Genomic DNA, 56,490 nt, shown 5'->3' with positions numbered 1-56,490 from the left:
TTCCAGCCGTATAAAGATTTAAGCGATCTGACCAAAGCCAACTTCCTCTCGGACCCGGATAAAGTGACCCCGGTCTTTGTGCGCTTCTCCACAGTTCAGGGCGGCGCGGGCTCGGCGGATACGGTGCGTGATATTCGCGGTTTCGCCACCAAATTCTACACGGAAGAAGGCATTTTTGACCTTGTCGGCAACAACACGCCGGTGTTCTTCATTCAGGACGCGCACAAATTCCCTGACTTTGTCCATGCGGTAAAGCCGGAGCCACACTGGGCTATTCCGCAGGGACAAAGCGCGCACGACACCTTCTGGGACTATGTTTCGCTCCAGCCGGAAACCCTGCATAACGTCATGTGGGCGATGTCCGACCGCGGGATCCCGCGCAGCTATCGCACCATGGAAGGCTTCGGTATCCACACCTTCCGCCTGATCAACGCCGACGGCAAAGCGACGTTCGTGCGTTTCCACTGGAAACCGGTGGCCGGTAAAGCCTCGCTGGTGTGGGACGAAGCGCAAAAGCTGACCGGGCGCGACCCCGATTTCCACCGCCGCGAGCTGTGGCAATCCATCGAAGCGGGCGATTTCCCGGAATATGAGCTGGGGTTCCAGCTGATTCCTGAAGAGGATGAATTCAAGTTTGATTTCGATCTGCTCGACCCGACCAAACTGATCCCGGAAGAGCTGGTCCCGGTGCAACTGGTGGGCAAAATGGTGCTCAACCGTAACCCGGATAACTTCTTTGCCGAAAACGAGCAGGTGGCGTTCCACCCGGGGCACATCGTTCCTGGGCTGGATTTCACCAACGATCCGCTGCTGCAGGGTCGCCTGTTCTCGTACACGGATACGCAAATCAGCCGACTCGGCGGGCCGAATTTCCACGAGATCCCGATCAACCGTCCGACCTGCCCGTACCATAATTTCCAGCGCGACGGGATGCATCGTCAGGATATCGACACTAACCCGGCCAACTACGAACCGAACTCGATCAACGATAACTGGCCGCGCGAAACCCCGCCGGCGGCGAAACGCGGCGGTTTCGAGTCGTATCAGGAGCGCGTGGAAGGCACCAAAATCCGCGAGCGCAGCCCGTCGTTTGGCGAATACTATGCCCACCCTCGCCTGTTCTGGCAAAGTCAGACGCCGGTTGAGCAGGAACACATCATCGGCAGCTTCAGCTTTGAGTTAGGCAAAGTGGTGCGGACCTATATCCGTGAGCGAGTGGTCGATCAGCTGGCGCATATCGACATTCAGTTAGCCCAGGCCGTCGCGGACAATTTGGGCATCACCCTCACCGACGAGCAGCGTAACACCGCCCCGCCGAAAGAGGTCAACGGCCTGAAAAAAGATGCCTCCCTGAGCCTGTATGCCGTGCCGGGCGGATCGATAAAAGGGCGCGTTGTGGCGGTACTGCTCAACGACAACACTGCCGCAAAAGATGTGCTGGCGATCCTGAAAGCGCTAAAAGCCAAAGGCGTGCATGCCCAGCTGCTCTACAAGCGTATGGGGGAAGTGAAAGCGGACGACGGTTCCACGCTGCCGATTGCCGGGACCTTTGCCGGGTCGCCGTCCCTCACCGTCGATGCGGTGATTGTGCCGGGCGGGGATATTCAGAGCCTGCTCGACAATGGCGATGCGGCTTACTACCTGCTGGAAGCCTACAAACACCTGAAACCTGTCGCACTGGCGGGCGATGCGCGTCAGTTTAAATCGCTGCTGAAAGTGGCGGAGAAAGGCGAAGAAGGGATTGTGGAGGGTGATAAAGCCGCTGGGCCGTTTATGGATCAGCTGTTCGAGCTGCTGGCGGCGCACCGGGTGTGGTCGCGCAGTAGTAAAATCGCTCAGATTCCGGCTTAGAAAACGCCGGATGCGCTTCGCTTATCCGGCCTACGGGTCCGTGAACCTTGTAGGCCGGGTAAGCGCAAGCGCCACCCGGCAATGCTTACAGATCGCTAAACGTCCCCAAACGATACCCACGCTCCGCAATCGCATACTTAAGCGACGGCGACGTCAGCACGTCCAGTTCCGCCAGGCGCGGCCAGCAATAGGCGCTTTTTCGCACCGTATTGTCGACAAACGCCGGGTGGGCCATCACTTCCAGCGACCGTTCTCCGCGTGCCGCTGAGGCGTCCAGCTCCTGCAACAGCAGCGCTTCGCTGATCTCATCCCCGTAGAAATCGCTGCTGAACCCGTCGGTGGTCGGCGCAGCGCTCAGAGTGAGACCGTGCAAAGCTTGCACCTGACGGTCCACACGCATCGCCACGCCCTTGCGCGCCGCAAAGTCGGCCACCAGTGGGAAAATCGCCGGGATCATATGCACGTGGTGATGGCTGTCGAGGTGCGTCGGTTCACGGCCAAAGAGGTCGACAAAGCGGTTAAACTGGCAGTCCAGCTCGCGCGCAATTTCGTCGAGCGGCAGCGCACCCTGCTCTGCCATCTCCCAGATCCATTTCCCCAGTTGCCCGTCACGCGTCAGTCCTGGCATCGGGGAAAGCGGCATGCCGAGCGTCAGTACAAAGTGCATCCCGACGCCGAGCTTCGGCAGGTCGCGGCTGAGCGCCGCGGCATGCTCTACCGCCTCGCCGTTCACCAGCGCGGTGGTCGAGGTGACCACTCCGTGGCGACAGGCTTCGACAATGCCGTAGTTTTGTCCTTTCGACAGGCCAAAGTCATCGGCATTGATGATCAACAGATTTTCCATCTCTGTTCCTCTTAGCGTTGTTTGAGCTTCTCAGCCGTGGCCGCAAAGTTTGGCAGCCATTTCTCATGGGCGAGGATCATTTCACGCGCCAGCGATTCCGCATCGCGATCCGAATGCACCAGCGGGCTGAGGTTCAGCGCCAGCAGCACGTCGTTGAACTCACCGCTCAGGGCCGCATGGCTGGCAGCAATTTCGAAGCCTTTGATGGTGTGGATCAGGCCCATCACTTTGTCATCGAAATGGGTAATGCGGGAGTGCGGCTTCGCCCCGTCGCGCCCCAGAATGCAGGTCATTTCAACGGCCCAGTCTGCCGGGATGTTGTCGACATGTCCGTGATGCGGCACGTTTACATAGTGCTCGGCCTGTTTGTCGTTGTAAATCGCGTTGATGACTTCACAGGCCGCATCGGAGTAGTACGCTCCGCCGCGCTGCTCCAGCTCTTTCGGTTTAACGTTGAGGTTCGGATCTTTGTACAAATCAAAGAGCTGTTTCTCAACCTTCTGCACCACCTGCGCGCGCGCGCCGCCCTTATAGTACTCGCCCATTTCGATGGCGAGCATCTCTTTCTGCTTGAAGTAGTAGAGCAGATAGGAGCACGGCAGCAGGTTCAGGGAGCGAATCAGCCCTTCGCTGAACGGCAGGTCGAAGATGTTTTTCACGGAACCGGCGGTCAGACGGCCAGAAGCGACGCCGTCCAACAGTTCGGCAAAACGGGATTCGCCGTTCACGATCACATCTTTGATAAACACCATGTGGTTCAGGCCGAACAGATCGATGGAGAGATCGTCGCTGTCGGTCAATTTCAGCACATCGCGGATGAACATTTTCATGCCGATCGGAATGTTGCACACGCCGATAAAGCGTTTGAAGCCGGTGTGGCGATAAACCGCTTCCGTCACCATCCCGGCCGGGTTGGTGAAGTTGATCACCCACGCCTGCGGGCAAACCTCTTGCACGTCTTTGACGATGTCAAAAATCACCGGAATGGTACGCAGGCCTTTAAACAGACCGCCCGCGCCGTTGGTCTCCTGGCCCAGATAGCCGTGGCTCAGGGGGATGCGTTCGTCCAGTTCACGCGCTTTCAGCTGGCCGACGCGCAGCTGGGTGGTGACGAAGTCGGCGTCTTTCAGCGCTTCGCGACGATCCAGGGTTTTGTGTACGGTTAACGGGACACCAGCTTTCTGCACCATGCGCTGGCAGAGTTCGAAAATAATATCGAGTTTCTCCTGCCCTTCTTCGACGTCCACCAGCCATAATTCGCTAACCGGCAGTTCATGGTAACGTTTCAGAAAACCTTCGAGCAGTTCCGGGGTATAGCTGCTGCCGCCGCCGATTGTCACGACTTTCAATTTCTTTTGCATAATATCTCCCTTAGCGTATCAGGTTAACCGCCTGCAAAGTATAGCGTGGCATTCCCGCTATTTTGGGCAAGCGTTTAAGTCAATATTTCTGGCGAGTTAATTCGCCGCGAGTCAATTAATTATTCATTACCGTCAAATTTTTACGGTAGCTGTTTGGCGTAAACGAAGTGAATTTTTTAAAGGTCTTAATAAACAGACTCGGGCTGCTATAACCCGACTCATAGGCAATATCGGTGACCGAATAGTTGGTAATTTCCAGCTGCTTTTTGGCGAAATTAATGCGGATGCCGTTAATAATCTGCACCGGTGTTTTTTGATAATAACGCTGGGTGGCGCGGGTCAGGTATTCTTGCGATTTTCCCGACAGCGCAATCATATTTTCCAGCGCACTGTCACCAAACTGATGTTTGTCGTGCATTAATTCGACGGTGGTACGCAGCCATTGCGGAATATCATCGATCACCTGCTGCTCATCGCGATGATGGCGCAGGCGGTTCATCACATAAAAGGTGACCGTTTCAATGAACTCATCAAACTCATTGTCGCGGAAGTTCAGCGAGGCGATGACCGTTTCGATCCAGGTCATGAACTCGTTTTTAATGCGATAAACCTGTGAGGCGACAAAACAGAACGGCACCAGCGGCAGGTAGTGTTTCTCGAAGAAACGTCTGCTGACACCCACATTCAGAATACGCGTGGCACCAAATTCATAAAAGCTCTGGTGATACGACCCCATCGGCAGGAAGACAAAGTCCCCGCGCTCCAGCAGAACGCGCTTGCCGTTGATCTCCTGGTAGTAGCGCCCGGTCAGAACAATCGTGAACTCGTAGTAATCATGCTGGTGCAGGCCACTCACGCTTTCGGTTTTGTTGTAGATAACCACGTGAAAATTCTTGCCGTTAAACAGTTGCTGCTCAAATGCGGTTTTAATTTCCATCGTGTTTACCTCCTGCGGCCTGACTTATTGCATCTTCTCGTGAAGCTCGATGAGCTCGGTCACCAGCTCGCGAGCCAGCATGGAGGTCATCAAATGATCCTGGGCGTGAACCAGCACCAGACTCACCTTCATTTTACCTTCACCCTGGTCACCTTCAATCAGTTTAGTTTGTACCAGGTGAGCTTCGTTCAGCGCGGTGCGCGACTGATCCATCATCCGTTTCGCGGCGGCAAAATCGCCCTGCTTGGCTTGTTTGAGGGCGGCATATGCCAGGCTGCGTGCCTGTCCGGAATTGATGATAAGCCCCATCACCACTTCTTCCAGATCGTTCTCGACGGCCTCTTCTGCCACAACATTATCCAAATCAAACATCTTCTCTCTCCTTATACTGGCGCGGGTTTCCCCGCGCCGGACAACTTAGAATTTCAGTGCGTTAGCGATATCTTCTTCGCTTTCCTGCTCATCAAGTACCGCCTGCGCCTTGTTCGACACCGCCACGAATGGCAGGTAAACCAGCGTTGAAACGCCGAGGTTGAACAGGGCCACGCAGAGTGCGGCGATGCTGCCGTTACTGTTGAAGAAGGCGCCCAGACCGGTTGGCATGGTCCAGGGTGCGAGGTTAGTCACCGGTGGGATAATCCCCATCGAGTAAGCGGCCAGGGTAATGGCAGCCAGAATCGGCTGAACCAGGACGAACGGGATGAACATCACCGGGTTCATGATGATCGGCAGACCAAACAGAATCGGTTCGTTAATCTGGAAGATGCCTGACGGCAGGGCCAGTTTCGCCACCTGACGGTGATCCGCACGGCGTGAGCCGATGAAGATAGCGATAATCAGACCCAGCGTTGCCCCGGAGCCACCCAGCAGGATGTAGGAGTCCAGCATCGGTTTCGCCCAGAAGTGGAACTCTTTACCTGCTGCAATCGCTGCTTCAACAGAACCATACTGGTTGTACAGGGCGATGTTTTCCAGTGCCCATGGGGTCATGATGCCGTTATCCAGCGCAGTCAGCGCAAGGGATCCGTGCACGCCGAAGAACCACAGCAGGGAGTTAAAGATAACGTAAGCCCAGCCCACTACGCTGCCCATGGATGCCAGCGGCGTGGAGATGGAGTCCATGATGATCTGGTGGAAGTTGCTGCCGTGGTTGGCCAGCAGCCAGGAGATAATGCCGAAGATCGACAGAATCAGGAAGCCCGGAATCAACGCCGAGAAAGAGCGTGATACGGAGGACGGCACGCTGTCTGGCAGGGTAATGACCCAGTTGCGACGAATCACAAAGGTAAACATTTCTGCCACGATCAGGCCAATCACCATCCCGGAGATAATGTTCTGTCCACCGAGCCAGTTGGCACCGACCGCATAGGCTTCGCCCACGCTGTAGGGGGTGACGGTCATAAAGGCCGCGACCGCTAAAAGACCGGCGGCCATCGGGTCAACTTTTCGTTCTTCAGCTAACGCGGAACCAATGAAAAAAGGCGCCATCAGCGACATAATGCCCAACGTACCGTTGTACACGTTGCCGCCGATGGCTTTAAAACCATTCAGGGTCTCAATGGTGGAAGCGTCTAACCGAATGCCCATAGAATAGAAAAACGAGCCTTCGCCGAAACTTAAAAAGACGTTATTGATTAAAACGAACATGGCCCCTGCGAGGGTCAGCGGCATTAATTTAATAAAGCCGTTTTTGATCGCATTAATATGCGGCTGCTTTCCTATTTTAACAGCAAAAGGAAGGAGGACCTTTTCAAGAGAGCTAATAACTTGACTCATAGAAATTACCCTTAAATGCCGCAATGAAAATATTGCGGCGTAAGTATGTGAAATAACTCTTTGACGGGAAAAATTTAAAATTTAATTAGCGGCAGCTTTTTTAATTGATGCGACTGCAGCTTTAAGCACACCCAAACCATCAATTTTGCCGTACAGCACAGAATCGATCACTTCCACAGGTTTGTTCGGTAATAAACGCTGGATTTCTGGCAGCATGTAAGCGATTTGTGGTCCGAGTAATACCACGTCCGCGTTCTGGCCTTTTTCGCCTGCCAGCGTTTCAGGAAACGCTTCGATAACAACGGGAACTTCATACTTTTCAGCCTGCGCGCGCATTTTAGACACCAGCAGCGACGTTGACATGCCCGCAGAGCAGAACAGGTAGATATGTTTCTTTTCCATAGCAACTTCCCTCTTGTATGACCCTCACCCTCGCCCTTCAGGCCGTTTGTGAGTGTTACTATTGTTTATCATTGAATGGAGTATACGGCATGGCGCAGGGAGGGGATAATTCCAGACACATCACAATTGTCTCTCCTTGACCTGGCGTTTTGACTACCCTCACATTTTAGGCAAATAATTCGCGATAAGAAATAAGATTATTGCAGGCACAAAAAAACCGGCCCAGAGGCCGGTTTGTGACATTGCGCAGGCTACAGGTTATTGCGCCTTAGGAGCCTGCGGGTCGGTATCGTACTCAGCACAGGTCTGGTAACCGGAATTGATCACGTGTCCCGTGTCATCCAGTGCTACGAAGTAGGTTTCTGCTTTACCATCCCGTTGACCCAGAATATAGGTCTGGCACGTCCCACGTGCGTGGATCATGGTGACTTCTGAAGAAGGTTTACCCGCCACCTGCGCAACCTGCGCACGACTCATACCCTTCTTCACATCTTTAACCACCGGCTGTGTGAATTGATCGGTTGTACGATCGTAAGCTGTACACCCTGCCAGCATAGTCAATACCGCCGCTGCGCTCAGAATTCCCGCTACATTCTTGTTCATATTCCGTCCTCTTGTTTATCAGCGTGTTATCTAAGCATGGAACAAAAAATCCTATTCATCAACTTTGACTACGAAGCGGCATGTTTTTCGGAAAATTCTAATAAAACAACGATAACCTACTAAATCGTCGCAATTTGCCGCACTCGAAACTGTGATCCTTGTCGTTTTACGCCCAAAGGGTTAGTTTTAACGGATACTCATTCTGCTTCGTTTTTGCTAATGGAGGGCGTAATGGCTCTGCAACAAGAGATTATTCAGGCGCTTGGCGTAAAGCCCGCTGTCGACGCAAATCATGAAATCCGCCGCAGTATCGATTTTCTGAAAGACTATCTCAACACCAACGCCTTCCTGAAGTCGCTGGTGTTGGGGATAAGCGGCGGCCAGGACTCGACCCTGACCGGCAAACTGTGCCAGATGGCGATCTCAGAATTGCGTCAGGAAACCGGCGACGAGACCCTGCAGTTTATCGCCGTGCGCCTTCCTTATGGTGTGCAGGCCGACGAGCAGGATTGCCAGGACGCCATTGCCTTTATCCAGCCTGACCGTGTTCTCACTGTGAACATCAAAGGCGCAGTCCTGGCCAGCGAGCAGGCCCTGCGCGAAGCGGGAATTGAACTGAGCGATTTCGTACGCGGCAACGAGAAAGCCCGCGAGCGCATGAAAGCGCAGTACAGCATCGCCGGGATGACCAAAGGCGTGGTGGTCGGCACCGATCACGCGGCAGAAGCCGTGACCGGTTTCTTCACCAAATACGGCGACGGCGGCACCGACATCAACCCGATCTTCCGCCTCAACAAGCGCCAGGGTAAGCAGCTTCTCGCCACGCTTGGCTGCCCGGAGCACTTATATAAGAAAGCCCCGACCGCCGATCTCGAAGACGACCGCCCTTCTCTGCCGGATGAAGTCGCGCTGGGCGTGACCTACGAAAACATCGACGATTATCTGGAAGGCAAAACCCTCGATGAGAAGATCGCCCGCACCATTGAAGGCTGGTATCTGAAAACCGAGCACAAGCGCCACACGCCAATTACGATTTTCGACGATTTCTGGAAGCGGTAATTTTCGCACCTGTTGCCGGATGGCGCTGCGCTTATCCGGCCTACAAGGTAAATGTAAAACGGCAACGCAAGTTGCCGTTTTTAATGTTTGCGCCCTCTCCCGGTGGGAGAGGGTTGGGGTGAGGGCACCAGACCGCACCGGTCAGTCATGCCGGGTAAGGCGAAGCCGCCACCCGGCATTTGTCTCTTTTTTAACCGGCACCTCTCTGCTACACTGTATGCCTGAACAGTATCAGGAGTCTTTTGTGAGCAGGCGTCAATCCGCCCCGCGACTGGAATTTGAAGCGGCGGCCATCTACGAATATCCCGAACATCTTCGCCCCTGGCTGGAAGCTCTGCCGAAACAGCCCGGCGTCTATTTCTTTCATGGCGAAAGCGACGCCATGCCGCTTTATATCGGCAAAAGCGTCAATATCCGCAGCCGGGTGTTATCACATTTACGCACCCCCGACGAGGCCGCGATGCTGCGCCAGTCGCGGCGCATCACCTGGATGCAAACCGCCGGTGAACTCGGCGCGCTATTGCTCGAAGCCCGGCTGATTAAAGAGCAGCAGCCGCTGTTCAACAAACGACTGCGCCGCAACCGTCAGCTCTGCTCTCTGCAAATCACCGACGGCAAACCGCAGGTGGTCTATGCCCGTGAGATTGATTTCTCTCACGCGCAGAATCTGCACGGGCTGTTTGCCAACCGCCGCGCAGCGCTGCAGGCCCTGCAAACCATCGCGGACGCCGAAAAGCTGTGCTACGGATTATTAGGTCTGGAATCCCTCACCCGCGGGCGCGCCTGTTTTCGCTCGGCGTTAAAACGCTGTGCCGGTGCCTGCTGCGGCAAAGAGAGCGTGGAAGATCATCAGGCGAGATTAGTGGCCGGACTGGCCGCGCTGCGCGTCACCTGCTGGCCGTGGGACGGCGCGATTGCGCTGAAAGAAGGCAGCCATGAGATGACGCACTACCACATCATTCATAACTGGCTGTGGCTGGGTGCCGTCGACACCTTAAAAGAGGCAACGGCTCTGCTGAAAACCCCCGCCGGTTTTGATCACGACGGCTACAAAATTCTCTGTAAGCCATTGCTCTCCGGCGAGTATGAGATCATTGAGCTTAATGCCCCGGCAGCCAGGTGATCTCACTGAACAGCAGCGTACCTTCGGATTCCAGTAAGCGCAGGGTGTGGGTTCCATCCTGCCAGCTGGCGCCCTGATCGGCGGTGAGAAGTTTATCCCCTAGCTGCCATGCCCCGCTCAGCACAAACGCCACGCCGCCGCGCGAGGCGAACGTCGTAAAGGTACGGTCAGCCACCCGCACTTTGGCCTGACAGCAATCCCGGCGGGTCATGATATTAAAATCCATCGACATCTGCCCTTCGGTGAGCTTCGCTTTCACCGGATGATCGCCCGCAAAACTGAACGGCTGATGACGTTTCAGGGTATGGCAAAAGGTGTGGCCCGCATCAAGGGTCACTTCACCGCCCTCAATCAGGGTAATCACCCGATCGACACCAGGAAATAATGAGAATTCGCCGTTGCTGGCGATAGAGGCAATGCTGGCGCGCCAGTGAAAATCACGGGTCGCCGTGGGAAAGCAACAGATCTCACGGGTTTCGCCCGCGCCATTTCGCCAGAGGTTCACCGGCATCTTGCGGATATCAAAAAACTCCATCACCACTCCTGAAAGGCGCACCTGCGCCAGGGCGACGAAATATCGCGTCGCTGTCTTGATTGTTATCGTTAGGTGTTCACAGGCGTATTATCGGCAGCAATGGGAAGAGGCCTTAGTGTCGTGATGAAAAAAACACTAACGCCCTGACTCTGCTACTCATTCTTAAAACCGACTACAGGAGCATACCGTGATGGCGGCGCGTGACAAGAGGGTGCGAAAGAAAAAACCGCCGGACCTGTCCACAGCGATTGCGCTTATGTGGACAGGTTTCCGGCGGTCTTAATAGTTTGTGCTGATTATTCAGCAGGCGGAGCCATTTTACCTTCTGGCGCCGGACGTTCTGTCAGACGCTTCTCAAAATTGGCATTAAATTGCTTTTTCTGTCCCGGGGTCAGAATGTTGTAGATCTTGTTCTGAGTTTCCATACGGGCGAGCATTCCGGCTTTATGCTGCTCGGCCATTTTGTCGATCTGCGCTTCGGCTTTTGCCTTATCGAAGCTGTCGCTGGCAATGATGTCATGCATTGCGCGGCGCTCTTCCAGCGGCGGACGTTTCATCTGGTCACGCTGGCTTTTCATGATGTCGCGCACCTGCTGTTTCTGCGCATCAGTCAGGTTCAGGTCTTTAAACATCATGTCGTGATGCATACCCGGCTTGCCTTTATGATGCATCATCTTACCTTCAGTTGGCGCTGCGGTGGTGGTCGCGGTATCTGCGGCGAACGCCATGCTGGTAGCGCCCAGAGCCAGGGTAGAAGCAACAAACAGTGCAGTTAATTTACGCATAATTGTTTTCCTTTCTTTCAGTTATTATTCGGCGCTATGCCGTGTTGACGAGATTAACTTTACGGGGTTTATCGTCAATTAGTCAGAGCAACGGTAAAACAATGAAAGTGTAAAAAACAAATTATCGCCAAATGTGGAGGAATTAAGGATAAAGCGTGGAGAGTTGAAACAAAAATATTCAATACGATGATTTTAAAGAGATTATGAAGAAGTATAGCGAAGTGCCGATTAATAATAAAGCAGTTATCCAGGAATAATCTGCAAAAAGATCGTCAGCACTCTCTTTATTAAAACCTCATAGAGGGTACAGGTCTCAGCGACCGGGATAAATCATCAGACAAACTCCACCAGCAGATCCTTAAAAGCGTTGATCAGGCCCATCTGCCGGGTGTCTGCGTGATGATAAACGAAGCAACGAATATAAGACGTTTCAATGCGCTCCACCTCAATCCCTTCAAGGCGAAAAATCTGCGCCATCTTCTCAGACGAAACGCACATCCCCTTCCCCGCCCGCACGAAGGAGAGCAGCGTGAAGAGATCGTGGTTGTGTTCAATAAACTCAGGGTCAATCCCCTTCGGGCCGAGGATGTTTTTGATCCTGGCTTTATACAGTGGCGTATGCTGATCCCTCCAGACGAAGAATTTCGGCTTGCCGCTCGGAGTATCGGTCATTCGCTTGCGCAAAATGACATGGTGGCAGCCGTGCCAGGAATCACACTGCAAGCCAGGCTCAGAATCCAGCGGCCTGAAGGCCAGCACGGCCGTATTTGGCTGATAGGTCAGCGCACTAAAATCCTCATGAGTCAGCTGGGTTCTGTGGGTTTCGAATTTGAGATTTTCCGACTGGAAAACGCGCTGTAAATGATGGAAGAGGATTTGAGGAACGGAGATATCAAAATAGATGAGCATTTGCGTGTCGTGAGGGTTTGTCCTGAGACTGTCTTCAAATGCCAGCAGATTCTGATAGGCGGGCAGGCATCGGTTGTAGCAATCCCAGGCCAGCTGCGTCGGCTCGAGATCGTTATGCTTTCGGCTAAACAACTTGCCTCCCAGAGACATTTCCAGCTCGGTTAAGACCTTACTCAAAGGCGACCGGGTGATACACAACTCTTCCGCCGCCTTGCCAAAATTTTTGTTTCTCATGATAACCATGAAGTAACGCATCTTCTTTGACAAAAATATCCCCATAGCTAGCCTCGTAAAAAATTCGTTAATACATTTTTTTGCGCAACAAACGGGTTGCGCAGCAAAGAGTCATTGTTGCGCTATTGCAATAAAATGCGTTTCCGTCCGGGAAACAATTTTTTCAAATCAGGAAATCAATAATCCTGAGGAAAATAAACATACCTTACACCGCTTAATTTAGTTATTTATCCTCTTCACAAGACACACCTATTTGTCATGGTATCGTGGTTTAGCGCGGAAGAAAACGGGCGAGAATAAGAAACATAATAGTTCTCAATGCCTTAAAATAAATTTTAATAACGTTATAAATAATTACCATGAAAACAAAAACGCTAACGTATTGATTTAAAGCGAACAATGACACACAAATCATAAACAGTTTTATTAAATTAAATAGTTAAAACAACAAGTTGTTACACAATCATAATATCAACCACACTCACAAAGCGGATTAGCCGGCTTTTGAAACGTCCTGAATCCCCTCGCCAAAATAGACACAATTATTTCGCAAAATAAGAAATTAGCCGGAGCGAAGTTCGTAATCTGTCTTCACCCCGCCGGGAAAATGTCTCCTCCCCGGGCAAATCCGACAGCTAAGCATCTGCTTAATGTTAAACCACTCACATTCATCAAGGTGTTAATTATGAAAAATACCCCTCAGGCCGTCATTGCTTATGCAAAATGGGAATCTGGTGACACTCCGGCCCCCTATTACGATAAATGTATCATCACGCTTTATAATATGACCGACAGCGATATTGTTAATCCGCTGATAGCCTTCACCCTCGCGGCAGGACAACAGCCGAGTCAGGATCTTAATTTCGCATTTTCCGTCAGCGGCAGCTCGGTAAGCGGATATTTAACCGATAACAACAGGATTCCCGTTCAGGGCTCCGTGGAATTTGCGATCGGGATTAATGGCGGGGAGGTGCTCGGTGCGCTGCCGACCGGGTTTGTCGTCAATGGCGCCTCCGCCGACGCACCACCCGACTCAGAAGCTCCTTCGGTTCCACAGGGAGTGACGGTCACCGGAACCGGGGCGAAAACCGCATCACTCGTCTGGCAGCCTTCAACGGACAATGTCCTCGTGGTCGGGTATATCGTCGAGTACGCGGCGGGCTCTGGCAAAACTCAGCTTTCCGTTGACGCTGCCAGCGCCATCATTACCGGCTTAACAGAACTCACCGCCTATACCGCCACCGTCAAAGCCGTGGATGTCGCGGGAAATACCTCGGCCATCTCTGACGTCGTCTCCTTCACGACGCAAACCGCGGTGCCGGACCCGGGCGAGTACCGCTTCTCCGTTGCGCCCTATATCGATTACATGGCCTACCCGCAGTTAACCACCGGGATGTGTCTGGACGCTTCGGGCATCAAGAACTATACGCTGGCATTTATTGTTGCCGGGACCAGCAGCGCCGACAACACGCCGATGCCCGCCTGGGGCGGACAAAGCGATCCCGCCTTTGACGCCCGCACCAGCAGCCTGGCGAAAGACGATATTGCGGCATTGCGCGCCGCCGGCGGCGATGTGGCGATTTCCTTTGGCGGCTCCGCCGGTATTCCCATCGAAGAAGCCGTGGCAGATACCGATACCCTGATCGACTGGTATCAGGAGATCATCGATAACTACGCCCTGAAATACATCGATTTCGATCTCGAGGGCGAAGTCCTGGCCCAGCCGGATGTTCTGACGCGCCATGTGGTGGTAGTCGAAGCCATCATGCGCGCCAACCCGTCACTGCAGGTCTCTTACACCCTCCCGGTTGACGGGCAAAACAGCGCCGCCAGCCAGGGCTTAAGCTCCTATGGGATTGATTTCATTGCCATGCTGGCCGATGCCGATATCCTGCCTTCGATGATCAATGGCATGACGATGGACTTTGGCGCGGATTCGCCTGCGGATATGTTTACCGGTGTCAAAAATGCGCTCGACGCGATGAACACGCAGATCGTGGCGAACTGGCCGCAGCTGAGCGCTAAACAGGCGTGGCGTCGAACCGGCGCAACGCCGATGTTCGGGGACAACGATGTGCAGGGCCAGACCTTCACCCTCGATAATCAGTCGCAGCTTCTGGATTATGCGAAAAAGGTTAATCTGGGGATGTTGTCGGGCTGGAGCGAGAACCGCGACCACGATCTCTTCGCCTGGGGTTACAGCAAGGTGATTGCCGATTATCAGCACAAAGACGCTTAACCCGGTAAGGGGTCAAAGAAAAACCCTGAGCGCCACGCGATCAGGGTTTATTCGTTTTAAAAATGCGCCGCCGATTTACGTCACCTTCTCCAGCATCAGCCCCGCCCGCAACCCCAGTGCCACCGACGGATTCGGGAACAGCACATACTCCGTCGTTTTCTGCACTTCATAACGCTCGCCCCCGTCCTCTGCCAGCAAAATTCCCTGGCGGAACGGCGTGAAGTTCAGGGTATGCGCCGCCATATGCAGCTGAAACGCCTCGCTGCGACGGGTGAGCTGTTGCACGACGCGATAACGCTCCACCGGCTCCGCATGCGGTTCCGGCTCAGCGCCTGAGAGCAGCGCCCGCAGCGCCAGATGGGTAGGCGCAAAACGCGTCAGATCGTTATGCCCAAACGGCAGGGCTTTACCCAGCTCAAGGGTACAGGCCAGCGCGCCGAAATGCTCACAGGTGAAATGGGTGAAAGTCCCGCCCGGCGACTGATGGAACACCAGCGCTTCGAGGCCCGCATCGCCCAGCCAGTCGAGGAAAGTTTCATCCCACGGCTGCTCGCGCTGGGGCAGCACGCCGAAACGCACGTGATACGACGCGCGAATGGCGGTGTGCAGATCCAGATGCCAGCGATCTTCCCCGGCTGTGGCATAAAAATCCCTGACCGCCTTCTCCAGCACCAGCACCCGTTCGGTTTCTTCGCAGGGCGCGAAATGCGCCGCGCGCCCGCCAAACATCCGGTTGATATCGCTCACCAGATAACGCTTGTTCTGCGCCAGCGCTACCGGGTTCCCGAGCACCACCAGCACGCGGCAGCGCAGCGGAATATCCCCGCGAAACAGCGCGCGGAGCAGCAGATCGACAATTTCCACCGGGGCGGTTTCATTGCCGTGAACGCCCGCCGAGAGCACCAGAGCACGTTCACTCGCCTCGAACGGCGTCAGTTCGAGCAGCCCGCGCCCCAGCCATTTCCAGTGAAAGGTCGCGCCCTCACCTTCGGTTTGCACAGGCGTTTCGTCCGCCAGGGTCAGCGCCAGTAAATTCTCCATCCTCTCTCCTTAGCGCTGGAACGGGTAAACCGATCCCAGGTGCAGGATCGAGGTCAGAGCGTCCAGCGCTTCGCGGCCTTCGCGCAATAGCTGCGGATCAACCAGATCCGCCTGCGTCAGCTGATCGCGATAGTAGCGATCGACCCAGTTATTCAGCGTGTTAAACAGGGTGTCATTCATCATGACCGCCGGATTTACCGCCTGCATTTCGGCCTGGGTCAGCACCACGCGCAGCCGCAGGCAGGCAGGGCCGCCGCCGTTGGCCATACTTTCACGCAGGTCGAACACCTTCAGCTCGCTGATCGGGTTGTCGGCCTTCACCAGTTCCGTCAGATAGCGCCACACGCCCTGATGGTTTTGCGACTCCTGCGGCAGGACCAGCAGCATGCTGCCGTCGTCGCGGCTCAACAGCTGGCTGTTAAACAGGTAAGTTTCCACCGCATCCTGCACGCTCACGGCGTGCGTCGGGACCTGAATCGGCGTAAAGCCCGGCACGCGCTCGGCAAGCGCGGCAAGCAATTTATCCTGCTGGGCAAACGCCTGTTCGTGGCAGAACAGCACCTGACGGTTCGACACGGCGATCACGTCGTTGTGGAACACACCCTGATCGATAACATCTGGATTCTGCTGAGCAAAAACCACCTGCCCAGGATTGACCTGATTCAGCCGCGCCACCGCCTGGCTCGCCGCCAGGGTCTGACGCGCCGGGTATCGCACGGGTGCGTTGTGCCCACTCTCGTCGCGTCCGTAGACAAACAGCTGCGTCGCCGGGTCGCCGTAGTTACCACCCAGACGGTTATGGTTTGCCGCCCCTTCATCGCCAAACATCGCCACCTGCGGGAGCGCTTCGTGAACGCTGAACCGTTCAGCATCGCTGAAAATGGCGCGCAGCACGCGCTCGGTGGTCACCGCCTCGGTCGCGCGATGGAATTTGTTATTCAGGTTGGCGACGGTGAGATGCACTTTGCCGTCGAGGGTATCCGCCGAGGGCGCAACGGTGGCGGCGTTTGCCACCCACATGGACGAGGCGGAGCTTGCCGCCGACAGCAGATGCGGCACCTGCGTCCCCGCTTTTTCCACCACCTGCTCGTCGCTGCCGCTAAACCCGAGCTGACGCAGAACCTCGACGTTCGGGCGCTCCTGCGGCGGGATCAGCGCCTGCGGGAAACCGGCGTCAGCCAGGGCTTTCATCTTTTGCAGCCCCTGTTTCGCCGCAAGCTTAGGATTCGAAATCTGGAAGCGGTGCTTCGTTGAGGCCTCATTGCCAAACGACAGCCCGGCGTAGTGGTGAGTCAGCCCCACCAGCCCGTCAAAGTTGACCTCATGCGCTTTCATGACGATCCCCTTGCGTAAAATCGAGCCCCGGATTGAGGCTTTCCGGCAGGGTCAATGCAGGCGTTTCGAGGCTCGCCATCGGCCACGCGCAGTAATCCGCCGCATACCAGGCGCTGGCGCGATGGTTGCCGGAAGCGCCCACGCCACCGAACGGCGCGGTACTCGCCGCACCGGTCAGGGGTTTGTTCCAGTTCACAATTCCGGCGCGCGCTTCAATCAGCAGCGTGTCGAATTTCTCGCGATCCGGTGAAATCAGCCCGCTCGACAGGCCGTAGCGGGTGTTGTTCGCCATCGCAATGGCGCTGTCGAAATCATCGTAACGCCAGACGCAGAGCAGCGGACCGAAGGTCTCTTCATCCGGGACATTACTCGCCCCACTCATCTCCACAATCCCCGGCGTTAGCAGGGACGTACCCGGCTGGACAAGCTTCGGCTCCAGCAGGCTTTTTCCGCCGCGCGCCACGTGCTCGCGCCAGGCGTTGACCACGTTGTTCGCGGCTTGTTCAGAGATCAGCCCGCCGATAAACGGCTGCGGATCGGCGTCCCAGGCGTCGGGCACCAGGCGCGCGGTCACTTCCACCAAACGGGCCAGGAAGGCATCGCCCTGCGCGCCGCGTTTCACCAGCAGACGACGCGCGCAGGTGCAGCGCTGCCCGGCGGTAACAAACGCCGACTGGATGGTCAGATGCACGGCGGCGTCGATATCCTCCACGTCTTCGACAATCAGCGGGTTATTCCCGCCCATCTCCAGCGCCAGAATTTTCTCCGGCTGCCCCGCCAGCTGGCGATGCAGCTGATAACCCGTCCCCGCGCTGCCGGTAAACAGCAGCCCGTCGATGTCACTCAGGGCGCTCAGGGCCTGGCCGGTTTCGCGTCCGCCCTGCACCAGGTTCAGCACGCCCGGCGGCAGACCCGCCTGCTCCCAGAGTTTGACCACCGCTTCACCCGTCCACGGCGTCAGTTCGCTCGGTTTGAAAATCACGGTATTGCCCGCCAGCAGCGCAGGCACGATATGCCCGTTCGGCAGATGGCCGGGGAAGTTATACGGCCCAAACACCGCCAGCACGCCGTGCGGACGATGGCGCAAGGTCGCCGCGCCGTCGGCCATATCCGTATGCTGCTCGCCGGTGCGGGTGTGATAGGCCTTCACGGAGATGGCAATTTTGTTGATCATCGCCGTGATTTCGGTCGTCGCTTCCCAGCGCGGTTTGCCGGTTTCGCGGGCAATAATGCTGGTCAGCTCGACTTTGTTGGCCTCCAGCAGGGAGGCAAATTTCTCGACCACCGCCTGACGCAGGCTAAAGGGCTGTTTCGCCCACGCCGGGAACGCCGCACGCGCCGCTTTACAGGCCTGTTCCACCTGAAGCGCACTGGCATCGGTACCGGTCCACAGCGCCTCTTTGCTCACCGGGTTAGTTTTCTCGCGACGCTCGCCTTCGCCCGTCACCCAGTCGCCATTAATCCATAAACTCATGCTGTTTTCTCCTCGGGGCAGAGTCGCACCAGGCGCACCGTGTCGCCTGCGCTACATTTCAGGGCATCCAGCTGGGCTGCGGTCAGCACCAGGCGGTCGCATTTGGGGTTCGCGCGGATCAGCATGGCGCGAAAATGATCGTATTGTTCATTCGCCACCAGACAGGCCGGCCATTCGCCCGGCGCAGGCTGCCCTTCGGCGACGGTCACCAGACGGCTTTTACGGATGGCGCGGACGCGATCGATATCGCACTCCAGCGTCGGGCCGCCGTCAAAAATATCGACGTAGTTACGGTAGCGGAAACCCTCTTTCTCCAGCACCGCGCGCGCCGGGGCGGTCTGCGGATGGACTTCGCCAATCACCGCCTGGGCTTCCGGGCTGAGGAAATGGGTGTAGATCGGGTGTTTCGGCATCAGCTCGGCGATAAAGGCTTTCTGCCCGGTGCCGCACAGGTAGTCCGCGCGAGAAAATTCCATCGAGAAGAAGCGCTCGCCGAGGCTTTCCCAGAACGGGGAGTAGCCTTTTTCGTCGATCACGCCGCGCATCTCCGCCACCACTTTTTCGTTAAAGCGATCGCGGAAGGCGGCCATAAACATGAAGCGCGATTTCGAGAGCAGATAGCCGTTGCCCTCTTTGCGCCACTCGGGATCGAGGAATAGCGTGCAAAGCTCGCTGCTGCCCGTGTGATCGTTGCTGAGCGAGAGCGTGGGCAGCGCGTTGTAGATGTTCAGCTCTTTCGAGGCGTGAACCAGCGTGCCGACGCGGTAGTTGTACCAGGGCTCATTGAGGCCGACCGCCACTTCGATGGCGCAGATCCCGGCAACTGCCCCTGTATCCGTATCTTCCAGAACAAAGACGTATCCCTGTTCGCTTTTCGGCACCGTCCCAAGCCATGTATTGATGGCGCGCTCGATGCGCGCCGACAGCGTTTTTTCGTCGGCAGGAAGCGAGGTCAGCCCGCCTCCCGTCTTACCGGCAAGCTGCATAAGCCCGGCGAGATCGCCGCGCTCAACGGGACGGATGACCATCATGATGACACCCCGGATTTCACCTGTTCACAGGCCAGCGCAAAGCGATCTAATCCGGTGGTGACCTCTTCTTCACTTACCACCAGCGCCGGAGCAAAACGCACCACGTTCGCGCCCGCGATCAGCACCATCACACCCGCTTTTGCCGCTTCCTGTGAAATAAGTTTAGCTTTTCCGGCAAATTCAGCCGTCAGTTCGCAGCCAATTAACAGCCCCAGACCGCGAATTTCTTTGAACATGCCGACCTTGCTGTTGATCGCATTCAGGCGCTCAACAAACCAGTCGTGACGCTGCTTCACGCCGTTCAGCACTTCTGGCGTATTGATGATATCCAACACCTGTCCGGCGACCGCCGAGGCCAGCGGGTTACCGCCGTAGGTGGTGCCGTGGGTGCCGACGACCATCACGCTGGCGCATTTATTGGTGGTCAGCATCGCGCCGATCGGGAAACCGCCGCCTAATGCTTTCGCCGTCGACAGCACGTCCGGCGTGACGCCGTAGTGCATATAGGCATACAGCTCGCCGGTACGGCCCACGCCGGTCTGGACTTCATCAAAAATCAGCAGCGCGTTGTGCTGGTCGCACAGCTCACGCAGCCCCTGCAGGAAGGCTTTCTCCGCCGGGACCACGCCGCCCTCGCCCTGCATCGGCTCGACGATCACCGCGCAGGTGTTGTCGTTGATCAGCTCTTTCGCGGACTGGAGATCGTTAAACACCGCGTGACGAATATCCGGCGGTAACGGGGCGAAATCCTGTGAATAGGCAGGCTGTCCACCGGCGCTGACGGTAAACAGCGTGCGACCGTGGAAGGCATTTTTGAAGGCCACAATTCCGCTTTTCTGTGCGCCGAAGTGGTCGTGGGCGTATTTACGCGCCAGCTTCAGGGCCGCTTCGTTGGCCTCTGCGCCGGAGTTACAGAAGAAGATTTTTTCGGCAAAGGTGGCGTCGATCAGTTTTTTCGCCAGGCGCAGGGCAGGCTCGTTGGTGTAACCGTTGCCCGTGTGCCAGAACTTCGCCGCCTGATCGTTCAGGGTCTGGCGCAGCGCCGGGTGTGCGTGTCCCAGCGCATTCACCGCAATCCCGCCCGCGAAATCGATATACTCTTTGCCCTGCTGATCCCACAGGCGTGAGCCCTCCCCGCGTACCGGAATAAAAGCCGCCGGAGCGTAAACCGGCATCATCCATTCATCAAAATTTTCACGCGTAATTGACAGAGACATAGCGACCTCATCCGGTAAATAATAAGTTGTTTAAATGTTAAATAATTGAGTGTTTGCACTGTGAATGTAGATTGCAGAGTTCGTGCCAGCCAGCGATAAAAATGCATAAACGCCTTGAGGTGACAGAATATCAATGAGTTAGAATATGGAGTTATTCACTGTTAGTGCATAATAAGTGAATATTTTTACGACAAGCGGCGGTTCGCGGGACGAAAACGAGAAATATTATGCACAGGCAAAATATAATTCTGGAATTGTGATCGCTCGCGAAATTTATCGACCGTTTACGCCCCCTTTGAGGGCAAGGCGCGTCGAAATGGTGCAAAAATTGCACCAACGGGATGATCTGTTGCAGTTATTGGCTGAACCCGATAACAGGCGGCGCAAATTCTGCTACCATCCTTGCACTATTCACCTTGCATTGGCAGCGACTATGAAATTTGTCTCTTTTAATATCAACGGCCTGCGCGCCCGCCCTCACCAACTGGAAGCCATTGTCGAACAACATCAGCCAGACGTGATCGGCCTGCAGGAGACAAAAGTTCACGACGATATGTTCCCGCTCGAAGACGTTGCGAAGCTGGGTTACAACGTCTTTTATCACGGCCAGAAAGGCCATTACGGCGTGGCACTGCTCACTAAAGAGACGCCGGTCTCCGTGCGCCGCGGCTTCCCGGGCGATGACGATGACTCACAGCGCCGCATTATCATGGCGGAGATCCCCTCGCCCGTCGGCAATATCACGGTAATCAACGGCTACTTCCCGCAGGGCGAAAGCCGCGACCACCCGACCAAATTCCCGGCGAAAGCCAAGTTCTACCAGGATCTGCAGGATTACCTGACCACCGAGCTGAACAAAGACAACCCGGTGCTGATCATGGGCGACGTGAATATCAGCCCGACGGATCTGGATATCGGCATCGGGGAAGACAGCCGCAAACGCTGGCTGCGCACCGGTAAATGCTCCTTCCTGCCGGAAGAGCGCGAGTGGATGGACCGTCTGATGAACTGGGGCCTGGTGGACACCTTCCGCAGCGCCAATCCGCAAACCCAGGATCGCTTTTCGTGGTTTGACTACCGCTCAAAAGGCTTCGACGACAACCGCGGCCTGCGTATCGATCTGCTGCTGGCCAGCCAGCCGCTGGCCGAGCGCTGCATCGAAACCGGGATCGATTACGACATCCGCAGCATGGAAAAGCCGTCCGATCACGCGCCGGTCTGGGCGAAATTCAAACTGTAATTGCCGGTGAAAACGCAAAAAATCCTCTTCCTGTGCGCCCTGTTGGGCGCATTTGCTTTGCTTATCGCGCTCCTGCCACCGGGCTTTCTCTCCCTCGAATCACTCCGAACGCACCGGCTGATGCTGATTGATTATGTCCATCGCGCCCCGGTGCAAAGCGCTGCGCTCTATTTTGCGCTTTACGTGGTGGTCTCTGCGTTTTCGATTCCCGGCGCGGCGCTGCTGACGCTGCTGGGCGGGGCGCTGTTCAGCGTCTGGGAAGGGATGGTACTGGTGTCGTTCGCTTCGACGCTGGGGGCAACGCTGGCGATGCTCGCCAGCCGCTACCTGCTGCGCGACTGGGTGCAGCGCCGCTTAGCGAAACCGATGCAGACGGTGAATGCTGGTGTCGCGCGCGACGGCGCATTTTATCTGTTTGCCCTGCGCCTGATGCCGGTGTTTCCGTTCTTTGTGGTCAATCTGCTTTCGGGCTTAACCGCTATCGGCGTGGCACGTTACTGGTGGGTCAGCCAGCTGGCGATGCTGCCTGCAACGGTGATTTTCCTCAACGCCGGGCGCGAGCTGGGGGAGCTGACCTCCCTGCGCGATATTCTGTCGCCGGGAATGCTGGTAGCCTTTACACTCTTAGGGTTATTGCCGCTGGTCACCCGCTGGCTGTTCTCTCGCTTTACCCCTTCATCTCATTAACAGGGAGGCATTATGCGCCGTGTGCGTTCTTGCATGTTTCTGACCGGACTGCTGCTGACAGCCCCGGTATTCGCTGAAAGCGACTGGCAAACCGTTCAACAGGACGCCAAAGGCCAGACCGTCTGGTTTAACGCCTGGGGCGGCGATCCGGCGGTCAACCGGTATCTCGACTGGGTGAGCGAGGAGATGAAAACCCACTACGCGATCACCCTGAAAATCGTGCATCTGGCGGACGCCGCCGATGCGGTTAAACGCATCCAGACCGAGTCCCGCGCCGGGCGAACCAGTAAGGGCTCCGTTGATTTACTGTGGGTTAACGGCGAGAACTTCCGCACCCTGAAAGAGGCGAATCTCTTGCAAACCGGCTGGGCGCAAATGCTGCCCAACTGGCGGTATGTCGATACCACTAAACCGGTGACGGAAGATTTTGCCATTGCCACCGACGGCGCAGAATCCCCGTGGGGCGCGGCGCAGCTGACCTTTATTGCCCGCAAAGCCACGCTCTCAGCCTCGCTGCGCGATCCTGCCGCTCTCCTCGACTATGCGAAGCAGCATCCGGGCAAAGTGACCTATCCGCGTCCGCCTGATTTTACCGGCACCGCGTTTCTGGAACAGCTGCTGCTGAGCCTGACTACAACGCCGGATACCCTGAAAACTGCGCCCGACCCGCACACCTTTGACGCCGTCACTGCCCCGCTGTGGCGCTATCTCGACGCGCTGCATCCCCAGCTCTGGCGCGAAGGCAAAGATTTTCCGCCGTCACCGGCGCGTATGGACGCCCTGCTCGCCAGCGGCAATCTGAATCTCTCCCTGACCTTTAACCCGGCCCACGCGCAGCAAAAAGTCGCCAGCGGCGAACTGCCTGCTGACAGTTTCAGTTTTGGCTTTGCCGACGGGACGATGGGGAATGTCCATTTCGTGGCGATCCCGGCCAACAGCAGCGCCAGCGCGGGGGCCAAAGTGGTCGCCAATTTCCTGCTGTCGCCGGACGCGCAAATTCGCAAAGCCGATCCGAAAATCTGGGGCGACCCGAGCGTGCTGGACCCGCAAAAATTGCCTGCTGAACAGGCCAGCGCACTGCGCCAGTTTATTCCGGCGGGTCTACCGACCATTCAGCCTGAGCCGCACGCGGCCTGGGTGAACGCTCTGGAGCAGGAATGGCTGCGTCGCTACGGCACCCGCTAGGCTGGCTGGTGTGGCTGGTCATCGCGGCCATTTACGCGCCGCTGTTCCCGGCCACCGTGATGCTGCTGGAACCGGCGTTTTCCGTCGCCGGATGGCAATCCCTGTTTAACGATCCGCAACTGCCACAGGCGCTGATCGCCACCCTGGTCTCCACGGCCATCGCCACCGTCGGTTCGCTGTTGATCGCGCTCTGCATTGTGGCGGCGCTGTGGCCCGGTAAGCGCTGGCAGCAGATGAATTCCCGTCTGCCCTGGCTGCTGGCCATCCCGCACGTCGCGTTTGCCACCAGCGTGCTGCTGGTTTTTGCCGAAGGGGGCGCGTTTTATCAGCTTTGTAGCGCCTGTTCGCCTCTGCTGGATCGCTACGGAATCGGCCTCGGCCTGACGCTTGCGGTGAAAGAGAGCGCCTTTGTGCTGTGGGCGATTTATGCCGTACTGCCGGAAAAAACGCTGGCACAAAAAATGGTGGTGCTGCAAACCCTCGGCTACTCCCGCATCCAGGGGTTGTTCTGGCTGGTGCTGCCGACCATTGCGCCAGCACTCGGCGCGATGATGCTGGCGGTGGTCGCCTGGTCCCTGTCGGTGGTGGATATCGCGATCATTCTCGGGCCGGGCAACCCGCCGACGCTGGCGGTGCTGGCCTGGCAGTGGCTAAGTCAGGGCGATTCGGATCAGCAGATCAAAGGCACGTTGCTCTGTCTGGTACTCCTTCTCCTGCTGGCCGCGTTTGCCGCCGTCGGGGTCGCCCTGTGGAAGCCGTGGCGACGCACGATCCCATCGGTGTCGGGTCAACGCCACGAAGCCGGGCCGCCGATCGTCGGAACCGCGTTCGGCTGGCTACTGCCCCTGAGCGGACTGATCTGCGCCGCGGTGCTGCTCGTGCTGGCAAAACAGAGTGATTTTGATGTTGCGCCGTTTAGCGCCAGCCTCTCGTTCGCCCTGGTTTCCGCCCTGATCGCGCTGGGCATTGCCCTGCTGTGGCTCGAGTGGGGGCCGTCGCGCGGCACGCTGTGGCTCTGGGTGCCGCTGGCCCTGCCCGCCCTGCCGCTGGTCGCCGGGCAATACCGGCTGGCGCTCAATCTGGGTTTCGACGGCGAGTCTATTGCCGTGCTGTGGGGACATCTGTTGTGGGTGTTCCCGTGGACGCTATTAGTGCTTCAACCCGCGTGGCGCAGGCTCGATCCACGGCTGATTCTGATCGCCAAAACGCTGGGGCTGTCGCGCAGTCAGGTATTCTTTAAAATCAAATGCCCGCTGCTGGTGCGCCCGATTCTTATCGCCTTTGCCACCGGTTTTTCCGTGAGCATGGCGCAATATCTGCCGACGCTGTGGCTCGGTGCCGGGCGCTTAGCGACGCTCACCACCGAAGCCGTGGCGCTCAGCAGCGGCGGCAGTACGGCGATTCTTGCGGGCCGTGCGCTGTGGCTGCTGGCGCTCACCGCCGCTGCCTTTGCCCTCGCGGCAGGACTCTCGCGCCTCGCGGGCTATTATCGACAAGGGTTACGCTGATGTTGACCGTCAAAAATCTCACTCTTAACCCGCTGCTGCGCGAGGCGAATTTCAGCGTTGAACGCGGGGAAATCCTCACCCTTATGGGGCCTTCGGGCAGCGGGAAATCGACGCTCTTTGCGTGGATGGTCGGCGCGCTGTCCGCCGATTTTCAGGCACACGGCGAGCTGTGGCTCGACGATGAACGTCTTGACTCGCGGCCAGTCGAAAAACGGGGGATTGGGATCTTGTTCCAGGATGCGCTGCTGTTCGATCACTTTAGCGTCGGGCAGAACCTGATGCTGGCGCTTCCTGCGCACATTAAGAAGGCGCGCCGCGAGCAGGTCGAGCAGGCGCTGGCGAGCGCGGGTCTGGCCGGATTTTATGCCAGCGATCCGGCGACGCTTTCGGGCGGTGAACGCAGCCGCGTCAGCCTGCTGCGCGCCCTGCTGGCGCAGCCTCGCGCCCTGCTGCTGGATGAGCCATTCAGTCGTCTGGACAAATCCCTGCGGGTGACGTTCCGGGAGTGGGTCTTCGCCCAGGTTCGCGCGCAGAACATTCCGGTGGTGCTGGTCACGCACGATGACGACGACATTCCGCCGGGTGGACGGGTGATTCAGCTCGCCGGGTGGCAATAAACCCTGTGCTAACGCAAGGAATTCTGTTTAGGGGAAGACGAAAATGACGCACCTTTTATTTCACGTCAGGTTCTTCGATGAAACGTGTTTCTCAACTGACCGCGCTGGCGCTCTGTCTTGCCAGTTTCTCCACTTTCGCCGCTGATATGGCCTCTTCTGTGACGCTGGCCCAGCTGCAACAGCAGCACGGCGCGGTGATCGACACCCGCGCCAGCGCCTTCTATAACGGCTGGCCGCAAACGCTGTCCGGCACTTCCGGGCATGAACCCGCCGCGCTGAACCTGTCAGCCAGCTGGTTAACCCTCATGAGCGACGAACAGCTCGCCGACTGGGCTAAACAGCACAACCTCGCGCCGACCTCCGCCATCGCCCTGTACGGCAGCGACGCGGAGAACCAGGCGGTGAAAGCCCGCCTCGCCAAAGCCGGGTATCAGCACGTTTCCACCCTCGGCGATGCGCTGCAAAATGCCGATCGCCTGCAGCGTCTTCCCCATTTCGAACAGCTGGTCTATCCCGAGTGGCTGCATCAGCTGACGCAGGGTAAAAAGGTCACTGCCGCGCCAGCGGGCGACTACAAAATTATCGAAGCCGCCTGGGGCGCGCCAAAATTCTATCTCCTGAACCACATTCCGGGTGCCGGATACATTGATACCAACGAAGTGGAAAGCGAACCGCTGTGGAATAAAGTCTCCGACGACAAACTGAAAGCGCTGCTGGCGAAACAGGGTATTCGTCACGACACCACCGTGATCCTCTACGGTCGCGATGTGTATGCCGCGGCGCGCGTGGCGCAGATCATGCTCTACGCCGGGGTGAAAGATGTGCGTCTGCTGGATGGCGGCTGGAAAACCTGGTCCGATGCCGGTCTGCCGGTCGAGCGCGGAATGCCAGCGAAAGTGACGCCTGCCGCTGATTTCGGCGCACCCATCCCTGGTCAGCCTCAGCTGATGGTCGATATGGAACAGGCGCGCGGGATGTTGCATCGCAAAGACGCGTCGCTGGTGAGCATTCGTTCCTGGCCGGAATTCACCGGCGAAACCAGCGGCTACAGCTACATCAAGCCAAAAGGTGAGATCGCGGGCGCACGCTGGGGCCATGCGGGCAGCGATGCCACCCATATGGAAGATTTCCACAATCCGGACGGGACCATGCGCAGCGCCGATGATATCGCCGCGATGTGGAAAGAGTGGAATATCCTGCCGGACCAGCACGTCGCCTTCTACTGTGGCACCGGCTGGCGCGCGTCAGAAACCTTCATGTACGCCCGCGCCATGGGCTGGAAAAACGTCTCGGTCTACGACGGCGGCTGGTACGAGTGGAGCAGCCACCCGAGTAATCCGATCACCACGGGCCCACTGACGCCAGAAAGCACCCTTTAAGGTTTGACTGCCTTCAGGGTCTGATACCCGCTCCAGATGCGCGTTGTGGTGGTAAGCCAGCACAACGCGCCAAAGATCCAGGCGAACAGCGCAAAGTGCGCCGGGAACAAACAGCACAGCACAAACAGCGCGATGGTCTCCGTCCCCTCCGTTAATCCCCCGATGTAATAAAACGACTTGTGCGCGTAGCCCGGGTTATCAATATTGTGTTTTGCGGCCAGCGCCGCAAAGGCCAGGAAACTGCTGCCGGTGCCGATAAATGCAAACAGCAGCCAGGCGGCAGCCAGCGCGTTTTCCAGCGGTGCAGCCAGCGCAAAGCCAAAGGGCACTAAGGCGTAAAAGAGAAAATCGAGGGCGATATCGAGAAAACCGCCCGCGTCCGATAACCCGCGACGCCGCGCCAGCGCCCCGTCCAGCCCGTCGAACAGTCGGTTCAGCACAATGGCGATCAGTGCCGCAACATACCAGCCGAGCGCCAGAAACGGCAGCGCCAGCACGCCGATGGCAAACCCGGCCAGCGTCACGCCGTCGGCGCTGATGTACGGCTTATCAATCACCGCTACCAGGCGGTTGAGCAGCGGTTTCACGCGCGGATGCAGATGCCGGTCAAGCATGAGGCTTCCCCTTGAACGCATCGCAAAGCCCCTGGGACGGGATCTCCAGCGCGGCGTTGAAGCGCGCCGAGAGATTCTGAAAGGCAATTAACGCCGTCATTTCGGTGATCGTCGCATCGCTGTAAAAGCGCTTGAGTTCGCTTTTGATGGACTCCGTGACCAGCGGCGGCGTGGCGGTGGTGGCTTCGGCATACTCCAGCGCCGCACGCTCTTCCGGGCTGAACAGCGCGGACTCACGCCAGTCCCTGACCGCCTGCACCTTATCCAGCGCCCCGCAGCGCTCGGCCAGACGCAGGCTGTTGGCGTCAATGCAAAATGCGCAGTGGCACAGCTGCGAAACACGCGTCATCAGCAGTGCGCGCAGGGCCGGATTGAGGCGCGCATTTTTGCGTTCCAGAAAACCGACAAACAGCGCCACCAGCCAGAAAAGACGCGGCATGCGTCCCCACCAGCGGGTGGGATTCAGCACCACGCCGAAGTGTTTTTTTTGCATGGCGGCAATGGGTTTTAAACTGGCGGGGATAGATTCGACGGGCTGGACCCAGGCGGAAGTTTCTTTCACCGGACTCTCCTGATGGCTGGACTCTTTGAAAGCCGACGATAATATGTCGTTTTTCCCCTACAAGTATTGACGACCATGCTGAAAACTCTCGATGTTGTTGCCGCCATCATTGAAAAGAATGGCAAAATTCTCCTCGCGCAACGCCCCGACCATGCCGATCAGGCGGGAATGTGGGAGTTTGCCGGGGGCAAAGTTGAAGCCGGTGAAACCCAGCCCGAAGCGCTGATTCGCGAGCTGCGCGAAGAGCTGGGGATTGAGGCGCAGCCGATGCAGTATGTCGCCAGCCATCAGAGGGAAGTCTCCGGGCGGCTGATTCACCTGCATGCGTGGCACGTCCCGACCTTCAGCGGCGAATTGACCGCGCATTACCACAGCAACCTGGTGTGGTGTACGCCACAGGAGGCGTTCGCATATGATCTCGCGCCCGCCGATATCCCGCTGCTGGAAGCCTTTATCCTTTTACGCGCCGCCACACCAGCGGGTTCGTGCTGATGGTTTTCTCATCGCGCTGGCACTGGAGCAGCACGCCGTCTGCCTTCACCACCGCTCCTTCCGAATAGTTCTGATCCTGATAGATGCAGCACTGGTTGCAGGGCTGCGCGCGCTGACCGCCGGAGCTGAACACTTCCGGCGGTACGTTGACCTCCACGTCCGGGCGAATACGGTCAGCCTGGGCACCGGCGGACAACAGGGCAAGCAAAGCAGTTAACAGGTAGCGGTTCATAAAGATTCCTTTTGTGTGCTGATAATGACTATAACGGTTGTTTGCCGCCGTTCCTTTAATTTCTCTCATCATCGTTTTTAGTTATGACACAAGGCCGCTGATTAATTTCACTTTCCCGCTAAATTTTCCCTTGCCTCGCCAAGCGGTACGGGTGGTATAGTCGAAAACGACCACAAATCACCCACACAACACACAAAATTAAAAAAATCTTTATAAGAGGCTCTTATATCTATGGATCAGACACGCTCTCTGGAATCGTTTCTTACCCACGTTCAACAGCGCGACCCGCATCAGAGCGAGTTTGCCCAGGCCGTTCGTGAGGTCATGACCACCCTGTGGCCCTTCCTCGAAGAAAACCCGCGTTACCGTCAGATGTCCCTGCTTGAGCGCCTGGTTGAACCCGAACGTGTGATTCAGTTCCGCGTGGTCTGGGTCGACGACAAAAATCAGGTGCAGGTGAACCGCGCGTGGCGCGTCCAGTTCAGCTCGGCGATTGGACCGTTCAAGGGCGGAATGCGTTTCCACCCTTCCGTAAACCTGTCGATCCTCAAATTCCTCGGCTTTGAGCAGACCTTTAAAAACGCACTGACTACCCTGCCCATGGGCGGCGGTAAAGGCGGCAGCGATTTCGATCCGAAAGGCAAAAGCGAAGGCGAAGTGATGCGTTTCTGCCAGGCACTGATGACGGAGCTGTATCGTCACCTCGGCCCGGACACCGACGTGCCAGCGGGTGATATCGGCGTGGGCGGTCGTGAAGTCGGCTTTATGGCCGGGATGATGAAAAAACTCTCCAACAACAGCGCCTGCGTGTTTACCGGGAAAGGGCTGTCGTTCGGCGGGAGTCTGATCCGCCCGGAAGCGACGGGTTACGGCCTGGTGTACTTCACCGAGGCGATGTTAAAACGTCACGGTCTGGGCTTCGAAGGAATGCGCGTGGCGGTGTCGGGCTCCGGCAACGTGGCGCAGTATGCGATTGAAAAAGCGATGCAGTTTGGCGCGCGCGTGGTGACGGCGTCGGACTCGAGCGGCACGGTGGTGGATGAAGCTGGCTTCACGGCGGAAAAACTGGCGCGTCTGTGTGAAATCAAAGCCAGCCGCGACGGCCGCGTGGCGGATTACGCCCGCGAGTTTGGTTTGACCTATCTGGAAGGCAAGCAGCCGTGGTCTGTGCCGGTGGATATCGCCCTGCCGTGTGCGACGCAGAACGAGCTGGATGTGGACGCGGCGCGTACGCTTATCCAAAACGGCGTGAAAGCGGTGGCGGAAGGGGCGAATATGCCGACCACCATCGAAGCGACGGATCTGTTCCTCGAAGCAGGCGTGTTGTTTGCGCCGGGTAAAGCGGCGAACGCCGGTGGCGTGGCGACGTCAGGCCTGGAAATGGCGCAAAACGCCGCGCGTCTGGGCTGGAAAGCCGAGAAAGTGGATGCGCGTTTGCATCACATCATGTTGGATATTCACCACTCCTGCGTGGAGTACGGCGGGGAAGCGGAGCAGACCAACTACGTGCGCGGCGCGAATATCGCCGGGTTCGTGAAGGTCGCCGATGCGATGATTGGGCAAGGGGTGGTTTAAGCCGCATCATCGTGTGTTGCCGGGTGGCGGCTTCGCCTTACCCGGCCTACGTTCATGGTGTTGTAGGCCCGGTAAGCGCAGCGCCACCGGGCATTTTTCACGCCGCACTCTTCTTCTTAAACTTCTTCTTCGCGTCACCGCCGCCCGGTGCCACCATTCCGCGGAATGATTTCACCGGCGTATTGCGCGCCTGATTGATCAACTCAAACAGGGTACCCACCAGCGGCTGCATAAAGTCCTGATAGCGGCACTGCTTCTCGCTGATCTGCGTCAGGATCGACTCCCAGTGCGCCGTCATATCCGGTCGCGCAGCCAGCTCCGGCAGGGAGTGAATCAACGCCCGCCCCGGATCCGTCGAGTGGATATAGCGCCCTTTTTTGATCAGGAAGCCGCGCTTAAACAGCAGCTCGATGATCCCCGCGCGCGTCGCCTCTGTGCCTAATCCATCCGTGGCACGGAGGATCTTTTTCAGATCTTTATCCTGCACAAAACGGGCAATCCCGGTCATCGCCGAGAGCAGCGTCGCGTCCGTAAAGTGGCGCGGCGGCTGAGTTTGTCGCTCAATCACTTCACCCTTTTCGCACAGCAGTTCGTCGTTTTTCGCCACCACCGGCAGCGGGGTGCCGTCGTTCTCTTCGTCGCGCTCTTTGTTGCCGAGCAGCGTGCGCCAGCCCGCTTCGGCGAGGAAACGCGCTTTGGCGACGAATTTGCCTTTGGCAATCTCCAGCTCGATCACACATTTGCGGAACATCGCGTCCGGGCAAAACTGCATCAGATACTGACGCGCCACCAGGTTATAGACCTTCGCTTCGTTCTCGCTGAGATTAACGTTGCTGGCACGCGCCGTCGGGATAATCGCGTGGTGCGCGTCCACTTTTTTGTCATCCCAGCAGCGATTGCGGGTGTCCGGGTTCACGGCGGGCTGCGGGAGCAGGTCCGGCGCGTGAACGCCAATCGCATTCAGCACCGCATGACGCCCGGCGAAATGCTCTTCCGGCAGGTAGCGGCTGTCGGAACGCGGATAGGTGATCAGCTTGTGGGTTTCGTACAGCTTCTGGCAGATATCGAGCACATTCTGCGCGCTCATACCGAAGCGTTTACCGGCCTCAATCTGTAAGGCCGAGAGAGAAAACGGCAGCGGCGCGGGTTCTGATTCCCGTTTATCGTTATAGCTGGTGACTATCGCGGGCTGGCCGTTGATGCGGTTAACCACGTGATCCGCCAGCGGGCGATGCAACAGCCGCCCCTCTTCGTCCTGGTAAGATTCACAGGCGTCGCTCGGCTGCCAGGTGGCGGTAAACCGTTCGTCTTTCGGGGTGACGATATGCGCCTTCACCTCGAAGAAATCTTTCGCCACGAAGTTTTCGATCTCTTCGTCACGGCGTACCACCAGACCGAGGACCGGCGTCTGCACGCGCCCGACGGAGAGCACGCCCTGATACCCGGCGTTACGCCCGAGAATGGTGTAGGCGCGGGTCATGTTGATGCCGTACAGCCAGTCGGCGCGGGCTCGCGCCAGGGCCGAAACGCACAGAGGGATAAACTCGCTGTTGGCGCGCAGACGCGTAATCGCACGCTCCACCGCCTGCGGGTTAAGATCGTTGATCAGGCAGCGCTGAACCTGCTGGCGCTTTTCCGGCGCCAGCTCGAGATAGTCGAGCACCTCGTCGACCAGCAGCTGCCCTTCCCTGTCCGGGTCACCCGCGTGAATCACCTCTTCCGCGTCGTGCAGGAAACGTTTGATAACGTTGAGTTGCTTAGTCACGGAAGGACGCGGCTGCAGTTTCCACTTTTCCGGCACGATCGGCAGATCGTTGAGATTCCAGCGCGCGTAGCGGGCGTCGTAGACATCCGGCTGCGCCTGTTCCAGCAGGTGACCGATACACCAGGTGACCACCTGCCCGTTACCGCATTCGATAAAGCCGTCGCCCTTACGATGCGGCTTGGGAAGCACATCGGCAATCGCACGGGCCAGACTCGGCTTTTCCGCAATAAACAGACGCATCGAATTAACGGATCTCAATCATTGGACGACCGCCGCGGGCAGTCACCAGCTCGCCAATGGCGCTCAGGCTGATGCCGTATTCGGCGGCCGTGGCTTTGACTTCGGCTTCCGCGTCAGGGGTAACGGCCAGCAGCAGGCCGCCGGAGGTTTGCGGATCGCACAACAGATCGCGCCACTCTGTCGGCATGTCGCCCATCAGATGGCCGTAGCTGGCAAAGTTACGCTGGGTGCCGCCCGGCACCGCGCCCTGGGCGATGTACTCTTCCACGCCCGGCAGTTTAGGGATGTCCTGATACCAGACCTGCGCCTGGACGCCTGCGCCCTGGCAGACTTCACTCAGGTGGCCAAGGAGACCAAAGCCGGTAACGTCAGTCATCGCTTTGACGCCGTCGATATTGGCAAACGCCGCGCCCGCCAGGTTCATCTGGCACATCACTTCCGTGGCGAGGCCGATATGTTCTGGCTTAAGCAGGGATTTTTTCTCAGCGGTAGTAAGCACGCCAATCCCCAGCGGTTTGGTGAGGAAAAGCTTGCAGCCTTCCTGCGCGGTGCTGTTGCGCTTCACGCGCTCGGTTGGCACCACGCCGGTGACGGCGAGGCCGAAGATCGGCTCTGGCGCGTCGATGGAGTGTCCACCCGCCAGCGCGATGCCCGCCTGCTGGCAGGCAAAGCGACCGCCTTCGATCACTTCGCGGGCGATTTCCGGTGGGATAGTGTTGATCGGCCAGCCGAGGATGGCGATCGCCATGATCGGTTTGCCGCCCATCGCGAAGATGTCGCTGATGGCGTTGGTCGCCGCGATCCGCCCGAAATCAAACGGGTTATCAACAATCGGCATAAAGAAGTCGGTGGTGCTGATAATGCTGGTGCCGTTACCTAAATCGTATACCGCCGCATCGTCCCGCGTTTCGTTGCCGACAAGCAGGTTCGGGTCGACAAACTTCGCCTGTTCGCTGTGCAGGATGGTCTCCAGCACTTTAGGGGAAATTTTACAACCGCAACCCGCTCCGTGGCTGTATTGCGTTAAACGAATAGTTTGCTCGCTCATGGACATCTCCTGTCATTGCAATCGCGCTATGGTAGCGCTCATTCCGTGATGAGGTAAGTATGACTGTCTGAATTATGCGACGCTTGCTCATAATCCAGACAGTTTAGCGTGATTATCAGAATCGGGTGACGAACGGGGCGGTGTCAGGCGTGGAAATGGTGGTCGAGGCTTTCAGCTGCGGCGTACCTAAATAGAGGAAGCCGACGATTTTGTCGTGCTCGGCGCAGGAGAGTCCTTCGCGTACCACCGGGCTTTCCGTCAGCGGACCGGTGCGCCAGATGCCGTTAAAGCCCTGGGCGACGGCGGCCATTTGCATCGCCATCACCGCGCAACCGGCGGACATCTCTTGCTCCCAGACCGGTACTTTGTGTTCGGGCTGGCATTTTGCCACCACCGCAACGATCATCGGCGCGCGAAACGGCGCATTGCGCGCTTTGTCGATCGCCTTTTCATCCTGCTCGGCGGCCATCGCCCCATTCTCCAGCAGGGTGCTGAAACGGTCGCGGCCCTCGCCTTCGATGATAAAGAAGTGCCACGGCGTCAGGGTGCCGTGATCCGGCGCGCGCATACCGGCGCGCAGAATGTTTTCCAGCTGTTCGCCTGCAGGCGCAGGTTCCGCCAGGCGTGAAGCGCTACGGCGGTTAACAAGCAGTTCAAGTGCGTCCATTGATTAACTCCTGTCTTGAAATTTATTCACAAAATTAACACGAGAGCAGAATTTGTTACAGCGCAGTGGGCGATTCCTGCTGACAAGTGGCGGTTGGGTCATTACGATAACCCCACATTGCCGTCCAGTCGCGACGGAAACGGTCATTATCTGGTTTGGGAGAATACATGCGAACCCTTTGGCGAATTTTTGCCGGTTTCTTTAAATGGACGTGGCGGTTGCTCAACTTCGTGCGCGAACTGGTGATGAATGTCTTTTTCATCTTCCTGATCCTGGTCTGCGTGGGCGTCTGGATGCACATCAGTAGCAGCAATCAGGCGCAGCACTCCGAGCGCGGCGCGCTGCTGCTGGATATCACCGGCGTGATTGTTGATAAGCCGTCCACCAGCAATCGTCTGGGCGTGATTGGCCGCCAGCTGCTGGGCTCGACCTCCGACCGCATGCAGGAAAACTCCCTGTTCGATATCGTCGACGCCATTCGTCAGGCGAAGGACGATCGCAACATTACCGGGATCGTGCTGGATCTGAAAAACTTTGCCGGGGGCGATCAGCCGTCGATGGAGTACATCGGTAAAGCGCTGCGCGAGTTTCGCGACAGCGGCAAGCCGGTGATTGCGGTCGGCGATAGCTACAGCCAGGGGCAATACTATCTGGCGAGCTTCGCAAACAAAATCTGGCTCTCCCCGCAGGGCACCGTCGATCTGCACGGTTTTGCCACCAACGGTCTGTACTACAAATCGCTGCTAGATAAGCTGAAAGTCACCACCCACGTCTTCCGCGTCGGCACCTATAAGTCCGCCGTTGAGCCGTTTATTCGCGACGATATGTCCCCTGCCGCGCGCGAAGCGGACAGCCGCTGGATCGGCGAGCTGTGGCAGAACTACCTCGCCATCGTGGCGGCCAACCGTCAGATCACCCCCGAGCAGGTCTTCCCAGGCGCGCAGGCGATGCTGGATGGTCTGACCAAAGTCGGCGGCGATACGGCGAAATACGCCCTGGATAACAAACTGGTCGATACGCTCGGCTCCAGCGCCGAGATCGAAAAAGCGCTGACCAAACAGTTCGGCTGGAGCAAAGAAGACAAGAATTACAGCGCCATCAGCCTTTACGATTACACGCCGAAAAAACCGGATGAATCGGGCGACAGCGTGGCCGTGGTCTTCGCCAATGGCGCGATCATGGACGGGGAAGAGACGCCGGGGAACGTGGGCGGAGATACCACCGCGTCGCAGATCCGCGATGCGCGTCTGGATCCAAAAGTGAAAGCCATCGTCCTGCGCGTGAACAGCCCTGGCGGCAGCGTCAGCGCCTCGGAAGTGATCCGTGCGGAACTGGCCGCAGCGCGTGCAGCGGGCAAACCGGTGGTGGTGTCGATGGGCGGGATGGCGGCATCCGGGGGTTACTGGATCTCCACGCCTGCGAACTACATCGTGGCGAACCCAAGCACGTTGACAGGCTCGATCGGTATCTTTGGCGTCATTAACACCGTCGAAAACAGCCTCGATTATCTGGGCGTGCACACGGACGGCGTGGCCACCTCGCCGTTGGCGGATGTGGCGGTGACCAAATCCCTGCCGCCGGAAGTGTCGCAGATGATGCAGCTGAGCATCGAAAACGGCTACAAGCGCTTTATCACTCTGGTCGCGGAGTCGCGTAAATCGACGCCAGAGCAGGTGGATAAAATTGCTCAGGGCCACGTCTGGACCGGTCAGGATGCGAAAAGCAACGGTCTGGTCGATAGCCTCGGCGACTTCGATGACGCCGTCGCGAAAGCGGCAGAGCTGGCGAAGCTGAAACAGTGGCACATCGCCTATTACCAGGATGAGCCGACGTTTGTGGATATGGTGATGAACAGCATGTCCGGTTCCGTACGCGCCATGCTGCCTGCCGCGATTCAGGCGTATCTGCCTGCGCCGGTGGCCACCGCAGCCAATGTCGTCAAAGCCGAGAGCGATAAGCTCGCCGCCTTTAACGATCCGCAAAACCGTTACGCGTTCTGCCTCACCTGCGCTAACGTACGCTAAACCCCGTCCCCTCTTCTCGCGAAGAGGGGATTTTTCTTTGAAGCACAAGAACACACTATCATGCAGAAGAAATCGATTTATGTGGCGTATACCGGCGGGACCATCGGTATGCAGCGCTCCGAAAATGGCTACATTCCTGTTTCCGGTCATCTGCAGCGCCAGCTCGCGCTCATGCCTGAGTTCCACCGCCAGGAGATGCCGGACTTCACCATTCACGAGTATGATCCGCTGATGGACTCCTCGGATATGACGCCGGAAGACTGGCAGCATATCGCGGAAGATATCAAAGCCCATTACGACGAGTACGATGGCTTTGTGATCCTGCACGGCACCGACACCATGGCGTTCACCGCCTCGGCGCTCTCCTTCATGCTGGAAAATCTCGGAAAGCCGGTGATCGTCACCGGATCGCAAATCCCGCTGGCCGAGCTGCGTTCTGACGGGCAGATCAACCTGCTGAACTCCCTGTACGTGGCGGCCAATTATCCGATCAACGAAGTGTCGCTGTTCTTCAACAATCGCCTCTATCGCGGAAACCGTACCACCAAAGCCCACGCCGACGGTTTCGACGCCTTTGCGTCGCCAAACCTGCAGCCGCTGCTGGAAGCGGGTATCCATATTCGCCGTCTGGGCACGCCGCCTGCGCCGCACACGGCGGGCGAGCTGATTGTTCACCCGATCACCCCGCAGCCGATTGGCGTGGTGACCATCTATCCAGGCATCTCTGCCGACGTGGTGCGTAACTTCCTGCGCCAGCCGGTGAAGGCGCTGATCCTGCGCTCCTACGGCGTTGGCAATGCGCCGCAGAACGGCGAGTTCCTGAAAGAGCTGCAGGAAGCGAGCGATCGCGGCATCCTGGTGATTAACCTGACTCAGTGCATGTCCGGCAAAGTGAATATGGGCGGGTACGCCACCGGTAACGCGCTGGCGCACGCCGGGGTGATCAGTGGGTTTGATATGACGGTCGAAGCGACCCTGACTAAACTTCACTACTTACTCAGCCAGAATCTGGACGTGCCGTCCATGCGGGCCGCGATGATGCAAAACCTGCGCGGCGAGCTGACGCCGGACGAATAAGGAGTTTTTTATGAAGCAACGAGCCCTGCTGCTGGTCGATCTGCAGAATGATTTCTGCGCCGGTGGCGCGCTGGCGGTGGCCGGTGGTGATAGCACCGTGGACGTCGCCAATACGCTGATCGGGTGGTGTAAAGCGCGCGGCGAAGCGGTGGTCGCAAGCCAGGACTGGCATCCGGCGAATCACGGCAGCTTTGCCAGCCAGCATAACGTGGAGCCTTTTACCCAGGGTGAGCTGGACGGACTGGCGCAGACCTTCTGGCCGGATCACTGTATCCAGCAGACCGAAGGGGCGGCACTGCATCCGCTGCTGGAGCAGAAGGTGATCGACGCGGTGTTTCATAAAGGCGAAAATCCGAATATCGACAGCTACAGCGCCTTTTTCGATAATGAGCACCGCCACAAAACCGCCCTCGACGACTGGCTACGCCATCATGAGATCAGCGATCTGATCGTGATGGGGCTGGCAACGGATTATTGCGTGAAGTTCACCGTGCTCGATGCGCTAAAATTAGGGTATAACGTCAGCGTGATCACCGACGGCTGCCGTGGCGTAAACATTCAGGCGCAGGACAGCGCGCTGGCGTTTATGGAGATGTCGACCGCAGGGGCGACGCTTTACACGCTGGCAGACTGGCGAGAGACGCAGGCGTAAACGCATTTTTTATATCATTCAGGAGTGCCAGTGTTATGGCTTTTATCCCTAAAAACTATGCCCGGCTGGAAGTCGGTTACCGCGAAAAAGCGCTGAAGCTTTTCCCGTGGGTGTGCGGTCGCTGCAGCCGTGAGTTTGTCTATTCCAATCTGCGTGAGTTGACGGTGCACCACATCGATCACGATCACTCGAACAACCCGGAAGACGGCAGCAACTGGGAGATGTTGTGCCTGTTCTGTCACGACCATGAGCACTCCAAATACACCGAAGCGGATCTGTACGGCTCAACGGTGGTCGCAGGTGAAGATGCGCAGAAGAGCGTCGGGGAAGCCACGTATAACCCGTTTGCGAATCTCAAATCGATGATTGATAAGAAGTAATCGCACGGTCTTAGCCGGGCAAGGTAACCTTGCCCGACTCACATTTCGACTTCACCCAGGCTTAGCCGAGCGGCCATTTTCCCATAATAAAGTTGAAATAGATTTCGCAGCCTTTAGCAAAAAACAGAAATGTAAAAAAGCGCCAGAGATGAAATCCTTTGTACTTAATGGCGTTATTCGCGATAGCCACCAGACATATTGGAATATAAATAAGAAAAACCACTTCATCTATTCTTAATAATAAGTTAGCAGTGTGAAACTGAATGGTGTGTTCAAAAAAAACATGCAGAATCGACAGATGAAATTGTAATAACATCATATAAGGGATGACACCGGTCAACCAGCAAGTAACCCATAGCGGACACTCCCCTTTGATCCAGCGGGAAATTAGTAGCAAAAAATTTTTATTCACACTAACTCCTGAATAAAAAATATGACAGTCTTAACTAATTCTATACAGCCCCTTACCACCACCAGAATGGCCAGAATCCGCCATACCTTGGGCCCAGAGTACTTGACTGCACTGCATACAATAGCGATATAGGAGCAGAGGGTATAAATTAATGCAAAAGCCGCAAGGGTCAAAAACGGGCGCATCAACGCCGAGGGATCTGTTGACTGCCCTATGACGTTAATAATGAATGAATAAATGCTGATGGCGATAACAACCTGAGGTATAACGCCTGTAACCCAATACGTCATTACCAATGAATAATCACCCGATATCCATTTTTTAAATATTCTGAACGAAGCTGCCAGGCAATTAATAAATCGATTCATACTATCCCTGTGTTGAATTAAATACATATACATTAAAAAGCGGTCGCAATACTCTACACTAAGGCTTTAGGGTAACCATTTCCGATTCCGGACACTTATGGCTTGTCCTTCATGCTGTTAACAGTCATTTGTTCCCGGCATAACAAAAATTCAACCTCTCTCGCAGTTTCAGCGAAGCGGCACTGCTATCCTCAATGGGCTGTTTTTTGTCACATCCCTGATGTGGCTTACTTTTTTTAAGTCAAAGAGGATACGTTATGAAGCTATTGCCTGTGATGGCAGCATTACCCCTGCTCTGCGCGCCATACCTTTTCGCCGCTGATCTGATGTCCGTCGGCTACTTCAACGGCGGCGGCGATGTCACTGCTGGCCCTGGCGGTGATATCGATAAGCTGGACGTGCGTCAGATTACCCATCTCAACTACTCGTTTGGTCTTATCTACAACAACGAAGCCGGTGAAACCAACGCCGCGCTGAAAGATGCCAGTAAGCTCCACCAAATCTGGCTGTCGCCGAAAGTGATGGCTGACCTGCACAAAATCCCTGAACTGCGTAAGCAAAACCCGCAGCTGAAAGTCCTGCTTTCGGTCGGCGGCTGGGGCGCGCGCGGATTCTCCGGGGCGGCGGATAGCAAAGAGAGCCGCGCCGTGTTTAATCGCTCCGTGCAGGATATCGTCAACACCTACGGTCTGGATGGCATCGACCTCGACTGGGAATACCCGGTGAACGGCGCGTGGGGACTCGTGGATAAGCAGCCCGCGGATAAAGACAACTTTACCGCCCTGCTGAAAGAGATCCGCGAAACGCTGCCGAAAGAGAAGCTTGTCACCGTGGCGCTGGGTGCGAATGCGGAAAGCCCCAAGAGCTGGGTCGATGTGAAAGCGATCGCGCCGTATCTGAACTACATCAACCTGATGACCTACGATATGGCCTACGGCACGCAGTATTTTAACTCGAACCTGTACGACTCCACGAAGTGGCCGACGGTGGCCGCGGCGGACAAGTACAGCGCTGATTTTGTGGTGAACAACTATCTTGCCGCCGGGCTCAAACCTGAGCAGGTGAACCTGGGGATCGGTTTTTATGGACGCGTGCCGAAACGCAGCGTTGAGCCGGGCATCGACTGGACCAAAGCCGACGCCGAGAAAAACCCGGTGACGCAGCCGTACTTCGGCGTAAAAGAGATCGGGATGTTCAAAGCGCTGGGGTATGACCTCACCAAAGACACCTATGTGAAGTACAACGATATCGTCAGCAAGCTGATTAACGATCCAGAGAAACGCTTTACCGAGCACTGGGACGACCAGGCGAAAGTGCCGTGGCTGTCGATCAAATCGGCGGAGGGCAAAGAGTTGTTTGCGGTGTCGTATGAGAACCCGCGTTCGGTCGACCTGAAGGCGCAGTACATCAAAGAGAAAGGTCTGGGCGGCGCGATGTTCTGGGAGTATGGCGCGGACGACCACAACCAGCTGGCGAAGCAGTTGGCGACGTCGTTAGATATTAAACAGAAGTAAATGCTGTTTTGTTCCCTCTCCCTGTGGGAGAGGGTTAGGGTGAGGGCATCAGGCCGCTCAGCCGTTTTATTGCCGGGTGGCGGCTTCGCCTTACCCGGCCTACGGTTTAGGTTACGCTTTCGGTTACTTGAACGTGGCGATGGGTTTTGGCGTGATGCCAAAATCTTCCTTCAGCTCGCGCTTACTCTTCATCACCATCTGCCCCTGAGTGTCGATAGTCATGTGCTGGGCTTCGCTGTTATTGCGCGCCTGCCACAACATCACCAGTTGCAAACTGTTCTCTTTTTGCTCTGCCGTCAGCGCCACGCCATCAGGCCATTTTCCCAGCTCTACGGCTGTTACCAGGCGCTGATACACTTCCGGCGTCATGCTGCTAATCATGTCATCAATATTCATCAGAAATCCGCTGTGATGGAATAATTTGCTGAATCGGTTTTTCAACCTTTCGTCTGGTCGCCATTTTCATCATCGGAGAAGCTCATCGACGCCGAATTGACGCAGAAACGTTCCCCCGTTGGCTGCGGGCCATCCGGGAATACGTGTCCGAGATGAGCATCGCAGTTTCCGCAGCGAATTTCTGTGCGCTGCATACCGTGTGACGAGTCGGTTAAATAGCGGATAGCCTCATCGCTGACGGGCTCATAGAAGCTCGGCCAGCCGCAGCCAGAATCGTATTTTGATTGCGAATTGAACAGCGGGGCATCGCACACCAGACAGTGGTACACGCCATCGCGCTTATTGTGCAGCAAACGCCCGGTGAATGGGGGTTCAGTCCCGTGGTTCTGCGTCACGTAGAACTGCATTTCTGTTAGATTTTTTTTGAGTTCGTCAGGGTTACGTTGATTCGACATATGCTCAGATCTCGCTGTAGAAACAGATACCTTTCATCGCGAATTCTAACAAAACATTAACACTGAAGTGTGAACTTTTGTTCTAAACTTATGCGTTGCGGTACGGCAGTCAGGCAATTGTGATCTTGCTCACATATTTATCCTGATAGCCCTTTAAAATTCCGGGCGCAGCCCCCATGTGGTTGCTAGCTCAAAGGGAAAGTGAGGCTGTCAGTCGCACAAAGGTTATGCGCAGGATTGATTTGTCGCAATGATTGACACGATTCCGCTTGACGCTGCGTAAGGTTTTTGTAATTTTACAGGCAACCTTTTATTCACTAACAAATAGCTGGTGGAATATATGACTATCAAAGTAGGTATCAACGGTTTTGGCCGTATCGGCCGTATTGTTTTCCGTGCTGCTCAGGAACGTTCTGACATCGAAATCGTTGGTATCAACGATCTGTTGGACGCTGAATACATGGCGTACATGCTGAAGTACGACTCAACTCACGGTCGTTTCAAAGGCACCGTTGAAGTGAAAGACGGCCACCTGGTTGTTAACGGCAAAACCATCCGTGTTACTGCTGAAAAAGATCCAGCTAACCTGAAGTGGAACGAAATCGGTGTTGACGTTGTTGCTGAAGCGACCGGTATCTTCCTGACCGACGAAACCGCGCGTAAACACATCACCGCGGGTGCGAAGAAAGTTGTTCTGACTGGTCCTTCCAAAGACAACACGCCTATGTTCGTTAAAGGCGCTAACTTCGAAAAATATGCTGGCCAGGACATCGTTTCCAACGCATCCTGCACCACCAACTGCCTGGCTCCACTGGCTAAAGTTATCAACGACAACTTCGGTATCGTTGAAGGCCTGATGACCACTGTTCACGCAACTACCGCTACTCAGAAAACTGTTGATGGCCCGTCTCACAAAGACTGGCGCGGCGGTCGTGGCGCAGCTCAGAACATCATCCCATCTTCTACCGGTGCTGCTAAAGCTGTAGGCGTTGTCCTGCCAGAGCTGAACGGTAAACTGACTGGTATGGCGTTCCGCGTTCCAACTCCTAACGTTTCCGTAGTTGACCTGACCGTTCGTCTGGAAAAAGCTGCTTCTTATGAAGAAATTAAGAAAGCAATCAAAGCTGCTTCCGAAGGCGCAATGAAAGGCGTTCTGGGTTACACCGAAGACGACGTTGTATCTACCGATTTCAACGGCGAAGTGTGCACTTCCGTGTTCGATGCTAAAGCGGGTATCGCACTGAACGACAACTTCGTGAAACTGGTTTCCTGGTACGACAACGAAACTGGCTACTCTAACAAAGTACTGGACCTGATCGCTCACATCTCCAAATAAGTTGAGATGAGACACTGATCCAAAAAGGCGACCTCGGTCGCCTTTTTTTATGCTTAAAGACAGAGGATTGCGTAATGATTCACAAAATTTTTGCACTTCCAGTAGTCGAACAACTTACCCCTGTACTCTCCCGCCGCCAGATTGATGGCGCCGATATTATTGTCGTCGATCACCCGCGCGTGAAAGCCTCCGTCGCCCTCAACGGCGCGCACCTCCTCTCCTGGAAGCCAGAAGGCGAAGAGGAAGGCCTGTGGCTGTCAGCTGCGACCTCGTTCAAAAAAGGCGCGGCGATCCGCGGCGGCGTACCGATTTGCTGGCCGTGGTTTGGCCCGGCGGCCGAAGCTGGCCTGCCAGCGCACGGTTTTGCCCGTAACCAGCAGTGGACGCTGAAAGCGCATAACGAAGATGACAACGGCGCGGTGCTGACTTTCGAGCTGCAGAGCAACGATGAAACCCGCAAACTGTGGCCGCACGATTTCACCCTGTACGCTCGCTTCAAGCTGGGTCAAACCTGTGAAATTGAGCTGGAAGCCCACGGCGAATTCGAAACCACCTCTGCCCTGCACACCTACTTCAACGTGGGTGACATTGCGGATGTGAAAGTGAGCGGCTTTGGCGATCGCTTTATCGATAAAGTGGATAACGCGAAAGAAGGCAAACTGAGCGACGGCGTCCAGACCTTCCCGGACCGTACCGACCGTGTCTATCTGAACCCGGAAGCCTGCAGCGTGATCCACGATGCAGCGCTTAACCGTGGCATTGAAGTGGTTCACCATCATCACAGCAATGTGGTGGGCTGGAACCCAGGCCCTGCACTGTCTGTGAGCATGGCTGACGTGCCGGATGACGGGTACAAAACCTTCGTCTGCGTCGAAACCGCGTGCGTCACCGCACCGCAGAAAACCAGCGCGGACAAACCGTCTCGCCTGGGTCAGACCATCAAAATCGTTAAACGCTGATCCTGTTTTTCTGCACCACCATAAAGCAAAAGGGGCGCAAGCGCCCCTTTGTCATACACAGAATGCACGTTAAAAGTGCACAATCAGAAACTGTAGGTCACACCTGCAGAGAACAGACCGGTCCAGGACTTATCGACCATCGGACTGTCTTTCACTTCATCGCTCAGACGGGTATAGCGTGTTGACGCGTACAGATTCCAGTCACTGGCAAACTTAAAGCTTGCAGTCAGTTCCAGGTACGGGTTCCATGCGTCGTCAGCTTCGTAGCTGTTCAGGCCACTACGTCGTGACTCTTTATGGGACACCCCATAATAGTAGTCATTGTAGTTTTCACTGTTGTACTCCACACCAATACCCGGCGTCAGCGTGATAGCGCCGTTGGTATAACGGTACAGCCACGCCAGATCCCAGATGAAGCCGTTGCTGTTATCCAGCGTATCGCCTGCCAGCGCGGTGCGCAGGAAGCCATACTGAGTGTTGTGGACGTAAGACAGGCCGGCCATCAGGGAGCTTCTGCGCTTATCAAGCTGGCGCAGCGCATGGCTGTCACTGTCGCCCGGTTTGAAGTGACGCGGGTCGTAGTAGGCCATAACGGAGAGCTTGTCGGTGTTGTCATTCCACAGGTAATAACCGCCACCCAGACCGCGGAACCAGAAGTTATCGCCTTCATACGTGATGACCGGCACCGGATAAACATCGCGATCGTACTGTTTATACGGGCTGTTGATAACGCCGACGCCTGCGCCAACGGACCACTGATCGGCCGCGTGAGCGGTGCTAACGGACGTGGCGACAAGTACGCCCAATGCCAGAAGTTTGAGTTTGGTCACAATCCATTCTTTCCTGTAGTCAAATAATCAGCGGGTGAAGTGTAACCGCCCTGCCCGCACATCCCAAAATTTTTTGCCTGCTAATGAGTTTAATTAACCGATTATTTTCATCATTTAAGATGACCGGAGGCTTTCATTTCTGTGACGAAGCAATGAAACCCGCACTTTCGTCCCGATTCCCGCGGCAGTTTTTTTGGATGAGTTATTGATATGTCATTGAAATTAGATTCTGAGGGCATGCAAGTTTTGCAAACTCCATCTACGCTTAATTTTAGGAAGATGAATTGCTGAACGCCCGGCGGTTTAGAGCGCAAGACCTGGCACACGGGTTGCTGCTCTGGTACTGAGGTGCGGGGGTGAAGATGCTTCCAGGAGCCTCCACTATTCATACGAACGGCTCTTTTCCTGTGCTAAAAAACGAAAGGACGGCATGCCATGAATATATTCGATCACTATCGCCAGCGCTATGAAGCTGCCAAGGACGAAGAGTTCACACTGCAGGAGTTTCTTGCTGTCTGTAAGCAAGATCGCAGTGCCTATGCCAATGCGGCAGAACGGCTATTGATGGCTATCGGTGAGCCAAATATGGTCGATACAGCCCTCGAACCACGGCTCTCCCGTCTCTTTTCGAATCGTGTGGTTGCACGATATCCCGCTTTTGAAGAATTTTATGGCATGGAAGATGCCATCGAGCAGATTGTTTCGTACCTGAAACACGCGGCTCAGGGTCTGGAAGAGAAGAAACAGATCCTCTACTTACTCGGCCCCGTCGGTGGCGGTAAATCGTCCCTGGCAGAGCGCCTGAAATCACTGATGCAGCGCGTGCCGATCTACGTTCTTAGCGCCAATGGAGAACGCAGCCCGGTTAACGATCATCCGCTGTGCCTGTTCAACCCGCAGGAAGATGCGCAAATTCTGGAAAAAGAGTTTGGCATCCCGAACCGCTATCTCGGCACCATCATGTCGCCGTGGGCGGCGAAACGCCTGCATGAGTTTGGCGGCGACATCACCAAATTCCGCGTGGTAAAAGTCTGGCCGTCGATTCTGCAACAGATTGCGATTGCCAAGACCGAGCCGGGCGATGAGAACAACCAGGATATCTCCGCGCTGGTCGGTAAAGTGGATATCCGTAAACTGGAACACCACGCGCAAAACGACCCGGACGCTTATGGCTATTCCGGTGCGCTGTGCCGTGCCAACCAGGGGGTGATGGAATTCGTCGAGATGTTTAAAGCGCCGATCAAGGTGCTGCATCCGCTGCTGACCGCCACCCAGGAAGGGAACTACAACGGGACGGAAGGTATTTCCGCCCTGCCGTTCAACGGGATCATTCTGGCGCACTCAAACGAATCCGAATGGGTGACCTTCCGTAATAACAAAAACAATGAGGCGTTCCTTGACCGTGTCTACATCGTCAAAGTGCCTTATTGCCTGCGGATCTCCGAAGAGATCAAGATTTACGAAAAACTGCTGAATAACAGTGAGCTGGTGCATGCCCCTTGCGCACCGGGCACGCTGGAAACGCTGTCGCGCTTCTCGATTCTGTCGCGTCTGAAAGAGCCAGAAAACTCCAGCATCTACTCGAAGATGCGCGTTTACGACGGGGAAAGCCTGAAAGATACCGATCCGAAAGCGAAGTCCTATCAGGAGTATCGCGATTACGCCGGTGTCGACGAAGGGATGAACGGTCTGTCCACGCGTTTCGCGTTTAAAATCCTCTCCCGCGTGTTCAACTTTGACCACGCCGAAGTGGCGGCCAACCCGGTACATCTGTTCTACGTTCTGGAACAGCAGATCGAGCGCGAGCAGTTCCCGCAGGATCTGGCGGAACGTTATCTGGAGTTCCTCAAAGGCTATCTGATCCCGAAATACGCCGAGTTCATCGGGAAAGAGATCCAGACGGCGTACCTGGAGTCCTACTCTGAATACGGGCAGAACATTTTCGACCGTTATGTCACCTATGCAGACTTCTGGATCCAGGATCAGGAGTACCGCGACCCGGATACCGGCCAGCTGTTTGACCGTGAATCCCTGAACGCGGAACTGGAAAAAATTGAGAAGCCGGCCGGGATCAGTAATCCGAAAGACTTCCGTAACGAGATCGTCAACTTTGTTCTGCGCGCCAGAGCGCACAACAGCGGACGCAACCCGAACTGGACCAGCTACGAAAAACTGCGCACGGTTATCGAGAAAAAAATGTTCTCCAATACCGAGGAGCTGTTGCCGGTCATTTCCTTCAATGCCAAAACCTCAACCGACGAGCAGAAAAAGCACGACGATTTTGTCGACCGCATGATGGAGAAAGGTTATACCCGCAAGCAGGTTCGTCTGCTGTGCGAATGGTACCTGCGCGTGCGTAAATCGTCTTAACTGAAGTGCCCGGTGGCGCTCGCGCTTACCGGGCCTACAACGACAGCGATCCGTAGGCCGGATAAGCGTGAGCGCATCCGGCAGACAGGTAGCGCGAAAGTTGGCAATGCAGTACGGGGGGCATATGACCTGGTTTATTGACCGGCGTCTTAACGGCAAAAACAAGAGCACGGTGAATCGCCAGCGCTTCTTGCGTCGTTATAAAGCGCAAATTAAACAGTCGATCTCCGAGGCCATCAACAAACGTTCGGTGACCGATGTGGATAGCGGCGAGTCCGTCTCTATCCCGACGGATGATATTAGCGAACCGATGTTCCATCAGGGACGGGGCGGCTTGCGCCATCGCGTACACCCGGGTAATGACCACTTCGTCCAGAACGATCGCATTGAACGCCCACAGGGCGGAGGCGGCGGTTCGGGCAGCGGTCAGGGGCAAGCGAGCCAGGACGGTGAAGGCCAGGATGAGTTCGTCTTCCAGATTTCTAAAGATGAGTATCTCGATCTGTTGTTCGAGGATTTGGCGCTGCCAAACCTGAAGAAAAACCAGCATCGTCAGTTAAACGAGTACAAAACCCACCGCGCGGGTTACACCGCCAACGGCGTTCCGGCGAACATCAGCGTCGTGCGTTCTCTGCAAAACTCGCTGGCCCGTCGTACGGCGATGACGGCAGGCAAGCGTCGCGAACTGCGCGAGCTGGAAGTCAGTCTGAAAACCGTTGAGAACACCGAACCCGCACAGCTGCTGGAGGAAGAACGGCTGCGCAAAGAGATTGCCGAATTACGGGCGAAAATCGATCGCGTGCCGTTTATCGACACCTTTGACCTGCGTTACAAGAACTACGAGAAACGTCCGGAACCTTCCAGCCAGGCGGTGATGTTCTGCCTGATGGACGTCTCCGGCTCGATGGATCAGGCCACCAAGGACATGGCGAAGCGCTTTTATATTCTGCTTTATCTGTTCCTGAGCAGAACCTATAAGAACGTGGATGTGGTTTACATCCGCCACCATACCCAGGCCAAAGAGGTGGATGAGCACGAGTTCTTCTACTCTCAGGAGACGGGCGGGACCATTGTGTCGAGCGCCCTGAAGCTGATGGATGAAGTGGTGAAAGAACGCTACGACCCGGCGCAGTGGAATATCTATGCCGCGCAGGCGTCCGATGGCGATAACTGGGCGGATGACTCTCCGCTGTGTCACGAAATACTGGCGAAGAAAATTTTGCCGGTGGTGCGGTATTACAGCTACATCGAAATCACCCGTCGCGCGCATCAAACGCTTTGGCGGGAATATGAGCACCTGCAGGCGATGTTCGATAATTTTGCCATGCAGCATATCCGCGACCAGGATGATATTTATCCGGTCTTCCGCGAACTGTTCCACACGCAAAGTACCAGCAACGCATAATAAACAGCCAGCGCAAAACGCTGGCTGTTTTCTGTTCATCCCTCGCCCGCACGATCAAAATGAAATGTGATAATGTAGACCCTGCATCTCACCAGGTCACAGGGAAAAAACAATCATGTCCGAAGCGATCAAAGGCACCAATACTCATCAGCGGCTGATTGCGCTGTTATCCGAGCAGGGCGCGCAATACCGGGTGGTGGAGCATGAGGCGGTCGGGAAATGCGAGGCAGTCAGCGAAATTCGCGGGACGGAACTCGGTCAGGGTGCCAAAGCGCTGGTGTGTAAAGTGAAGGGAAACGGGGTGAAAAAGCATATCCTGGCGATTCTGGCGGCGGATCAGCAGGCCGATCTGAGTCAACTGGCCAGCCATTTTGGTGGGATCAAAGCGTCGCTGGCAAGCCCGGCGGAAGTGGACGATTTAACCGCCTGTGTCTTTGGCGCCATCCCGCCTTTCAGCTTTCATCCCGATCTGACGCTGGTCGCCGATCCGCTCCTGTTCGAGCGTTTTGATGAAATCGCCTTTAACGCCGGCCTGCTGGAAAAGTCGGTGATCATGAGCAGTGCAGATTATCTGCGCATCGCCCAGCCGGAGCTGGTTGCCTTTCGCCGGTCCTGAACATCGCGGCTGACAGCGCTGTCAGTCGTGCTTTTCCAAGAACATCACCGACGCCACCAAAATCATCGCGATGGTGAAAAACGTAGACGAGATAATCAGCGTTTCAACAAACATGTGATCGTTCATGTTGATTCCCCTTTTGCTGCCTTTGCTTATTTTTAATCCACACAGATGACAATGGCATGACAGTAACAGGTCAGCCGGATGAATAATGTGATGCGGATAAATTCGCCTCAGGCAGCCGCCCAAATTTGAGAGATTTGTCGATAAAAGCCTGTTTACGCACGGCTTTGCGGGTAAAGTAAGCAGGCTTACTTTTTCTGGCAAGGAACCCCTCATGTTTGACCCTACCCTGCTGATCCTGCTGGCGCTGGCGGCGCTCGGCTTTGTCAGCCACAACACCACGGTGGCGATTTCGATCCTGGTGTTAATTATCGTGCGCGTCACTCCGCTCAATGCCTTCTTCCCGTGGATTGAAAAACAGGGACTGACCATCGGGATTATTATTCTGACCATCGGCGTGATGGCCCCGATCGCCAGCGGCACGCTCCCGGCATCGACGCTTTTACACTCTTTTGTGAACTGGAAATCGCTGGTGGCGATCGCCGTGGGCGTGTTTGTCTCCTGGCTTGGCGGGCGAGGTGTGACGCTGATGAGCTCTCAGCCCTCTCTCGTCGCCGGTCTGCTGGTCGGGACGGTGCTCGGCGTGGCGCTGTTCCGCGGTGTGCCGGTCGGCCCGCTGATTGCCGCCGGGCTGGTGTCGCTGTTTATTGGGAAGTCGTAGACAGACTGGCGATATAGCGTGCGGGGGTTTGTCCCAGCCCTTTCTTGAACATGGTGATGAACGCGGTGGTGGAGTCATATCCCAGTGACTGCGCCGCCTGCTGCACCGATTTGCCGCTGATTAACAGCTGGAGCGCCACAATCAGCTGCAGCTGATGCCGCCAGCGGCGAAAACTGAGTCCCGTCTCCTTCACCACCAGCCGCGCCAGATTACGCTCGCTCATCGCAAAGTGATTTGCCCACTGGGCCAGCGTCTGCCATTCGGCGGGGTGTTCCGCCATGGTTTCGCTCATCATGCGAATTTTCGGGTGCGGTGAAACCGGAAGCTGAAGTTGCTCCTGCGGCTGCTGCGGCACTTCGTCAAACAGCACATCCACCAGCCGCGTCGTCGCCGCAAGCGACAGCTCTTCGGGCGTTATGGCGGCCAGCGTCAAAATCAGCTCGCGCACCAGCGGAGAGATTTTCAGCGTGCAGCAGCGATCCGGCAGCGTCACCGCGCCGGGCTCGATAAACAGAAAACAGAGCTGCGCGCCGGGCGTGGCTTTGTTGCTGTGCGGGATTTGACCAGGGATCCACACCGCGTACTGCGGCGGCACCATCCACATCGCGTTTTCCACTTCGCAGGTGATGGCCCCGCGCAGGGCGAGGATCAGCTGACCTTTGCGATGCTGATGGACGGGAATGCGCTGTTCGTCTTCCACCACGCGGATGCGAAACGCCACGGCCGCATCGTGCTGGCTATCGGGATCGTAGCCGTCGAGTCCAAGACCTTGCATAAAGTTGTCCGATATGAGCGATAAACTGTCATTTTAGCTTGATTCAAACACCGCTGAAAACGGGTATTGTGTGCCCTCGTTACGATGTAAGAGAAAACCATGACCACTGCCATTCCCTCTTCCGGCAAGGATCGCCTGCTGCTGATTGCCGGTATCCTGATGATTGCCACCACGCTGCGCGTGACCTTTACCGGCGCGGCTCCTCTGCTGGATATGATTCGCCACGACTACGGCCTGACGACCGCCCAGACCGGTTTGCTGACGACCCTGCCGCTGCTGGCCTTTGCCCTGATCTCTCCGCTCGCCGCCGGTGTGGCGCGCAAAATCGGCATGGAGCGCAGTCTGTTTATCGCCATGCTGCTGATCTGCGCAGGCATTGGCATCCGTTCGCTACCCTCCTCCGCGCTGCTGTTTATCGGCACGGCGGTGATTGGCTGCGGCATTGCGCTCGGCAACGTGCTCCTGCCCGGCCTGATTAAACGTGATTTCCCCGGCCAGGTGGCCAAACTCACCGGGGCCTACTCCCTGACCATGGGCGCGGCGGCCGCGCTGGGTTCGGCGATGATCGTCCCGCTGGCGCTGAGCGGCGCGGGCTGGAACGGCGCTCTGCTGATGCTGATGGTGTTCCCGCTGGTGGCGACGCTGCTGTGGCTGCCCCAGTGGCGTCAGAAGCATACCGCCTCATTAAGCGGCGCGCGGGCGCTGCATAACCGGGGGATCTGGCGCTCGGCGCTGGCCTGGCAGGTGACGCTGTTCCTTGGAATTAACTCGCTGATTTACTACGTGATTATCGGCTGGCTGCCGGCGATTTTGCTCAGCCACGGCTACAGCGAAACCGAAGCCGGGTCGATGCACGGTTTGCTGCAGCTGGCGACAGCCGCTCCGGGCCTGGCCGTGCCGTTGCTGCTGCATAAGCTGAAAGATCAGCGCGGCATCGCCGGATTATCGGCCCTGATGTGCGCCGTGAGTCTGGCCGGGTTCTGGTTTGTGCCGGATCAGGCGGTGCTCTGGACGATTGTCTACGGCTTTGGGTCCGGCGCGACCATGATTCTCGGCCTGACCTTTATCGGCCTGCGTGCCAGCTCGGCGCATCAGGCGGCGGCACTTTCCGGCATGGCGCAATCAGTAGGCTATCTGCTGGCGGCCTGTGGGCCTCCGCTGATGGGGAAAATTCATGACACGGCGGGCGACTGGCGAATTCCGCTGATGGCCTGCGCCCTGGCGGGGGTAGTGATGGCGGTCTGTGGGGTGCTGGCCGGGCGCGACCGCGAGATCACGCCCAACTGAGTCTGACGGCAGGCCGGACGGCCTGCCCGTTTAGCTGCGTGCGGCGTGGAGCATCGCCTGCACCAGCGGCACCGGACGCCCTGCCAGCGCACCGCGCTCGTGCTGGAACAGGGTGGCGACGAAGAACGGATGCGTCACCAGCTCAACCGCCCGGATTTCACCCTGCTCATCCCAGCCCGTCACGCGCATATCGCCGCTTTCCAGCTCTTGTGTGAACTCAGGCGAGACGCCGTAGTTGCAGTGATACCCTTCTTCAATCTCTTCCCGACCGTAGGCTTTGGCAATAATCGTATTGGCGCGAAGCTCGATGGTGTCGGTTTTTTCCACCAGCGAGCAGGTCAATGGCGCGATCACCATTCTGCCGTCGGTGTCGGTTTCCGCGTGAGCCGCATCGGTCCAGCCCAGCACGTTGCGCGCATACTCAATCAGCGCATGCTGGAACCCGCCGCAGGTGCCGAGGAACGGAATACTGTTTTCACGCGCAAAGCGCGCGGCGATGAAGGCCCCGTCGACATTCTTATAAGGGCTTGCCGGAACCAGCCAGATCGCGTCGTAACCCACCAGATCTTCCGGGCTGGTCAGCTCAGGGGTGGCGATCCAGTCGTAGTCCGCCGTTAAATCCAGTACCGCAGCGGCATCATCGATGGATAAAGGGATCGCCTGATGGGCGATAACGTCAGGGTTGTAGTCACCGACAAGGGCAATGCGCAGCGTATCTTTTACCGGGGTGTGTTCCATGAGGGGTTCCATATGCCAGAGAATTATCAGATAACATAAGGAACCTCAGCCTACCGATCTTTTGCAGGCTTCACAATACCTTAAATTGGAGGGGGAAAAACTCGGGTGGTATAGTGGTAACGTATTTTCCCCCCCCTTCTTCGGATCGTTATGAAAACCAAAATTCTGGTCAGCGCCTGCCTGATGGGTCACAAAGTTCGCTATAACGGCAGCGAAAAAGCGGCGATCTCTGCAACCCTCCACCGCTGGCAGCTTGAGCAACGCCTGGTCACTCACTGCCCGGAGCTGGCGGCGGGATTGTCGATCCCCCGTTTACCGGCTGAGATAGTGGAAGGCGGCGGAACTGAGGTGATGGCAGGCCATGCGCGAATTCTGGAGAGCGACGGCAGCGATGTCACCGCGCACTATCAGCTTGCCGCCTGGCTGGCGTTGCGCGCCGCCCAGGAGGGAAAGTGCAGCGCCGCGCTGCTCACCGACGGCAGCCCGACCTGCGGCAGCGAACAGATCTACGACGGCACGTTCAGCGGGCAAAAACGCGCCGGAATGGGCGTCGCCGCCGCGCTGTTACGTGAACATGGCATTCAGGTATTTTCCGACAACCAGCTTGCAGAGCTGATCGCCTGGGTTGAGGAGAGAGACAATGATTCAGTGTAAACGGGTGTATGACGCGGCGAGTGCGGACGACGGCTACCGCATTCTGGTCGACCGACTCTGTCAAGAAAGAGGATCTGGCGTTTGATGAGTGGTGCAAAGCGCTGACGCCTTCAAGCGATCTACGCAAAGCCTTTCACGGCGAAACCATTGATTTCACCGCTTTTCGCGAGGCGTATCAGCAGGAGCTGGCGCAGCACCTGGACGAGGGAAAACGCGTGGCTGCCCTCGCCCAAAAACAGACCGTGACGCTGCTCTACGGCGCGAAGAATACCCAACAGAATCACGCCCTGGTGTTAGCCGACTGGCTGCGTCAGTTAGCTGAAGGTTAATTCGTCGAGCGTTTGCGAGGCGTCGTCCGGCGTCAGCGGCAGGAGATGTTCCGGTCGCACAAACGCGAACCCATGCTGATTATCGACAGCAAAAACATCGCCGGTAACCAGCCACAGGGCGCGGTCGGCGCTGGCAGGCAGTTCGGTCATCACGCCGTTGACCGGATTGAGGAAACGCTCGCCAGGCTTGCAGAGTTCAAAAAGCTCAACGGATTTGCCGATATTGCGCCGCCCGGCGGCGGTGCGGGCGCCAATGACCATGCACAGGCTGCCCGGTTTTAACTGGAACATACTTCTCTCGCGGTAAGGGTTATCAGCCCCAGGGACTGAGATAATTCTTAAAGAGAAGTGTATCGCAGTCGCGCCTTGACTGTCACGCGGCAGGCGTAGGGTGATCGCGGCGGAACAGATCCCACTCGTCAATCACTTCCCCGCCCGGCAGTTTGCACTCGGTGCGAACGCCCTGCGGACTTTGTACCGGAACGCGCTCTCCGCCCTTCTTCACGCAGTAGACGGCAGCAGGATTCGCCATACCGATTTGCGGAGGTTTTGGCGCGTCGGGAGGGGTCGAACAGGCGGCTAACGGCAGAGCCATCGCCAGCAGCAGATATCGCATCGTATTGTCCTTTCTGTTTGCAGAGTTTAAAGCGTACCGACTCTTCGTTGTTTTCTCCATGATTTCTCCATTAAACCTGCACTTTTTCACCCTATAGTGGCTGCGTTCTCAATGACCAGAGAACATCATTCCGTAATCAAGATGTCTTTTGCCCTGCCCGCAACGGCGGGGCTTTTTTTCGCCTGCCCAGCGGCATCTGCCGCGACAATATATAAAATTTCCTGTATTCGTGTTCTACTATGCCCCAGCCGAAAAATTCAGCACAACATGCAGATACTGGCGTCTTCTGCATGGGAGTCTACCTACGTCATGTCGGATATTATTCTTGCCCGTGTTTCAGAAACCCTCGCAACCGAACAATCCCTTGAAAGCCTGGTGCGTCAGCTCCTGGAGATGCTGGAGATTGTCACCGATATGGAATCGACCTATCTGACGAAAGTCGATATCAATGCGCGTTTGCAGCACATTCTTTACGCCCGCAACAGCAAGCAGATGCAGATCCCCGAGGGGCTAAGCGTGCCCTGGGGCGATACCCTCTGTAAGCGCGCCATCGACAGTCACTGCTTTTTCAGCAACGAGGTGGCGGAACGCTGGGCGGATTGCGACGCGGCCAAAGCGCTCGGCATCACCACCTACGTGAGTATTCCTATTCATCTGGCCGATGGGTCGCTGTACGGCACCCTCTGCGCGGCCAGTACGCAGAAACAGACCCTGAGCGACCGCGGCGAGCAGGTGCTGCAGCTGTTTGCCGGTCTCATCGCCCAGTACATTCAGAAAGAGTCCTTAGTCATTCAGCTGCGCGAAGCCAACGCGGCCCTCATCGCCCATTCGTATACGGATGCACTGACCGGTTTACCCAACCGCCGCGCGATTTTTGATAATCTCAATACCCTCTTCTCGCTGGCGCGTCATCTCAAGCGCAACGCTATTATTGCCTACATCGATCTGGATGATTTTAAGCTCATCAACGATCGCTTTGGTCATGAGACTGGCGACCAGTTTTTGGTGGAAGTGGGTAAGCGGCTGACCGACGGGCAGACAGAAGATGATATCGTGGGCCGACTCGGCGGCGATGAGTTTTTGGTGGCGTGTCTGAGTAAAGGCGATAACGCGGCCGACAACGCGCAGATAAATATTCTGCGCACGCAGATCGGGGCGTCAATTGCCGGGGAATACTGGCTCGGCAACGTGCATCTGGTTTATCCTGGCGCAAGCCTGGGCGTAGTCGAAGTCGATCCTGCCGATACCGATGCTGACAGCGCGCTGCGCGCGGCGGATACGGCGATGTATCGGGAGAAAAAAGGCAAAAGCAAAACGCGCTTTCTCCCGGAGGAGTAACCCCGTACACTCTGCGGGCAAGGAAACCTTAGAGGTGATGTGATGAGGATCGGAATTGTTTTCCCGGTCGTGATTTTTATCACGGCAGTGGTCTTTTTAACGTGGTTTTTTGTCGGCGGTTACGCCGCGCCGGGGGCGTAAATGCGCAAGACAACCATCATTATGTTGATCGTCGCGGTAGTGGCGATGGCAGGCACCCAGCTCGGCTGGTGGTGACCTCTGCAAACGAAAAAGGCTGCCAGATGGCTAATGCCAGTCAGTTAAGCAAAATAATGAATTTAAATTCATTATTTTGCTTGCTCAGGACCTTTATGGCTTCAGTGGAATTGTTCCGTTCACTTTCGTTCCTCTGCTTCCGGTCCATCTCTCTGCGGTGAACGTGCCAGGGTGGCTCAATCGCCACCACCCTGGCAACCCCGGCTCCCGGCAAAGAAAATCGCCGCTTCGCGGTGCCTTCGTCTTATTCCTTCCGGCTGACGGGGACGGGCGCAGGTAACATCCCTGTAAGTCGCGCCCTCGACGCACATCCCTGTGCGTCGCCCCTGCCTCCAGTCAACGCCTCAGCGATTTTCAGCCGGACTCCCGTTCCCTCAACCTTCACAGCTGTC

58 protein-coding genes and 1 pseudogene (1 of these 59 cut by a window edge) are annotated in these 56,490 nt (G+C 56.6%); 28 read left to right on the top strand and 31 right to left on the bottom strand.

Annotated features, from left to right (window positions below):
• On the top strand, positions 1–1,851 hold the 3' portion of the coding sequence (gene katE / locus QQF33_RS25700; protein WP_285158838.1) for a catalase HPII. Its footprint begins 411 nt before the window's first position; only the last 1,851 of its 2,262 coding nucleotides appear in the window; its start codon lies beyond the left edge, outside the window; the stop codon is at positions 1,849–1,851.
• Between the two features lie 85 nt (positions 1,852–1,936).
• Here katE and chbG read toward each other — a convergent pair whose 3' ends face one another.
• The 7 genes from chbG to osmE form a co-directional block, all read right to left on the bottom strand.
• Positions 1,937–2,695, bottom strand: coding sequence for a chitin disaccharide deacetylase (gene chbG, locus QQF33_RS25695; RefSeq protein ID WP_285158837.1), 759 nt, complete (start codon positions 2,693–2,695; stop codon positions 1,937–1,939).
• Between the two features lie 11 nt (positions 2,696–2,706).
• Positions 2,707–4,056 carry a 6-phospho-beta-glucosidase gene (locus tag QQF33_RS25690; RefSeq protein ID WP_285158836.1) on the bottom strand — a complete coding sequence of 450 codons (1,350 nt, stop codon included), beginning with the start codon at positions 4,054–4,056 and terminating at the stop codon, positions 2,707–2,709.
• Between the two features lie 115 nt (positions 4,057–4,171).
• Positions 4,172–4,993, bottom strand: a complete 822-nt coding sequence (chbR, locus tag QQF33_RS25685) for a transcriptional regulator ChbR (RefSeq protein ID WP_282495006.1) — start codon at positions 4,991–4,993, stop codon at positions 4,172–4,174.
• A 24-nt stretch (positions 4,994–5,017) separates the two neighbouring features.
• Positions 5,018–5,365, bottom strand: a complete 348-nt coding sequence (gene chbA, locus QQF33_RS25680; RefSeq protein WP_282495005.1) for a PTS N,N'-diacetylchitobiose transporter subunit IIA — start codon at positions 5,363–5,365, stop codon at positions 5,018–5,020.
• A gap of 45 nt (positions 5,366–5,410) precedes the next feature.
• Positions 5,411–6,769 (bottom strand): PTS N,N'-diacetylchitobiose transporter subunit IIC, encoded by a 1,359-nt coding sequence (gene chbC, locus QQF33_RS25675; RefSeq protein ID WP_095281701.1) that lies wholly within the window; start codon positions 6,767–6,769, stop codon positions 5,411–5,413.
• Between the two features lie 81 nt (positions 6,770–6,850).
• On the bottom strand, positions 6,851–7,171 hold the full coding sequence (chbB, locus tag QQF33_RS25670) for a PTS N,N'-diacetylchitobiose transporter subunit IIB (RefSeq protein ID WP_282495004.1): 321 nt from the start codon (positions 7,169–7,171) through the stop codon (positions 6,851–6,853).
• Positions 7,172–7,429: 258 nt separating this feature from the next.
• The gene (gene osmE / locus QQF33_RS25665) at positions 7,430–7,774 is read right to left on the bottom strand and encodes an osmotically-inducible lipoprotein OsmE (RefSeq protein WP_100780498.1); all 345 of its coding nucleotides are present in this window, start codon (positions 7,772–7,774) and stop codon (positions 7,430–7,432) included.
• Between the two features lie 231 nt (positions 7,775–8,005).
• Between osmE and nadE the strand changes: the two genes are divergently transcribed.
• Positions 8,006–8,833 carry an ammonia-dependent NAD(+) synthetase gene (gene nadE / locus QQF33_RS25660; RefSeq protein ID WP_285150718.1) on the top strand — a complete coding sequence of 276 codons (828 nt, stop codon included), beginning with the start codon at positions 8,006–8,008 and terminating at the stop codon, positions 8,831–8,833.
• Between the two features lie 244 nt (positions 8,834–9,077).
• Positions 9,078–9,956: an excinuclease Cho gene (gene cho / locus QQF33_RS25655; protein ID WP_282495002.1), complete on the top strand. Its 879-nt coding sequence runs from the start codon at positions 9,078–9,080 to the stop codon at positions 9,954–9,956.
• Here the strand turns inward: cho and ves are convergent.
• From ves to QQF33_RS25640, 3 genes are all read right to left on the bottom strand, one after another.
• Positions 9,934–10,491, bottom strand: a complete 558-nt coding sequence (ves, locus tag QQF33_RS25650; protein ID WP_282495001.1) for an environmental stress-induced protein Ves — start codon at positions 10,489–10,491, stop codon at positions 9,934–9,936. The two genes, cho and ves, sit on opposite strands and share 23 nt — an antisense overlap.
• 296 nt (positions 10,492–10,787) lie before the next feature.
• Positions 10,788–11,276 (bottom strand): ATP-independent periplasmic protein-refolding chaperone Spy, encoded by a 489-nt coding sequence (gene spy, locus QQF33_RS25645; protein WP_285158835.1) that lies wholly within the window; start codon positions 11,274–11,276, stop codon positions 10,788–10,790.
• A gap of 333 nt (positions 11,277–11,609) precedes the next feature.
• Positions 11,610–12,452, bottom strand: a complete 843-nt coding sequence (locus QQF33_RS25640; RefSeq protein ID WP_285158834.1) for a LysR family transcriptional regulator — start codon at positions 12,450–12,452, stop codon at positions 11,610–11,612.
• A gap of 652 nt (positions 12,453–13,104) precedes the next feature.
• Here QQF33_RS25640 and QQF33_RS25635 point away from each other — a divergent pair.
• Positions 13,105–14,658, top strand: a complete 1,554-nt coding sequence (locus QQF33_RS25635; protein WP_285158833.1) for a fibronectin type III domain-containing protein — start codon at positions 13,105–13,107, stop codon at positions 14,656–14,658.
• Between the two features lie 75 nt (positions 14,659–14,733).
• Here the strand turns inward: QQF33_RS25635 and astE are convergent, their stop codons facing one another.
• The 5 genes from astE to astC are packed head-to-tail and all read right to left on the bottom strand — an operon-like array spanning position 14,734 to position 20,756.
• On the bottom strand, positions 14,734–15,699 hold the full coding sequence (astE, locus tag QQF33_RS25630; RefSeq protein WP_285158832.1) for a succinylglutamate desuccinylase: 966 nt from the start codon (positions 15,697–15,699) through the stop codon (positions 14,734–14,736).
• A gap of 9 nt (positions 15,700–15,708) precedes the next feature.
• Complete coding sequence (astB, locus tag QQF33_RS25625) at positions 15,709–17,034, bottom strand: N-succinylarginine dihydrolase (protein WP_285158831.1); 1,326 nt, start codon at positions 17,032–17,034, stop codon at positions 15,709–15,711.
• Positions 17,021–18,508, bottom strand: a complete 1,488-nt coding sequence (astD, locus tag QQF33_RS25620; protein WP_285144773.1) for a succinylglutamate-semialdehyde dehydrogenase — start codon at positions 18,506–18,508, stop codon at positions 17,021–17,023. The genes astB and astD overlap by 14 nt, the downstream gene beginning before the upstream one ends.
• Positions 18,505–19,539 carry an arginine N-succinyltransferase gene (gene astA / locus QQF33_RS25615; RefSeq protein WP_285158830.1) on the bottom strand — a complete coding sequence of 345 codons (1,035 nt, stop codon included), beginning with the start codon at positions 19,537–19,539 and terminating at the stop codon, positions 18,505–18,507. Before astA ends, astD begins: the two co-directional genes overlap by 4 nt.
• Entirely contained in the window at positions 19,536–20,756 is a 1,221-nt protein-coding gene (astC, locus tag QQF33_RS25610; protein ID WP_285144775.1) for a succinylornithine/acetylornithine transaminase, read from the bottom strand. The genes astA and astC overlap by 4 nt, the downstream gene beginning before the upstream one ends.
• 433 nt (positions 20,757–21,189) lie before the next feature.
• Here astC and xthA point away from each other — a divergent pair, with 433 nt between their 5' ends.
• The 6 genes from xthA (at position 21,190) to QQF33_RS25580 (ending at position 27,372) form a co-directional block, all read left to right on the top strand.
• Positions 21,190–21,996 (top strand): exodeoxyribonuclease III, encoded by an 807-nt coding sequence (gene xthA / locus QQF33_RS25605; RefSeq protein ID WP_282494992.1) that lies wholly within the window; start codon positions 21,190–21,192, stop codon positions 21,994–21,996.
• A 6-nt stretch (positions 21,997–22,002) separates the two neighbouring features.
• Positions 22,003–22,683 (top strand): TVP38/TMEM64 family protein, encoded by a 681-nt coding sequence (locus QQF33_RS25600; protein WP_285158829.1) that lies wholly within the window; start codon positions 22,003–22,005, stop codon positions 22,681–22,683.
• A 21-nt stretch (positions 22,684–22,704) separates the two neighbouring features.
• Entirely contained in the window at positions 22,705–23,868 is a 1,164-nt protein-coding gene (locus tag QQF33_RS25595; RefSeq protein WP_285158843.1) for an ABC transporter substrate-binding protein, read from the top strand.
• Positions 23,841–25,376, top strand: a complete 1,536-nt coding sequence (locus QQF33_RS25590; RefSeq protein WP_285158828.1) for an ABC transporter permease subunit — start codon at positions 23,841–23,843, stop codon at positions 25,374–25,376. The genes QQF33_RS25595 and QQF33_RS25590 overlap by 28 nt, the downstream gene beginning before the upstream one ends.
• Positions 25,376–25,993, top strand: a complete 618-nt coding sequence (locus tag QQF33_RS25585) for an ATP-binding cassette domain-containing protein (RefSeq protein ID WP_285158827.1) — start codon at positions 25,376–25,378, stop codon at positions 25,991–25,993. The genes QQF33_RS25590 and QQF33_RS25585 overlap by 1 nt, the downstream gene beginning before the upstream one ends.
• Before the next feature lie 77 nt (positions 25,994–26,070).
• Entirely contained in the window at positions 26,071–27,372 is a 1,302-nt protein-coding gene (locus QQF33_RS25580) for a sulfurtransferase (RefSeq protein WP_285144779.1), read from the top strand.
• On the opposite strand, the gene QQF33_RS25575 is transcribed toward QQF33_RS25580, so the two are convergent.
• The gene (locus QQF33_RS25575; RefSeq protein ID WP_282494987.1) at positions 27,369–27,986 is read right to left on the bottom strand and encodes a CDP-alcohol phosphatidyltransferase family protein; all 618 of its coding nucleotides are present in this window, start codon (positions 27,984–27,986) and stop codon (positions 27,369–27,371) included. The genes QQF33_RS25580 and QQF33_RS25575 overlap by 4 nt on opposite strands.
• Positions 27,979–28,548: a carboxymuconolactone decarboxylase family protein gene (locus QQF33_RS25570; RefSeq protein ID WP_285158826.1), complete on the bottom strand. Its 570-nt coding sequence runs from the start codon at positions 28,546–28,548 to the stop codon at positions 27,979–27,981. Before QQF33_RS25570 ends, QQF33_RS25575 begins: the two co-directional genes overlap by 8 nt.
• 75 nt (positions 28,549–28,623) lie before the next feature.
• On the opposite strand from QQF33_RS25570, the gene QQF33_RS25565 reads away from it, so the two are divergent.
• A complete protein-coding gene (locus QQF33_RS25565) occupies positions 28,624–29,040 on the top strand; it encodes a pyrimidine (deoxy)nucleoside triphosphate diphosphatase (protein WP_285150729.1) in 417 nt (138 codons plus the stop codon).
• On the opposite strand, the gene QQF33_RS25560 is transcribed toward QQF33_RS25565, so the two are convergent.
• On the bottom strand, positions 29,000–29,272 hold the full coding sequence (locus QQF33_RS25560) for a YnjH family protein (RefSeq protein WP_282494984.1): 273 nt from the start codon (positions 29,270–29,272) through the stop codon (positions 29,000–29,002). The genes QQF33_RS25565 and QQF33_RS25560 overlap by 41 nt on opposite strands.
• Before the next feature lie 231 nt (positions 29,273–29,503).
• Between QQF33_RS25560 and gdhA the strand changes: the two genes are divergently transcribed.
• Complete coding sequence (gene gdhA / locus QQF33_RS25555) at positions 29,504–30,847, top strand: NADP-specific glutamate dehydrogenase (RefSeq protein WP_285158825.1); 1,344 nt, start codon at positions 29,504–29,506, stop codon at positions 30,845–30,847.
• Between the two features lie 97 nt (positions 30,848–30,944).
• Here gdhA and QQF33_RS25550 read toward each other — a convergent pair whose 3' ends face one another.
• From QQF33_RS25550 to QQF33_RS25540, 3 genes are all read right to left on the bottom strand, one after another.
• Positions 30,945–32,852 (bottom strand): DNA topoisomerase III, encoded by a 1,908-nt coding sequence (locus QQF33_RS25550; protein WP_285158824.1) that lies wholly within the window; start codon positions 32,850–32,852, stop codon positions 30,945–30,947.
• Positions 32,853–32,856: 4 nt separating this feature from the next.
• A complete protein-coding gene (selD, locus tag QQF33_RS25545; RefSeq protein WP_285158823.1) occupies positions 32,857–33,900 on the bottom strand; it encodes a selenide, water dikinase SelD in 1,044 nt (347 codons plus the stop codon).
• 115 nt (positions 33,901–34,015) lie between these two features.
• Complete coding sequence (locus tag QQF33_RS25540) at positions 34,016–34,567, bottom strand: NAD(P)H nitroreductase (RefSeq protein WP_285144785.1); 552 nt, start codon at positions 34,565–34,567, stop codon at positions 34,016–34,018.
• A 167-nt stretch (positions 34,568–34,734) separates the two neighbouring features.
• On the opposite strand from QQF33_RS25540, the gene sppA reads away from it, so the two are divergent.
• Genes sppA through yajD form a run of 4 tightly spaced genes read left to right on the top strand, consistent with a single transcriptional unit; the run spans position 34,735 to position 38,700 of the window.
• Positions 34,735–36,591: a signal peptide peptidase SppA gene (gene sppA, locus QQF33_RS25535; protein ID WP_285150731.1), complete on the top strand. Its 1,857-nt coding sequence runs from the start codon at positions 34,735–34,737 to the stop codon at positions 36,589–36,591.
• A 60-nt stretch (positions 36,592–36,651) separates the two neighbouring features.
• The gene (gene ansA / locus QQF33_RS25530) at positions 36,652–37,668 is read left to right on the top strand and encodes an asparaginase (RefSeq protein ID WP_282494978.1); all 1,017 of its coding nucleotides are present in this window, start codon (positions 36,652–36,654) and stop codon (positions 37,666–37,668) included.
• A gap of 10 nt (positions 37,669–37,678) precedes the next feature.
• Positions 37,679–38,320, top strand: a complete 642-nt coding sequence (gene pncA / locus QQF33_RS25525; RefSeq protein WP_285150732.1) for a bifunctional nicotinamidase/pyrazinamidase — start codon at positions 37,679–37,681, stop codon at positions 38,318–38,320.
• Positions 38,321–38,355: 35 nt separating this feature from the next.
• Positions 38,356–38,700, top strand: coding sequence for an HNH nuclease YajD (gene yajD / locus QQF33_RS25520; protein ID WP_095281671.1), 345 nt, complete (start codon positions 38,356–38,358; stop codon positions 38,698–38,700).
• 61 nt (positions 38,701–38,761) lie between these two features.
• On the opposite strand, the gene QQF33_RS25515 is transcribed toward yajD, so the two are convergent.
• A complete protein-coding gene (locus QQF33_RS25515) occupies positions 38,762–39,112 on the bottom strand; it encodes a hypothetical protein (protein ID WP_285150733.1) in 351 nt (116 codons plus the stop codon).
• Complete coding sequence (locus QQF33_RS25510) at positions 39,109–39,480, bottom strand: hypothetical protein (RefSeq protein ID WP_285144790.1); 372 nt, start codon at positions 39,478–39,480, stop codon at positions 39,109–39,111. The genes QQF33_RS25515 and QQF33_RS25510 overlap by 4 nt, the downstream gene beginning before the upstream one ends.
• A 257-nt stretch (positions 39,481–39,737) precedes the next feature.
• Between QQF33_RS25510 and QQF33_RS25505 the strand changes: the two genes are divergently transcribed.
• Positions 39,738–40,994, top strand: coding sequence for a glycoside hydrolase family 18 protein (locus QQF33_RS25505; RefSeq protein WP_285158822.1), 1,257 nt, complete (start codon positions 39,738–39,740; stop codon positions 40,992–40,994).
• Positions 40,995–41,117: 123 nt separating this feature from the next.
• Here QQF33_RS25505 and QQF33_RS25500 read toward each other — a convergent pair whose 3' ends face one another.
• The gene (locus tag QQF33_RS25500; RefSeq protein ID WP_282494975.1) at positions 41,118–41,390 is read right to left on the bottom strand and encodes a YeaC family protein; all 273 of its coding nucleotides are present in this window, start codon (positions 41,388–41,390) and stop codon (positions 41,118–41,120) included.
• 41 nt (positions 41,391–41,431) lie between these two features.
• Positions 41,432–41,845, bottom strand: a complete 414-nt coding sequence (gene msrB / locus QQF33_RS25495) for a peptide-methionine (R)-S-oxide reductase MsrB (protein ID WP_100780525.1) — start codon at positions 41,843–41,845, stop codon at positions 41,432–41,434.
• 340 nt (positions 41,846–42,185) lie between these two features.
• Here msrB and gapA point away from each other — a divergent pair, with 340 nt between their 5' ends.
• Together gapA and QQF33_RS25485 are read left to right on the top strand one after the other, a co-directional pair.
• Positions 42,186–43,181, top strand: coding sequence for a glyceraldehyde-3-phosphate dehydrogenase (gene gapA, locus QQF33_RS25490; RefSeq protein WP_282494974.1), 996 nt, complete (start codon positions 42,186–42,188; stop codon positions 43,179–43,181).
• Positions 43,182–43,255: 74 nt separating this feature from the next.
• Positions 43,256–44,140: a D-hexose-6-phosphate mutarotase gene (locus tag QQF33_RS25485; protein ID WP_282494973.1), complete on the top strand. Its 885-nt coding sequence runs from the start codon at positions 43,256–43,258 to the stop codon at positions 44,138–44,140.
• Between the two features lie 83 nt (positions 44,141–44,223).
• Here QQF33_RS25485 and QQF33_RS25480 read toward each other — a convergent pair whose 3' ends face one another.
• Entirely contained in the window at positions 44,224–44,970 is a 747-nt protein-coding gene (locus QQF33_RS25480; protein WP_285150735.1) for a MipA/OmpV family protein, read from the bottom strand.
• A 435-nt stretch (positions 44,971–45,405) separates the two neighbouring features.
• On the opposite strand from QQF33_RS25480, the gene yeaG reads away from it, so the two are divergent.
• The 3 genes from yeaG (at position 45,406) to QQF33_RS25465 (ending at position 49,361) form a co-directional block, all read left to right on the top strand.
• Positions 45,406–47,340, top strand: a complete 1,935-nt coding sequence (gene yeaG / locus QQF33_RS25475; RefSeq protein ID WP_095281663.1) for a protein kinase YeaG — start codon at positions 45,406–45,408, stop codon at positions 47,338–47,340.
• Between the two features lie 124 nt (positions 47,341–47,464).
• Entirely contained in the window at positions 47,465–48,745 is a 1,281-nt protein-coding gene (locus QQF33_RS25470) for a YeaH/YhbH family protein (protein ID WP_282494971.1), read from the top strand.
• Between the two features lie 115 nt (positions 48,746–48,860).
• On the top strand, positions 48,861–49,361 hold the full coding sequence (locus tag QQF33_RS25465; protein ID WP_285150736.1) for a YbaK/prolyl-tRNA synthetase associated domain-containing protein: 501 nt from the start codon (positions 48,861–48,863) through the stop codon (positions 49,359–49,361).
• A gap of 21 nt (positions 49,362–49,382) precedes the next feature.
• Here the strand turns inward: QQF33_RS25465 and yoaI are convergent, their stop codons facing one another.
• Positions 49,383–49,487: a small membrane protein YoaI gene (gene yoaI, locus QQF33_RS25460; protein WP_282494969.1), complete on the bottom strand. Its 105-nt coding sequence runs from the start codon at positions 49,485–49,487 to the stop codon at positions 49,383–49,385.
• A gap of 211 nt (positions 49,488–49,698) precedes the next feature.
• On the opposite strand from yoaI, the gene QQF33_RS25455 reads away from it, so the two are divergent.
• Entirely contained in the window at positions 49,699–50,145 is a 447-nt protein-coding gene (locus QQF33_RS25455) for a DUF441 domain-containing protein (RefSeq protein WP_285158821.1), read from the top strand.
• Here the strand turns inward: QQF33_RS25455 and QQF33_RS25450 are convergent.
• Complete coding sequence (locus tag QQF33_RS25450; RefSeq protein WP_285158820.1) at positions 50,129–50,920, bottom strand: AraC family transcriptional regulator; 792 nt, start codon at positions 50,918–50,920, stop codon at positions 50,129–50,131. The genes QQF33_RS25455 and QQF33_RS25450 overlap by 17 nt on opposite strands.
• 99 nt (positions 50,921–51,019) lie before the next feature.
• Between QQF33_RS25450 and QQF33_RS25445 the strand changes: the two genes are divergently transcribed.
• Positions 51,020–52,207 (top strand): CynX/NimT family MFS transporter, encoded by a 1,188-nt coding sequence (locus QQF33_RS25445; RefSeq protein ID WP_285158819.1) that lies wholly within the window; start codon positions 51,020–51,022, stop codon positions 52,205–52,207.
• A 30-nt stretch (positions 52,208–52,237) separates the two neighbouring features.
• Here QQF33_RS25445 and QQF33_RS25440 read toward each other — a convergent pair whose 3' ends face one another.
• Positions 52,238–52,945, bottom strand: coding sequence for a CTP synthase C-terminal region-related (seleno)protein (locus QQF33_RS25440; protein ID WP_285144795.1), 708 nt, complete (start codon positions 52,943–52,945; stop codon positions 52,238–52,240).
• 150 nt (positions 52,946–53,095) lie between these two features.
• Here QQF33_RS25440 and QQF33_RS25435 point away from each other — a divergent pair, with 150 nt between their 5' ends.
• Positions 53,096–53,599 carry a DUF523 domain-containing protein gene (locus QQF33_RS25435; RefSeq protein ID WP_285158818.1) on the top strand — a complete coding sequence of 168 codons (504 nt, stop codon included), beginning with the start codon at positions 53,096–53,098 and terminating at the stop codon, positions 53,597–53,599.
• A pseudogene (locus QQF33_RS25430) lies at positions 53,586–53,928 on the top strand (DUF488 domain-containing protein). Before QQF33_RS25435 ends, QQF33_RS25430 begins: the two are co-directional and overlap by 14 nt.
• Here the strand turns inward: QQF33_RS25430 and QQF33_RS25425 are convergent.
• A complete protein-coding gene (locus QQF33_RS25425) occupies positions 53,914–54,219 on the bottom strand; it encodes a hypothetical protein (protein WP_285158816.1) in 306 nt (101 codons plus the stop codon). The pseudogene QQF33_RS25430 and the gene QQF33_RS25425 overlap by 15 nt on opposite strands.
• 82 nt (positions 54,220–54,301) lie before the next feature.
• Positions 54,302–54,544: a putative hemolysin gene (locus tag QQF33_RS25420; protein WP_282494962.1), complete on the bottom strand. Its 243-nt coding sequence runs from the start codon at positions 54,542–54,544 to the stop codon at positions 54,302–54,304.
• A 309-nt stretch (positions 54,545–54,853) separates the two neighbouring features.
• Between QQF33_RS25420 and QQF33_RS25415 the strand changes: the two genes are divergently transcribed.
• Positions 54,854–55,882, top strand: a complete 1,029-nt coding sequence (locus tag QQF33_RS25415) for a sensor domain-containing diguanylate cyclase (RefSeq protein ID WP_285150741.1) — start codon at positions 54,854–54,856, stop codon at positions 55,880–55,882.
• Between the two features lie 42 nt (positions 55,883–55,924).
• Positions 55,925–56,023 carry a YoaK family small membrane protein gene (locus tag QQF33_RS25410; protein ID WP_041689378.1) on the top strand — a complete coding sequence of 33 codons (99 nt, stop codon included), beginning with the start codon at positions 55,925–55,927 and terminating at the stop codon, positions 56,021–56,023.
• Positions 56,024–56,490 lie beyond the last annotated feature (467 nt).

The sequence above is a fragment of the Lelliottia wanjuensis genome (assembly GCF_030238365.1).
Lineage (GTDB): Bacteria > Pseudomonadota > Gammaproteobacteria > Enterobacterales > Enterobacteriaceae > Enterobacter > Enterobacter wanjuensis.
Note: the sequence above shows the minus strand (reverse complement) of the source record. Positions and strands in the feature narration are given on the sequence as shown.

Coding starts and splice junctions, on each gene's coding strand:
- chbG (WP_285158837.1), bottom strand. CDS start 2,695: ATGGAAAATCTGTTGATCATCAATGCCGATGACTTTGGCCTGTCGAAA.
- QQF33_RS25690 (WP_285158836.1), bottom strand. CDS start 4,056: ATGCAAAAGAAATTGAAAGTCGTGACAATCGGCGGCGGCAGCAGCTAT.
- chbR (WP_282495006.1), bottom strand. CDS start 4,993: ATGGAAATTAAAACCGCATTTGAGCAGCAACTGTTTAACGGCAAGAAT.
- chbA (WP_282495005.1), bottom strand. CDS start 5,365: ATGTTTGATTTGGATAATGTTGTGGCAGAAGAGGCCGTCGAGAACGAT.
- chbC (WP_095281701.1), bottom strand. CDS start 6,769: ATGAGTCAAGTTATTAGCTCTCTTGAAAAGGTCCTCCTTCCTTTTGCT.
- chbB (WP_282495004.1), bottom strand. CDS start 7,171: ATGGAAAAGAAACATATCTACCTGTTCTGCTCTGCGGGCATGTCAACG.
- osmE (WP_100780498.1), bottom strand. CDS start 7,774: ATGAACAAGAATGTAGCGGGAATTCTGAGCGCAGCGGCGGTATTGACT.
- nadE (WP_285150718.1), top strand. CDS start 8,006: ATGGCTCTGCAACAAGAGATTATTCAGGCGCTTGGCGTAAAGCCCGCT.
- ves (WP_282495001.1), bottom strand. CDS start 10,491: ATGGAGTTTTTTGATATCCGCAAGATGCCGGTGAACCTCTGGCGAAAT.
- spy (WP_285158835.1), bottom strand. CDS start 11,276: ATGCGTAAATTAACTGCACTGTTTGTTGCTTCTACCCTGGCTCTGGGC.
- QQF33_RS25635 (WP_285158833.1), top strand. CDS start 13,105: ATGAAAAATACCCCTCAGGCCGTCATTGCTTATGCAAAATGGGAATCT.
- astE (WP_285158832.1), bottom strand. CDS start 15,699: ATGGAGAATTTACTGGCGCTGACCCTGGCGGACGAAACGCCTGTGCAA.
- astB (WP_285158831.1), bottom strand. CDS start 17,034: ATGAAAGCGCATGAGGTCAACTTTGACGGGCTGGTGGGGCTGACTCAC.
- astD (WP_285144773.1), bottom strand. CDS start 18,508: ATGAGTTTATGGATTAATGGCGACTGGGTGACGGGCGAAGGCGAGCGT.
- astA (WP_285158830.1), bottom strand. CDS start 19,539: ATGATGGTCATCCGTCCCGTTGAGCGCGGCGATCTCGCCGGGCTTATG.
- astC (WP_285144775.1), bottom strand. CDS start 20,756: ATGTCTCTGTCAATTACGCGTGAAAATTTTGATGAATGGATGATGCCG.
- xthA (WP_282494992.1), top strand. CDS start 21,190: ATGAAATTTGTCTCTTTTAATATCAACGGCCTGCGCGCCCGCCCTCAC.
- QQF33_RS25590 (WP_285158828.1), top strand. CDS start 23,841: ATGGCTGCGTCGCTACGGCACCCGCTAGGCTGGCTGGTGTGGCTGGTC.
- QQF33_RS25585 (WP_285158827.1), top strand. CDS start 25,376: ATGTTGACCGTCAAAAATCTCACTCTTAACCCGCTGCTGCGCGAGGCG.
- QQF33_RS25580 (WP_285144779.1), top strand. CDS start 26,071: ATGAAACGTGTTTCTCAACTGACCGCGCTGGCGCTCTGTCTTGCCAGT.
- QQF33_RS25575 (WP_282494987.1), bottom strand. CDS start 27,986: ATGCTTGACCGGCATCTGCATCCGCGCGTGAAACCGCTGCTCAACCGC.
- QQF33_RS25565 (WP_285150729.1), top strand. CDS start 28,624: ATGCTGAAAACTCTCGATGTTGTTGCCGCCATCATTGAAAAGAATGGC.
- QQF33_RS25560 (WP_282494984.1), bottom strand. CDS start 29,272: ATGAACCGCTACCTGTTAACTGCTTTGCTTGCCCTGTTGTCCGCCGGT.
- gdhA (WP_285158825.1), top strand. CDS start 29,504: ATGGATCAGACACGCTCTCTGGAATCGTTTCTTACCCACGTTCAACAG.
- QQF33_RS25550 (WP_285158824.1), bottom strand. CDS start 32,852: ATGCGTCTGTTTATTGCGGAAAAGCCGAGTCTGGCCCGTGCGATTGCC.
- selD (WP_285158823.1), bottom strand. CDS start 33,900: ATGAGCGAGCAAACTATTCGTTTAACGCAATACAGCCACGGAGCGGGT.
- QQF33_RS25540 (WP_285144785.1), bottom strand. CDS start 34,567: ATGGACGCACTTGAACTGCTTGTTAACCGCCGTAGCGCTTCACGCCTG.
- sppA (WP_285150731.1), top strand. CDS start 34,735: ATGCGAACCCTTTGGCGAATTTTTGCCGGTTTCTTTAAATGGACGTGG.
- ansA (WP_282494978.1), top strand. CDS start 36,652: ATGCAGAAGAAATCGATTTATGTGGCGTATACCGGCGGGACCATCGGT.
- pncA (WP_285150732.1), top strand. CDS start 37,679: ATGAAGCAACGAGCCCTGCTGCTGGTCGATCTGCAGAATGATTTCTGC.
- yajD (WP_095281671.1), top strand. CDS start 38,356: ATGGCTTTTATCCCTAAAAACTATGCCCGGCTGGAAGTCGGTTACCGC.
- QQF33_RS25510 (WP_285144790.1), bottom strand. CDS start 39,480: ATGAATCGATTTATTAATTGCCTGGCAGCTTCGTTCAGAATATTTAAA.
- QQF33_RS25505 (WP_285158822.1), top strand. CDS start 39,738: ATGAAGCTATTGCCTGTGATGGCAGCATTACCCCTGCTCTGCGCGCCA.
- QQF33_RS25500 (WP_282494975.1), bottom strand. CDS start 41,390: ATGAATATTGATGACATGATTAGCAGCATGACGCCGGAAGTGTATCAG.
- msrB (WP_100780525.1), bottom strand. CDS start 41,845: ATGTCGAATCAACGTAACCCTGACGAACTCAAAAAAAATCTAACAGAA.
- gapA (WP_282494974.1), top strand. CDS start 42,186: ATGACTATCAAAGTAGGTATCAACGGTTTTGGCCGTATCGGCCGTATT.
- QQF33_RS25485 (WP_282494973.1), top strand. CDS start 43,256: ATGATTCACAAAATTTTTGCACTTCCAGTAGTCGAACAACTTACCCCT.
- yeaG (WP_095281663.1), top strand. CDS start 45,406: ATGAATATATTCGATCACTATCGCCAGCGCTATGAAGCTGCCAAGGAC.
- QQF33_RS25470 (WP_282494971.1), top strand. CDS start 47,465: ATGACCTGGTTTATTGACCGGCGTCTTAACGGCAAAAACAAGAGCACG.
- QQF33_RS25465 (WP_285150736.1), top strand. CDS start 48,861: ATGTCCGAAGCGATCAAAGGCACCAATACTCATCAGCGGCTGATTGCG.
- yoaI (WP_282494969.1), bottom strand. CDS start 49,487: ATGAACGATCACATGTTTGTTGAAACGCTGATTATCTCGTCTACGTTT.
- QQF33_RS25455 (WP_285158821.1), top strand. CDS start 49,699: ATGTTTGACCCTACCCTGCTGATCCTGCTGGCGCTGGCGGCGCTCGGC.
- QQF33_RS25450 (WP_285158820.1), bottom strand. CDS start 50,920: ATGCAAGGTCTTGGACTCGACGGCTACGATCCCGATAGCCAGCACGAT.
- QQF33_RS25445 (WP_285158819.1), top strand. CDS start 51,020: ATGACCACTGCCATTCCCTCTTCCGGCAAGGATCGCCTGCTGCTGATT.
- QQF33_RS25440 (WP_285144795.1), bottom strand. CDS start 52,945: ATGGAACACACCCCGGTAAAAGATACGCTGCGCATTGCCCTTGTCGGT.
- QQF33_RS25435 (WP_285158818.1), top strand. CDS start 53,096: ATGAAAACCAAAATTCTGGTCAGCGCCTGCCTGATGGGTCACAAAGTT.
- QQF33_RS25425 (WP_285158816.1), bottom strand. CDS start 54,219: ATGTTCCAGTTAAAACCGGGCAGCCTGTGCATGGTCATTGGCGCCCGC.
- QQF33_RS25420 (WP_282494962.1), bottom strand. CDS start 54,544: ATGCGATATCTGCTGCTGGCGATGGCTCTGCCGTTAGCCGCCTGTTCG.
- QQF33_RS25415 (WP_285150741.1), top strand. CDS start 54,854: ATGTCGGATATTATTCTTGCCCGTGTTTCAGAAACCCTCGCAACCGAA.
- QQF33_RS25410 (WP_041689378.1), top strand. CDS start 55,925: ATGAGGATCGGAATTGTTTTCCCGGTCGTGATTTTTATCACGGCAGTG.